This is a genomic window from Streptomyces sp. NPDC055243 (assembly GCF_044544025.1).
In the GTDB taxonomy this organism is placed as follows: domain Bacteria; phylum Actinomycetota; class Actinomycetes; order Streptomycetales; family Streptomycetaceae; genus Streptomyces.
In genome coordinates, this window is record NZ_JBITWR010000015.1 from 172,632 (window position 1) to 225,125 (window position 52,494).

At 71.1% G+C, this 52,494-nt stretch carries 56 protein-coding genes and 3 pseudogenes (1 of these 59 cut by a window edge); 33 read left to right on the top strand and 26 right to left on the bottom strand.

Translation table 11 applies throughout. The features are described 5' to 3' along the window. The 3 genes in view from ACIGXX_RS34320 to ACIGXX_RS34330 are tightly spaced (at most 25 nt apart) and all read left to right on the top strand, a layout consistent with a single transcriptional unit that may run on beyond the window. Positions 1 to 898, top strand: partial view of a polysaccharide pyruvyl transferase family protein gene (locus ACIGXX_RS34320; RefSeq protein ID WP_399981609.1) — the 3' portion only. 365 nt of this gene lie to the left of the window's left edge; 898 of the gene's 1,263 nt are visible here — the last part of the coding sequence; its start codon lies beyond the left edge, outside the window; it ends in the stop codon at positions 896 to 898. After that, on the top strand, positions 895 to 1,446 hold the full coding sequence (locus ACIGXX_RS34325; RefSeq protein ID WP_351157790.1) for a dTDP-4-dehydrorhamnose 3,5-epimerase: 552 nt from the start codon (positions 895 to 897) through the stop codon (positions 1,444 to 1,446). Before ACIGXX_RS34320 ends, ACIGXX_RS34325 begins: the two co-directional genes overlap by 4 nt. Positions 1,447 to 1,471: 25 nt before the next feature. After that, entirely contained in the window at positions 1,472 to 2,836 is a 1,365-nt protein-coding gene (locus ACIGXX_RS34330; RefSeq protein ID WP_399981714.1) for a glutamate-1-semialdehyde 2,1-aminomutase, read from the top strand. Positions 2,837 to 2,858: 22 nt separating this feature from the next. Here the strand turns inward: ACIGXX_RS34330 and ACIGXX_RS34335 are convergent, their stop codons facing one another. Then, positions 2,859 to 3,545, bottom strand: coding sequence for a phosphatase PAP2 family protein (locus ACIGXX_RS34335; protein WP_399981613.1), 687 nt, complete (start codon positions 3,543 to 3,545; stop codon positions 2,859 to 2,861). A gap of 324 nt (positions 3,546 to 3,869) precedes the next feature. Between ACIGXX_RS34335 and ACIGXX_RS34340 the strand changes: the two genes are divergently transcribed. The 5 genes from ACIGXX_RS34340 to ACIGXX_RS34360 all read left to right on the top strand — a co-directional run bounded on the left by ACIGXX_RS34340 (position 3,870) and on the right by ACIGXX_RS34360 (position 7,543). After that, complete coding sequence (locus ACIGXX_RS34340; protein WP_399981616.1) at positions 3,870 to 4,232, top strand: DUF952 domain-containing protein; 363 nt, start codon at positions 3,870 to 3,872, stop codon at positions 4,230 to 4,232. A gap of 251 nt (positions 4,233 to 4,483) precedes the next feature. After that, the gene (locus tag ACIGXX_RS34345) at positions 4,484 to 4,672 is read left to right on the top strand and encodes a hypothetical protein (RefSeq protein ID WP_351157796.1); all 189 of its coding nucleotides are present in this window, start codon (positions 4,484 to 4,486) and stop codon (positions 4,670 to 4,672) included. Next, positions 4,669 to 5,478, top strand: coding sequence for a hypothetical protein (locus ACIGXX_RS34350; protein ID WP_399981621.1), 810 nt, complete (start codon positions 4,669 to 4,671; stop codon positions 5,476 to 5,478). The genes ACIGXX_RS34345 and ACIGXX_RS34350 overlap by 4 nt, the downstream gene beginning before the upstream one ends. Then, positions 5,475 to 6,458 carry a DUF6895 family protein gene (locus tag ACIGXX_RS34355; protein WP_399981624.1) on the top strand — a complete coding sequence of 328 codons (984 nt, stop codon included), beginning with the start codon at positions 5,475 to 5,477 and terminating at the stop codon, positions 6,456 to 6,458. Before ACIGXX_RS34350 ends, ACIGXX_RS34355 begins: the two co-directional genes overlap by 4 nt. Further along, complete coding sequence (locus ACIGXX_RS34360) at positions 6,455 to 7,543, top strand: serine hydrolase domain-containing protein (RefSeq protein ID WP_366463018.1); 1,089 nt, start codon at positions 6,455 to 6,457, stop codon at positions 7,541 to 7,543. The genes ACIGXX_RS34355 and ACIGXX_RS34360 overlap by 4 nt, the downstream gene beginning before the upstream one ends. 74 nt (positions 7,544 to 7,617) lie before the next feature. Here the strand turns inward: ACIGXX_RS34360 and ACIGXX_RS34365 are convergent, their stop codons facing one another. Further along, positions 7,618 to 9,084 carry an amidase gene (locus ACIGXX_RS34365; RefSeq protein ID WP_399981628.1) on the bottom strand — a complete coding sequence of 489 codons (1,467 nt, stop codon included), beginning with the start codon at positions 9,082 to 9,084 and terminating at the stop codon, positions 7,618 to 7,620. 273 nt (positions 9,085 to 9,357) lie between these two features. Beyond that, complete coding sequence (locus ACIGXX_RS34370; RefSeq protein ID WP_366463020.1) at positions 9,358 to 9,972, bottom strand: TetR/AcrR family transcriptional regulator; 615 nt, start codon at positions 9,970 to 9,972, stop codon at positions 9,358 to 9,360. Between the two features lie 123 nt (positions 9,973 to 10,095). Here ACIGXX_RS34370 and ACIGXX_RS34375 point away from each other — a divergent pair, with 123 nt between their 5' ends. The 8 genes from ACIGXX_RS34375 (at position 10,096) to ACIGXX_RS34410 (ending at position 18,617) form a co-directional block, all read left to right on the top strand. After that, positions 10,096 to 11,826 carry a CocE/NonD family hydrolase gene (locus ACIGXX_RS34375; protein WP_366463021.1) on the top strand — a complete coding sequence of 577 codons (1,731 nt, stop codon included), beginning with the start codon at positions 10,096 to 10,098 and terminating at the stop codon, positions 11,824 to 11,826. A 131-nt stretch (positions 11,827 to 11,957) separates the two neighbouring features. Then, positions 11,958 to 13,613: an ABC transporter substrate-binding protein gene (locus ACIGXX_RS34380; protein WP_366463022.1), complete on the top strand. Its 1,656-nt coding sequence runs from the start codon at positions 11,958 to 11,960 to the stop codon at positions 13,611 to 13,613. Continuing rightward, positions 13,610 to 14,560 carry an ABC transporter permease gene (locus ACIGXX_RS34385; protein WP_366463023.1) on the top strand — a complete coding sequence of 317 codons (951 nt, stop codon included), beginning with the start codon at positions 13,610 to 13,612 and terminating at the stop codon, positions 14,558 to 14,560. The genes ACIGXX_RS34380 and ACIGXX_RS34385 overlap by 4 nt, the downstream gene beginning before the upstream one ends. After that, positions 14,557 to 15,432, top strand: coding sequence for an ABC transporter permease (locus tag ACIGXX_RS34390; RefSeq protein WP_351157815.1), 876 nt, complete (start codon positions 14,557 to 14,559; stop codon positions 15,430 to 15,432). The genes ACIGXX_RS34385 and ACIGXX_RS34390 overlap by 4 nt, the downstream gene beginning before the upstream one ends. Beyond that, positions 15,429 to 16,517 (top strand): ABC transporter ATP-binding protein, encoded by a 1,089-nt coding sequence (locus ACIGXX_RS34395; protein ID WP_366463024.1) that lies wholly within the window; start codon positions 15,429 to 15,431, stop codon positions 16,515 to 16,517. Before ACIGXX_RS34390 ends, ACIGXX_RS34395 begins: the two co-directional genes overlap by 4 nt. Next, positions 16,510 to 17,316, top strand: coding sequence for an ATP-binding cassette domain-containing protein (locus tag ACIGXX_RS34400; RefSeq protein WP_366463025.1), 807 nt, complete (start codon positions 16,510 to 16,512; stop codon positions 17,314 to 17,316). The genes ACIGXX_RS34395 and ACIGXX_RS34400 overlap by 8 nt, the downstream gene beginning before the upstream one ends. Positions 17,317 to 17,378: 62 nt before the next feature. Then, positions 17,379 to 17,840, top strand: coding sequence for a DUF3237 domain-containing protein (locus ACIGXX_RS34405; RefSeq protein ID WP_351157821.1), 462 nt, complete (start codon positions 17,379 to 17,381; stop codon positions 17,838 to 17,840). A 48-nt stretch (positions 17,841 to 17,888) separates the two neighbouring features. Then, on the top strand, positions 17,889 to 18,617 hold the full coding sequence (locus ACIGXX_RS34410) for a maleylpyruvate isomerase family mycothiol-dependent enzyme (RefSeq protein ID WP_351157824.1): 729 nt from the start codon (positions 17,889 to 17,891) through the stop codon (positions 18,615 to 18,617). A 53-nt stretch (positions 18,618 to 18,670) separates the two neighbouring features. On the opposite strand, the gene ACIGXX_RS34415 is transcribed toward ACIGXX_RS34410, so the two are convergent. Further along, on the bottom strand, positions 18,671 to 19,087 hold the full coding sequence (locus ACIGXX_RS34415; protein WP_351157826.1) for a MarR family transcriptional regulator: 417 nt from the start codon (positions 19,085 to 19,087) through the stop codon (positions 18,671 to 18,673). Positions 19,088 to 19,175: 88 nt separating this feature from the next. Here ACIGXX_RS34415 and ACIGXX_RS34420 point away from each other — a divergent pair, with 88 nt between their 5' ends. Both ACIGXX_RS34420 and ACIGXX_RS34425 read left to right on the top strand, forming a co-directional pair. Further along, on the top strand, positions 19,176 to 20,663 hold the full coding sequence (locus ACIGXX_RS34420; protein WP_351157829.1) for an MFS transporter: 1,488 nt from the start codon (positions 19,176 to 19,178) through the stop codon (positions 20,661 to 20,663). A gap of 76 nt (positions 20,664 to 20,739) precedes the next feature. After that, a complete protein-coding gene (locus ACIGXX_RS34425) occupies positions 20,740 to 21,012 on the top strand; it encodes a DUF6332 family protein (RefSeq protein ID WP_351157831.1) in 273 nt (90 codons plus the stop codon). Here the strand turns inward: ACIGXX_RS34425 and ACIGXX_RS34430 are convergent. The 5 genes from ACIGXX_RS34430 to ACIGXX_RS34450 all read right to left on the bottom strand — a co-directional run bounded on the left by ACIGXX_RS34430 (position 20,973) and on the right by ACIGXX_RS34450 (position 24,234). Continuing rightward, positions 20,973 to 21,638, bottom strand: coding sequence for a response regulator transcription factor (locus tag ACIGXX_RS34430; protein WP_351157834.1), 666 nt, complete (start codon positions 21,636 to 21,638; stop codon positions 20,973 to 20,975). The two genes, ACIGXX_RS34425 and ACIGXX_RS34430, sit on opposite strands and share 40 nt — an antisense overlap. Next, positions 21,635 to 22,891 carry a sensor histidine kinase gene (locus ACIGXX_RS34435; RefSeq protein WP_399981643.1) on the bottom strand — a complete coding sequence of 419 codons (1,257 nt, stop codon included), beginning with the start codon at positions 22,889 to 22,891 and terminating at the stop codon, positions 21,635 to 21,637. The genes ACIGXX_RS34430 and ACIGXX_RS34435 overlap by 4 nt, the downstream gene beginning before the upstream one ends. Before the next feature lie 53 nt (positions 22,892 to 22,944). Further along, positions 22,945 to 23,139, bottom strand: a complete 195-nt coding sequence (locus tag ACIGXX_RS34440) for a hypothetical protein (protein ID WP_351157839.1) — start codon at positions 23,137 to 23,139, stop codon at positions 22,945 to 22,947. A gap of 80 nt (positions 23,140 to 23,219) precedes the next feature. After that, a complete protein-coding gene (locus tag ACIGXX_RS34445) occupies positions 23,220 to 23,477 on the bottom strand; it encodes an MMPL family transporter (protein WP_399981646.1) in 258 nt (85 codons plus the stop codon). A 58-nt stretch (positions 23,478 to 23,535) separates the two neighbouring features. After that, the gene (locus ACIGXX_RS34450; protein WP_351157844.1) at positions 23,536 to 24,234 is read right to left on the bottom strand and encodes a TetR/AcrR family transcriptional regulator; all 699 of its coding nucleotides are present in this window, start codon (positions 24,232 to 24,234) and stop codon (positions 23,536 to 23,538) included. A 174-nt stretch (positions 24,235 to 24,408) separates the two neighbouring features. On the opposite strand from ACIGXX_RS34450, the gene ACIGXX_RS34455 reads away from it, so the two are divergent. Further along, on the top strand, positions 24,409 to 24,888 hold the full coding sequence (locus ACIGXX_RS34455; protein WP_399981652.1) for a nitroreductase/quinone reductase family protein: 480 nt from the start codon (positions 24,409 to 24,411) through the stop codon (positions 24,886 to 24,888). A gap of 34 nt (positions 24,889 to 24,922) precedes the next feature. Here the strand turns inward: ACIGXX_RS34455 and ACIGXX_RS34460 are convergent, their stop codons facing one another. Beyond that, positions 24,923 to 26,125, bottom strand: coding sequence for a geranylgeranyl reductase family protein (locus ACIGXX_RS34460; RefSeq protein ID WP_351157848.1), 1,203 nt, complete (start codon positions 26,123 to 26,125; stop codon positions 24,923 to 24,925). Positions 26,126 to 26,260: 135 nt separating this feature from the next. On the opposite strand from ACIGXX_RS34460, the gene ACIGXX_RS34465 reads away from it, so the two are divergent. After that, positions 26,261 to 27,616 (top strand): dipeptidase, encoded by a 1,356-nt coding sequence (locus ACIGXX_RS34465; RefSeq protein ID WP_399981656.1) that lies wholly within the window; start codon positions 26,261 to 26,263, stop codon positions 27,614 to 27,616. 145 nt (positions 27,617 to 27,761) lie between these two features. Here ACIGXX_RS34465 and ACIGXX_RS34470 read toward each other — a convergent pair whose 3' ends face one another. Continuing rightward, positions 27,762 to 28,808, bottom strand: a complete 1,047-nt coding sequence (locus ACIGXX_RS34470) for an NUDIX domain-containing protein (RefSeq protein WP_351157852.1) — start codon at positions 28,806 to 28,808, stop codon at positions 27,762 to 27,764. Between the two features lie 303 nt (positions 28,809 to 29,111). On the opposite strand from ACIGXX_RS34470, the gene ACIGXX_RS34475 reads away from it, so the two are divergent. Beyond that, positions 29,112 to 29,489, top strand: coding sequence for an STAS domain-containing protein (locus tag ACIGXX_RS34475; RefSeq protein WP_383826241.1), 378 nt, complete (start codon positions 29,112 to 29,114; stop codon positions 29,487 to 29,489). 187 nt (positions 29,490 to 29,676) lie between these two features. Here the strand turns inward: ACIGXX_RS34475 and ACIGXX_RS34480 are convergent, their stop codons facing one another. Beyond that, positions 29,677 to 30,762, bottom strand: coding sequence for a DUF5937 family protein (locus ACIGXX_RS34480; RefSeq protein WP_351157856.1), 1,086 nt, complete (start codon positions 30,760 to 30,762; stop codon positions 29,677 to 29,679). Between the two features lie 99 nt (positions 30,763 to 30,861). Here ACIGXX_RS34480 and ACIGXX_RS34485 point away from each other — a divergent pair, with 99 nt between their 5' ends. Continuing rightward, on the top strand, positions 30,862 to 32,160 hold the full coding sequence (locus tag ACIGXX_RS34485) for an MFS transporter (protein ID WP_399981662.1): 1,299 nt from the start codon (positions 30,862 to 30,864) through the stop codon (positions 32,158 to 32,160). Positions 32,161 to 32,598: 438 nt separating this feature from the next. Here the strand turns inward: ACIGXX_RS34485 and ACIGXX_RS34490 are convergent, their stop codons facing one another. The 5 genes from ACIGXX_RS34490 to ACIGXX_RS34510 all read right to left on the bottom strand — a co-directional run bounded on the left by ACIGXX_RS34490 (position 32,599) and on the right by ACIGXX_RS34510 (position 36,897). Further along, the gene (locus tag ACIGXX_RS34490; protein ID WP_366463032.1) at positions 32,599 to 33,030 is read right to left on the bottom strand and encodes a lasso peptide biosynthesis B2 protein; all 432 of its coding nucleotides are present in this window, start codon (positions 33,028 to 33,030) and stop codon (positions 32,599 to 32,601) included. Then, the gene (locus tag ACIGXX_RS34495; RefSeq protein WP_351157864.1) at positions 33,027 to 33,290 is read right to left on the bottom strand and encodes a lasso peptide biosynthesis PqqD family chaperone; all 264 of its coding nucleotides are present in this window, start codon (positions 33,288 to 33,290) and stop codon (positions 33,027 to 33,029) included. Before ACIGXX_RS34495 ends, ACIGXX_RS34490 begins: the two co-directional genes overlap by 4 nt. 36 nt (positions 33,291 to 33,326) lie before the next feature. Beyond that, positions 33,327 to 35,231 carry an asparagine synthase-related protein gene (locus tag ACIGXX_RS34500; RefSeq protein WP_399981667.1) on the bottom strand — a complete coding sequence of 635 codons (1,905 nt, stop codon included), beginning with the start codon at positions 35,229 to 35,231 and terminating at the stop codon, positions 33,327 to 33,329. Between the two features lie 96 nt (positions 35,232 to 35,327). Continuing rightward, the gene (locus ACIGXX_RS34505; protein WP_351157869.1) at positions 35,328 to 35,465 is read right to left on the bottom strand and encodes a lasso RiPP family leader peptide-containing protein; all 138 of its coding nucleotides are present in this window, start codon (positions 35,463 to 35,465) and stop codon (positions 35,328 to 35,330) included. A 145-nt stretch (positions 35,466 to 35,610) separates the two neighbouring features. Continuing rightward, positions 35,611 to 36,897, bottom strand: a complete 1,287-nt coding sequence (locus tag ACIGXX_RS34510; protein ID WP_399981671.1) for an MFS transporter — start codon at positions 36,895 to 36,897, stop codon at positions 35,611 to 35,613. Positions 36,898 to 37,009: 112 nt separating this feature from the next. Between ACIGXX_RS34510 and ACIGXX_RS34515 the strand changes: the two genes are divergently transcribed. Both ACIGXX_RS34515 and ACIGXX_RS34520 read left to right on the top strand, forming a co-directional pair. Beyond that, on the top strand, positions 37,010 to 37,462 hold the full coding sequence (locus ACIGXX_RS34515) for a helix-turn-helix domain-containing protein (RefSeq protein WP_351157871.1): 453 nt from the start codon (positions 37,010 to 37,012) through the stop codon (positions 37,460 to 37,462). A gap of 183 nt (positions 37,463 to 37,645) precedes the next feature. Continuing rightward, entirely contained in the window at positions 37,646 to 38,671 is a 1,026-nt protein-coding gene (locus tag ACIGXX_RS34520) for a hypothetical protein (RefSeq protein ID WP_351157873.1), read from the top strand. Between the two features lie 76 nt (positions 38,672 to 38,747). Here the strand turns inward: ACIGXX_RS34520 and ACIGXX_RS34525 are convergent, their stop codons facing one another. Further along, a complete protein-coding gene (locus ACIGXX_RS34525) occupies positions 38,748 to 39,782 on the bottom strand; it encodes a pentapeptide repeat-containing protein (RefSeq protein ID WP_361471213.1) in 1,035 nt (344 codons plus the stop codon). Positions 39,783 to 39,986: 204 nt separating this feature from the next. On the opposite strand from ACIGXX_RS34525, the gene ACIGXX_RS34530 reads away from it, so the two are divergent. Both ACIGXX_RS34530 and ACIGXX_RS34535 read left to right on the top strand, forming a co-directional pair. Beyond that, positions 39,987 to 40,304, top strand: a complete 318-nt coding sequence (locus ACIGXX_RS34530) for a helix-turn-helix transcriptional regulator (RefSeq protein WP_351157877.1) — start codon at positions 39,987 to 39,989, stop codon at positions 40,302 to 40,304. A 2-nt stretch (positions 40,305 to 40,306) separates the two neighbouring features. Beyond that, positions 40,307 to 40,894 carry a hypothetical protein gene (locus ACIGXX_RS34535; RefSeq protein ID WP_399981677.1) on the top strand — a complete coding sequence of 196 codons (588 nt, stop codon included), beginning with the start codon at positions 40,307 to 40,309 and terminating at the stop codon, positions 40,892 to 40,894. Positions 40,895 to 40,954: 60 nt separating this feature from the next. Here the strand turns inward: ACIGXX_RS34535 and ACIGXX_RS34540 are convergent, their stop codons facing one another. Both ACIGXX_RS34540 and ACIGXX_RS34545 read right to left on the bottom strand, forming a co-directional pair. Continuing rightward, on the bottom strand, positions 40,955 to 41,224 hold the full coding sequence (locus ACIGXX_RS34540) for a hypothetical protein (RefSeq protein WP_351157880.1): 270 nt from the start codon (positions 41,222 to 41,224) through the stop codon (positions 40,955 to 40,957). Positions 41,225 to 41,233: 9 nt separating this feature from the next. Next, a complete protein-coding gene (locus ACIGXX_RS34545; RefSeq protein WP_361471216.1) occupies positions 41,234 to 41,434 on the bottom strand; it encodes a hypothetical protein in 201 nt (66 codons plus the stop codon). A 366-nt stretch (positions 41,435 to 41,800) separates the two neighbouring features. On the opposite strand from ACIGXX_RS34545, the gene ACIGXX_RS34550 reads away from it, so the two are divergent. From ACIGXX_RS34550 to ACIGXX_RS34560, 3 genes are all read left to right on the top strand, one after another. Then, complete coding sequence (locus tag ACIGXX_RS34550; RefSeq protein ID WP_351157884.1) at positions 41,801 to 42,166, top strand: cupin domain-containing protein; 366 nt, start codon at positions 41,801 to 41,803, stop codon at positions 42,164 to 42,166. Between the two features lie 536 nt (positions 42,167 to 42,702). Next, positions 42,703 to 43,209, top strand: coding sequence for a response regulator (locus ACIGXX_RS34555; protein WP_351157886.1), 507 nt, complete (start codon positions 42,703 to 42,705; stop codon positions 43,207 to 43,209). A gap of 214 nt (positions 43,210 to 43,423) precedes the next feature. Beyond that, complete coding sequence (locus ACIGXX_RS34560) at positions 43,424 to 43,762, top strand: hypothetical protein (RefSeq protein ID WP_399981683.1); 339 nt, start codon at positions 43,424 to 43,426, stop codon at positions 43,760 to 43,762. A gap of 264 nt (positions 43,763 to 44,026) precedes the next feature. Here ACIGXX_RS34560 and ACIGXX_RS34565 read toward each other — a convergent pair whose 3' ends face one another. Next, on the bottom strand, positions 44,027 to 44,251 hold the full coding sequence (locus ACIGXX_RS34565) for a hypothetical protein (RefSeq protein ID WP_351157891.1): 225 nt from the start codon (positions 44,249 to 44,251) through the stop codon (positions 44,027 to 44,029). Further along, on the bottom strand, positions 44,202 to 44,534 hold the full coding sequence (locus ACIGXX_RS34570; RefSeq protein ID WP_399981687.1) for a VanZ family protein: 333 nt from the start codon (positions 44,532 to 44,534) through the stop codon (positions 44,202 to 44,204). The genes ACIGXX_RS34565 and ACIGXX_RS34570 overlap by 50 nt, the downstream gene beginning before the upstream one ends. Between ACIGXX_RS34570 and ACIGXX_RS34575 the strand changes: the two are divergent. Continuing rightward, positions 44,483 to 44,764, top strand: a pseudogene (locus tag ACIGXX_RS34575) (Rrf2 family transcriptional regulator); the annotation flags it as partial. The gene ACIGXX_RS34570 and the pseudogene ACIGXX_RS34575 sit on opposite strands and share 52 nt — an antisense overlap. Positions 44,765 to 44,850: 86 nt before the next feature. Here ACIGXX_RS34575 and ACIGXX_RS34580 read toward each other — a convergent pair. After that, positions 44,851 to 44,949, bottom strand: a pseudogene (locus tag ACIGXX_RS34580) (carbohydrate ABC transporter permease); the annotation flags it as partial. A gap of 404 nt (positions 44,950 to 45,353) precedes the next feature. On the opposite strand from ACIGXX_RS34580, the gene ACIGXX_RS34585 reads away from it, so the two are divergent. Further along, the gene (locus ACIGXX_RS34585; protein ID WP_399981690.1) at positions 45,354 to 47,477 is read left to right on the top strand and encodes an NPCBM/NEW2 domain-containing protein; all 2,124 of its coding nucleotides are present in this window, start codon (positions 45,354 to 45,356) and stop codon (positions 47,475 to 47,477) included. A gap of 91 nt (positions 47,478 to 47,568) precedes the next feature. Here ACIGXX_RS34585 and ACIGXX_RS34590 read toward each other — a convergent pair whose 3' ends face one another. Next, positions 47,569 to 48,534: an ROK family protein gene (locus ACIGXX_RS34590; RefSeq protein ID WP_351157897.1), complete on the bottom strand. Its 966-nt coding sequence runs from the start codon at positions 48,532 to 48,534 to the stop codon at positions 47,569 to 47,571. A 234-nt stretch (positions 48,535 to 48,768) separates the two neighbouring features. Between ACIGXX_RS34590 and ACIGXX_RS34595 the strand changes: the two genes are divergently transcribed. Further along, a complete protein-coding gene (locus ACIGXX_RS34595; protein WP_351157899.1) occupies positions 48,769 to 49,755 on the top strand; it encodes a LacI family DNA-binding transcriptional regulator in 987 nt (328 codons plus the stop codon). A gap of 114 nt (positions 49,756 to 49,869) precedes the next feature. Here ACIGXX_RS34595 and ACIGXX_RS34600 read toward each other — a convergent pair whose 3' ends face one another. Beyond that, positions 49,870 to 51,162: a DUF6986 family protein gene (locus tag ACIGXX_RS34600; protein WP_366463038.1), complete on the bottom strand. Its 1,293-nt coding sequence runs from the start codon at positions 51,160 to 51,162 to the stop codon at positions 49,870 to 49,872. A 229-nt stretch (positions 51,163 to 51,391) separates the two neighbouring features. Here ACIGXX_RS34600 and ACIGXX_RS34605 point away from each other — a divergent pair, with 229 nt between their 5' ends. After that, positions 51,392 to 52,288 carry an endonuclease/exonuclease/phosphatase family protein gene (locus ACIGXX_RS34605; protein ID WP_399981696.1) on the top strand — a complete coding sequence of 299 codons (897 nt, stop codon included), beginning with the start codon at positions 51,392 to 51,394 and terminating at the stop codon, positions 52,286 to 52,288. Between the two features lie 56 nt (positions 52,289 to 52,344). On the opposite strand, the pseudogene ACIGXX_RS34610 reads toward ACIGXX_RS34605, so the two are convergent. Continuing rightward, a pseudogene (locus ACIGXX_RS34610) lies at positions 52,345 to 52,494 on the bottom strand (electron transfer flavoprotein subunit alpha/FixB family protein); the annotation flags it as partial.

The window sequence follows — 52,494 nt, forward strand, 5'->3', positions numbered from 1 at the left end:
GGGCTTCCCGTACTCGCTGTTCCTGCTCTGCGCGTCCGGCCGGCTGTTCGGCACTCGGGTCGCGCTGGTCAGCGTCGGCGCCGCCGAGATCGCCGACCGGCCGACCAGGGCCCTGGTGCGCTGGTCGGCGCGGCTGGCCGCCTACCGCTCGTACCGGGACGCCCTGTCCCGCGACGCGATGCGGGCGATGGGCGTGGACACCACGCGCGACGAGGTCTACCCGGACCTCGCCTTCGCCCTGCCGACCCCGTCGGCGAGCGCGCCCCCGGGCCCTGTTGCGAGCCCGACGGGCCCGGTCTGCGTCGGCGTCATGGACTTCCACGGCGGCAACGACGACCGCGCCCGGGCCGGGGAGATCCACCGGCGCTACCTCGACGGCACGACTCGGTTCGTCCGTACGCTTGTCGAGGAGGGCAGGGCGGTCCGGCTGCTCACCGGCGACGCATGCGACGCGTCGGTGGTGGCCGCGATCCTCGACGCGGTGGACTCACCACTGGTCACCTCCTCCGAGGCGGCCTCGCTCGCCGACCTGATGAAGGAGACGGCGGCCGCCGACACCGTGGTGGCCACCCGGTTCCACAACCTGATCTGCGCGCTGAAGGTCGGCACGCCGACGCTCGCCCTCAGCTACGCGGCCAAGAGCGACGCGCTCATGGAACGGATGGGCCTCGGCGCGTACTGCCACCCGGCCCGTGAGGTCGACGCCGCCCGGCTGCTCGAACAGTTCCGGGCGCTGGAGAAGCACGCGGTGGAGGTACGGCGGACGCTCGCCGAGCGGAACCGGGACGCCACCCGGCAACTCCAGCACCAGTTCACCGCCTTGACCGCGGCCCTGTTCCCGCCGACCGGCCACGACCTCGACCCCCACCACGCCCCCACCTCGCGGAAGGCCCCATGAAAGCGACCGAAGTCCCGGAGATCGACGGCGCGTACCTGTTCGAGCCGACACCGCACGCCGACGAACGCGGCTTCTTCTGCCGCACCTTCGACGCCGACGTGGTCCGCTCGGTGGGCCTCGACCCGGACACCTTCATCCAGGACAGCCTCTCCCGCTCGGTCCAGGGAGTGCTGCGCGGACTGCACCTGCGCTCCGGAGCAGGCGAGGCCAAGCTGGTGCGGTGCTCGTCCGGGAAGATCTTCGACGTCGTCGTGGACCTGCGGCCCGGCTCACCGACGTACCGCAACGTGGCCACCTTCGAGCTGTCCGGCGAGACGCAGGTGACCCTGTACATCCCGGCGGGATGCGCGCACGGTTTCCAGGCGCTGACCGGGACCGCCGACACCTCGTACCGCATCGACCGCCCGCACGATCCGGCCGAGGACGTGACGATCGCCCACGACGACCCGGAGCTCGCCATCGCGTGGCCGCTGCCGGTCACATCGATGTCCCAGCGGGACCGGGAGGCGCCGAGCCTCGCCGAGGCCCTGAAGCAGAAAGAGAGCTGAAGCCGCCGTGGACACTGCGAACACCGTGGACACCGAGGAGTTCCGCCTGCCCCGGTCCCGGCAGGCGAACGAGCGGCTGCACGCGATGATCCCCGGGGGCGCGCACACGTACGCCAAGGGCGACGACCAGTACCCCGAGGACCTGGCCCCGGTCATCAGCCACGGCCGCGGAGCCCATGTGTGGGACGTCGACGGCAACCGCTACATCGAGTACGGGTCCGGCCTGCGGTCGGTGAGCCTGGGCCACGTCCACCCCCGTGTGACCGAGGCGGCGCGGCGGGAACTGGACCGCGGCAGCAACTTCGTCCGGCCGTCCATCGTGGAGGTCCAGGCCGCGGAACGCTTCCTGGCCACGGTGCCGACCGCGGAGATGGTGAAGTTCGCGAAGAACGGCTCCGACGTCACCACCGCCGCGGTGCGCCTGGCCCGCGCCGTCACCGGGCGTCCGCGGGTGGCCGTCTGCGGCGACCATCCGTTCTTCTCCGTGGACGACTGGTTCATCGGTACGACGCCGATGTCGGCCGGTATCCCGGAGGCGACCACCGAGCTCACCGTGGCGTTCCCCTACGGGGACCTGGCGGCGACGGAGGAGCTCCTGACCCGGTACCAAGGGGAGATCGCCTGCCTGATCCTGGAACCCACAGGCCACACCGAGCCTTCCCCAAGCCCTCAACTCCGTTCGAGCAGGGAAGACCCCGCTCCCGGGTACCTCGCGGGCCTGCGCGACCTCGCCGACCGGCACGGATGCGTACTGATCTTCGACGAGATGATCACCGGTCTGCGCTGGTCAGAGGCGGGCGCCCAGGGCCTGTACGGCGTCGTCCCCGACCTCTCCACCTTCGGCAAGGCGCTGGGCAACGGATTCGCCGTCTCGGCGCTGGCCGGGCGCCGCGACCTGATGGAGTGGGGCGGGCTGCGGCACTCCGGCGACCGGGTGTTCCTGCTGTCCACCACGCACGGCGCGGAGACGCATTCGCTGGCCGCAGCGATGGCCGTGCAGACCACGTACGTCGAGGAAGGCGTGACCGCACGACTGCACGCTCTCGGCGAGCGGTTGGCCGCCGGTGTCCGCGACGCCGCGGCCAGCATGGGCGTGGCCGACCACGTCGTCGTCCGGGGCCGGGCCAGCAACCTGGTCTTCGGCACGCTCGACGAGAGGCGGCAGCCGTCTCAGCCGTACCGCACGCTGTTCCTGCGCCAGTTGCTCGCGGGCGGGGTCCTGGCGCCCTCGTTCGTGGTGAGCAGCGCGCTCGACGACACCGACATCGACCGCACCGTCGAAGTGGTGGCCCAGGCATGTGCGGTGTACCGGAAGGCGCTGGACGCCGGTGATCCCACTCCTTGGCTGGCGGGGCGACCGGTGAAGCCGGTGTTCCGCCGCCTGGCGTGACGTGACGTGACGTGACGTGACGTCAGGGATGGTCCCGCCGGGCGGCGTTGGCCGCCCGGTCGACCAGCCAGGCGGTCACCGGGATCACCGCAAGGGCGGTGCACCAGCCGCCCAGGACGTCGGTGGGGTAGTGCGCGCCCAGGGCGACCTGTGCCCACCCCATGGCGGCACCGGCGACCAGCGCCGCGGCGAGCACAAGTGACGTGCCGGCCGCCCTGCCGAGGTCGCGCCGCCTCGCCACGAACAGCGCCGCCATGAGGGCGAGCGCGGTGAGAAAGGCGGTGTGCCCGCTCGGGTAGGACAGGTTGCCGTCGCCGTGAATGGTGCGCCCCACAAGGGACTTGAGCACCGTCGTCGCCCCCACGGTCACGCAGACGCCGACCACGACGAGCACTGCGGCGCGAGGACGCCGAAGCAACAGACAGCCCGCCACGGCGAGGACGATCAGCGTCGCCGCCCCTGCGGGCTCGGCCAGGAAGTCCGTGGCCAGCGCGACGCCCCGCCACGGCGCCCGCACGCTGTCCGCCGTCGGCTGGACGAACCACCGGTCCACCGTGCCGGGCTCACTGTGCCCCGCGTACAGAACCCCGATCACGACAACCACCAACGCGGCGAGGACAGCGACCAGCCCGAGCGGGGCCCGCAGCACCGGGGGTAGCACGGCGGTCGCCGACCGACCGCGGCCGGTGGACCGGCGATAGCGATCCACGACCGGCAGACGGCGCTCCGCATCCCGACTTCCCGAGCCAGGGCGAGGACGCGCCCCGTCATCCGACCGGTGGCCAGCCATGCATCAGCGCCTTCCTGTTTCCCCTGCTCCAGGCTCGCTGCGCGGCTGGCGGTGTTTCCCACCCTAACCAACCGAAAGGGGCCGTGCGGGGCCCTCTTGTAAGCCCGGTGATCACCCAAGCCTTTCGGCCCCGGGACTCAAGTCGAGGCAGGCCTCCCGCCTGAGAGCCTCGATCCGTCGCACGGCCGCTGACAAAGCCGTGGGTACCGCGCGGTCTGCGCCGTCGCCCGCTATAACCGAACGATGATCTACCACGTGGTGACGCTCGGCGACTGGCTCGCCGATTCCGACGGGCCTTACGCGCCCGCCTCTCTCGCGGACGAGGGTTTCGTCCACTGTTCTCCTGATGAGGAGACCTCCCTGGCGGTCGCTACCGCGTTCCACAAGGACGCCGCCGGGCCGCTCATGCTGCTGCAAGTCGACGAGCACAAGCTCGGCGCGACGGTGCGGTGGGAGGCCGCGGATCCCACCCCGCCGCCGGGGGTTCCGGGCGGCACCTTGTTTCCGCACGTGTTCGGACCGATCGACCGCACCGCGGTCGAGGGGCTGCTGGAGATCGAGCGGGACCAGGAGGGACGGGCGACCCGCCTCGTCCCCCGGACGTGAGCTTGGGACGCGCCCAACTGCCCGCGAGGGCAGCGGTGTTGACGTCGGGGCGTGGCACGCCGGCTCCGCCGGCCGAAGTACCCCTGGGGTGTAGCCGGGTGAAGTACCCCCAGGGCGTAGAGGGTCGTTCACTATTGAATTAGACATAAAGCCACGTAGCGTGACATAAGACGCTAATCGCCCAATTTCGATGTAGCCTAAGGGGGGTTGAGCATCACCGAGATGGTCGTGACATCCATTAGGAGGCACCCATGCTTGCTCAGACTGTGCACTCACCCCTTCTCAGCCCCGACCCCGTGGCGCTCGGCGCCGCGATGGTGGAGCCGGAGACAGCCGTGAGTGACGCCCCCGTCTACTCACCGCAGGCCGGCGGCGCCGGTCTCCTCCTGCTCGGGCTGCTTCTCTCCCCGTCGCAGCCGAAGGAGCCGAAGGACAAGTGAGCTCCGATCGGTCCCGGACGGCGTACGCCGACTCGGCGGCCGACCTTGCTCGCCGTGCCCTCGATGCCCTGCGGGGCATCGGGGGCGCGGCCATGGTCGCCGCACACGTGGAAGACGCCGAGGACGGTGCCGCGGCGCTCGCCGCGGTCCGGGTCGTCGGCGCGGACGCCTTCGCCCCTCACCTGCTGACCGGCGTGGCCCTGCACCCACTGGACGCAGAGGCTGTGGCGCGGTCCTTCAGCGTCTTCCCGCCCCCGCAGAGCGTTCCCCAGTCGCCGCCCGCCGGGCCCGCCGAACCATGGGTGATGGCATGGCGGGACTGGGCCACCGCATCGATGCTTGCACGGTTCGCGGCGGAGGGCGAGGCGGCGAGGGCGCCCTCTCCGTATGCGGCGCAGCCGACCGAGGCGCCCCTCCTGGCGGCGCGGGCAGGGATCTCCGCCCCGATCCGCCCGGCCGAAGCTCCGTCCCCCGATACGACGCGTGATCTCGGTTGGGCCGAATGGTCGGTGCGGATGGGACAGTTGTCCTCGCTGGCCCTCCCCGGACTCGACGGACCGGTCCACACCGCGGCCCGCGGTGCGCCGCTGGCCCTCGCCCGGGGCGCCACGCGGTCGCTGCTGCGCCGCGACTACCCCACGGCGGCCCGGATCGCCCGCTGGCTCGCCCTGCTCGAGCACGAGGGCGTGGCACTGCCGCTCGACCCCGTCCCGCTCGTCGCGCACCTGCGGGTGCTCGGCAACGGACCCCGGCTCGCCCTCGACACCGCGATCGCCGGCAAACTACTCGGACTGGAGCACCCATGACGGCGTCGGCGGCGACGACCGCCCACCAGGTGAGCGCGAAGGCACTGGGCTGGCTGCACGAACACCACCACCGCGGCGCCCTGCCGAAAGGCGCGGGGACCGATGTCTCCGACCCTCCGGGCGCCTACAAGGCGCTCGGCGAACTGGCCCTCGCCTCCTCCCTGGTGCTGCGCGAGTCCGTGTCCGGTGCGAACGGGCTGCGGCTGGCCCGCGACATGATCGACCACGCCTGGGGACAGTTCGGCGAGGGCGATCTGCTCTACGCGCGCCTGCTCCGCTACCCGCTCATGACGGACTCCCTGGAGACGTACGCGCACCTCGCCCGCGGCGGCTACCGCCACGAGCCCATGCAGCAACTGCTGGGGCACGTCACGGGGTTGAGGTCGGTACGCAGCGTGGAGCACCAGCCCAACCGCGCCCTCGCCGTCGCCAACGCGACCCGCGTGACCGGCCTCGACAGCGGCGGCCGGACGGGCTCCTGGGAGGAGTTGATCCGCGCCACCTGGCTCGGGAACACTCCCGAGCCCTGGCTCATCGACTGGATCACCGGCTACAACATGACGCACACGGTCTTCCACGTGACCGACTGGGGCCGTCTGCCGGAGGGCCTTCCCGACGACATCGGCGACTATCTCGCCGCGTGGCTGCCCGCCTGGATCGACATCTGGGCCGAGGTCGGGGAGTGGGACCTGGTGGGCGAGCTGATGATCGTCGGCAGTTGCCTGAAGGAGCCCTACCTCGATCCGGGAGCCTGGGAGCTCATGGCCGGTATCCAGCACGAGGACGGTCTGGTCCCGCGGGACACCGCCGAGGTCTGCGCCGACCTCGACACGCGGTTCTCGGACCAGCAGCACACCGCGGTCGTCGCCGCGATCGCGGGGACGCTGGCGGTCTCACGCATCCTCGACCGCGACTCCCCCGCCTTCCCCGAACCTCCCGGCTCGCCCGATGATCCCGACGGCACCTCGGCCCGCCCATGACGCGGTGGGCGGCCGAGGCGGCCGGTCCGCTGCTCGACGCCCCGACCGGCGCCAGTGGCACCGTCATCGCCCTGCGGCGCGGTGCCGAGCGGGTGTTCATCGCCGAAGGGCGCAGCGCGCACCACGGGGGCGAACCGGTCGACGCCGACACCCGCTTCGAAATCGGCTCCCTCACGAAGGTTCTGACGGCCCTTCTGTTCGCGGAACTGGTCGCACGGGGCGAGGTCTCCCACGACGATCCCGTCTCCCGGTTCCTGCCGCCCGCAGCCACGCCGCGTCCCCGCGGTGCGGCCATGACCCTGCTGCACCTGGCCACCCACACGTCGGGGCTCCCCCGGCTGCCGCCGGGGCTGCTGACCGCCGGTCCCGCCCGGTTGCTGACCAACCCCTATGCCGGGTTCTCGCACCACGACCTGCTGCGCGCCGTAGGACGCACCCGGCCGCGCTTCGAGCCCGGCTCACGCCTGGCCTACTCCAACTTCGGCGTCGGCCTGCTCGGACACCTGTTGGTCCACGCCGTCGATGCCCACGACGACGCCCACGAGACGTGCGGCTACGAAGACCTCCTCGCCGCACGGGTGTTGCACCCGCTCGGCCTGCACCACACGGACTGTCGCGCCGACCTCCCCCAGGCCACCGGCCACTGGCACGGCCGCCCCCGCCCCGCCTGGCAGATCCCCGGCCTGCCCGCGGCCGGGGCCGCGCGCTCCAGCGGGCGGGACATGCTCCGGCTGCTCGACGCCCTGATCGACCCGGCCATCGCGGCGCGCCCTTCCCTGCGGGCCGGGCTTTCCGACGTGATCCGCCCCCGGCTCGTCGCGCCGCGCGGAACCCGGCGCCTCGCACTGATCTGGAACATCCAGCCGCGCCCCGGCCACGATCTCCACCACCACTCCGGCGCCACCCGCGGATTCACGTCCTTCGCCGGCTTCAGCCCGCAGACGGGCGTCGCCCTCGTCGCCCTCACCAACGCCGCCCCGACCCTGAACGGCAGGTTCATCCAGCGCGCATACGACGCACTGCGCTCACTGGCACAGGAGACCGCACGGGAAACCGATCCGGAGGCTTCCCGCGGAATCAGGTAGAGGATGCGCAGAGGCATTCCAGAGGCGTCGAGGCAGCAGCCGGACAGCCCCGAGCACACCCGGCCGCCCACCCCCTAGCCGCCCAGGAGAGGCGGCAGGAACCGCGGAGTGCGGTCCTCTATCGCCTGTGCCGCGTCGAGGATCCGCTCCTCCGCGTAGCGTCCGCCGATGAGCTGGACGCTGACCGGCAGGCCCTCGCTGAGCGTCGACGGCACCGTGATGGCGGGGAAGCCCAGGACCGGCACCGCCGTCATCGGCCACATGGCGGCGACCAGTTCGGCGGCGCGCTCGGGGCTCGCGATGTCCGCGTCCTGCTCGAACGGCAGCTCCGCGCTGACGGGCGTGAGCAGGATCCGGTGGATGCCCAGGAGGTGTTGGAGCTGAGTGATGAGGGAGGCGCGGCGCGCCCAGCCCTGGATGTACGTCTCCAGCGACGGGCCTTCGCCCCAGATGCCCGCCGCCCCGCCGAAGGAGTACTTCAGGGAGGCACGGATGTCGTCGTCGCCGACCTCGTTCACCAGCGGGAGCATCGGGCGGAAGTCCTCGTAGATCAGCAGGGCCCAGATGCGCGCGGCCTCGGCGAGCAGCGGCAGGTCGTCGAGTTCCTCGACCTCGTGCCCGGCGTCGACGAGCCGTGCGACGGCGCTGGAGACAGCCAGGTCGACACCCGGGTGGTTCTTGACCGTGCCGATGCCGCGCACCACCGTGACCTTGGCCTTCACGCCGTCCGCAAGACGGCCGGGCGCGGCTGGGATGCCGTACGGATCGCGCAGGTCAGGGGTGGTCATGACGTTCAGCGCGAGGCGGGCGTCGGCCACCGTCCTGGCCAACGGCCCCTCGACGGCGCACGCCTGCACGGTGGGCGGGAAGTCGATCTGTTTCCTGCCCGCGGGGGTGTCGGCGTAGGCCGGCGGCGTCCAGTTGGAGACCCGGCCGACGGTGGGGCGGATGCCGACCACCCCGCAGCAGGCTGCCGGGTAGCGGATCGAACCGCCGATGTCGTTGCCCTGTGCGATCGGTGTCATCCCGGCGGCGAGGCTGCTGGAGGCGCCACCGCTGGAGCCGCCGGGGGTGCGGCCGGTGTCCCAGGGGTTGAGGGTGCGGCCGTGCAGGGCGTTGGTGGAGAACCAACGGTAGGAGAAGGCGGGGGCGTTGCTCCGGCCGAGGAGGACGGCGCCGGAGTGCCTCAGGGCCGTGACGCAGGCCGCGTCCCCTTCCGCGGGGCGCCCGGCGAGGGCGGCCACGCCGTGGCTGGTGGCATAGCCCCGCTGATCCGTATTGATCTTGGTGGACACCGGTACACCGTGCAGCGGGCCGAGTTCGTCGCCCGCGGCGACGGCCCGGTCGGCGCGGCGCGCATCGGCCAGCGCCTCGTCGGGGCGGATGTCGACCAGCGCCCCGAGGCGTGGGTTGGTCTCCTCGATGCGTGCCAGGCAGGACCGCACGACCTCGGCGGACGAGATCTCGCGTCTGCGGATGGCATCGGCCAGGTCGGTGGCGGTGCGCTGCCACAGCTCGGCAGCCGGACTCCGGGTTTCCATGATCGCCTCTCGCCTCTGAAGAAGGGGGCGCCCGCACCCGGGAGTCGGCCCGGCCGTGCGGCTAGCGCGGCGGAGTACTGATGCTCCGCTCAGATGCTCTGCTCAGAAATCAAACAGCGTCATACAACGCTGTTTTTGCTGGAGCTCAGATTCATGTCCACCACCCGGCTTGTCAAGACCCGCACGACCTGACCGCCAGCCTCACCCCTGGCTTCACCTCTGACTTCACCCCTGGCTTCGCCTCTGACCTCACACCCGACCTCCGCCCCGATCTCACTCCCCGGCAGCACCCTTGGGCGCCCCGCCCTGAAGCAGCTCAACCGCCGCCAGAACAGCCCGCGTTCCGCGCTCGTCCGACCACCCCTCGGGATCCTCCAGCGTGGACAGCCAGTACCCACGGAACAGCAGATGCAGGATGTCCGCCGCCAACTCGGGGGCGGGAGTGCCCGCCGCGACGGTCACCTCCTCCAGCTCGTCCCGCTGGGCGCGCGCCACCGTCCGCACCCGATCGACTTCACGCCCGACACCGGCCCCGGCCCCGGCCCCGGCCCCGGCCCCGACAATCTCCATCAGAAGCCTGCGCATCACCTCGTCGTCGTCCGCGGTGGTGCACATCCAGCGCGCGAACGCCGCGAGGCGCTCCGCCCCTTGAGTGCCCTCCAGGACTCCCTCCAACTCGCGCCCCCACTCCTCATCCGCGTGCCGCATCGCGTTGACCATCAGGTCGGAGCGGCTCGGGACGTAGTTGGTGACCATGGCCGTCGAGCCGCCGAGCTGCTCGGCGACTGCGCGGATGGTCACGGCGCGCACGCCGCGCTCGCGGGCCACCCGGATGGTGGCGGCGGCGATCTCGTCGAGCCGCTGGGCTGTGTCTACCTCGATCGGCATGTCATCGACCTCAATACGGAGTGTTGACGCGGTGGCGTACTGCTGCAATGTTGTCATACAACAGCGTTACACAACGCTGTTGTATCTCCTCGTCCTCGCATCTCGTCCGGCTGGAGACGCCCCATGCCTTTCACCTTCGAGCGGATCGGCGCGGCGCCCCTCGCCGAGAACGCCCGGCAGTACATGGCCCGCATGCGCGACGGCGTACGACTGGCCACCGATGTCTACCTCCCCGCACACCGGCAGGGCGACGACACGGCGTTCCCGGCGGTGCTCGTGCGCCTGCCCTACGACAAGAACAGCCGCTACGTGTACTTCGACCGCATCGCGCGCCTGTTCACCGCCCGCGGCTACGCCGTGGTGGTGCAGGACGTACGCGGAAAATTCCGCTCGGGCGGCAGCACATTGCCCTTCCTGCGGGAGTCGCAGGACGGCTACGAAGCCATCGACTGGATCGTCAACCAGGCCTGGTCGGACGGCCGGGTGGGCATGTTCGGCGACTCCTACTACGGGTTCACCCAGTGGGCCGCCGTCGCCGCCCAGCACCCGGCGCTGCGGGCGATCGTGCCGCGCGTGACCGCGGCGGACTTCGCCACGATCTGGCAGCCCGAGGGGCAGAACGTGCCGGTGTGGCTGGAGGGCGTCGAGTACTTCGCCCACCACTGGGTGGACAACGACTCGTACGAGTACCGGATCGACCGCTCCGCACGGCCCGTCATCGAGCAGTACGAGGAGGCGTTCCGCGCCATCGGCGCCCGTTCCCTGTGGTTCGATCTGCTGGCGCCCCGGCAGACGGGTCTGTCGACGCAGCCGGGGCTGCACCCCTTCGACGCGCGGCCGGTTCCGGTGCTGCACTGCGTGGGGTGGTTCGACAACATCGTCACCGCGCACATGCGGGACTACATGGAACTGGCCTCACGGCCCGGCTGGGACGCCGTCCAGTACCTGTGGGCGGGCGCGGTCGACCACGAGAACTACCGTCTCGCGCAGGCGCCGATCCGTGACGAGGACGACCACAACACCAATGAGGACGCCCTCGCCCGGATGCTGCCGGACTACGCGAATCCGGCGATCGACTTCTTCGACGTGTTCCTCAAGGGCATACGTCCGGTGTCCTCGCTGTCCAAGGTGACATGGGAACTCGGTCACGGGGACTGGCGGACCTCCTCCGCCTGGCCGCCACCGGAAAGCACCGAACTGACCTACTGGCTCACCGACTTGGCTCGCGCCACCGGCCCGCTGCCGGGCGCCTTACTGGCCGACGTACCCGACGTGCCCGACGTGCCCGGCGAGCACGAGCAGGCCACGCAGTGGACCCACGACCCGGACGCCCCGGTGCCCTCCCTGGTCGAGGACTCCTTCGCCTATCTGCACAGCTACCCGGACCTCGCGCCGGTCGCCGCCCGAGACGACGTACTCGTGTTCTCGGCGCCCGTGCTCACCGAGCCCCTGGACCTGGCGGGTCCGGTCGCCGTGGATCTCCATGTCACCGGCACCGCGCCGGAGTTCGACGTCTTCGCCAAGGTCGTCGACCTCGGGCCGGACGGGCGGGTGCACCAGATCGCGCGGGGTCAGGTGGCGGTGCGCGCCGCCGATACGGCAGACGAGATCCATCTCGACCTCGGGCACACCGGCTACCGGCTGCGTCCCGGCCACCGCCTCGCGCTGCTCGTGGCCGGCAGCGACCACCCCCTGTTCCTGCCCGCTCCCGGGACCGGCGAGAACCCCTGGACCGCGCTCACCGCCAAGCCCAGCACCCAGACCCTGCACACCGGCGGCGCCTGCCCGTCCCGGCTGACCGTCACGGTCATGCCCACACCCACGCCCGCGCCCGCACCCGCACCCGGCGCCTGAACCACCCCGCGTCGCCCCCGCACGGCCCGACGCACAGCGGCACCACCCGCGCCACTCACACCACCCGCACCACCCGCACCAGTAGCTCCGATGGCAACTCCCCTCATCCGACTCCCCCGAGGAGCTCCCTCATGAAGGCTCCCAGAACCACCGCCCCGGTCGTCGGCGCCCTGTGCGTCCTGCTCACCGCGACCGCCTGTACGTCGGGCTCCGACGCCGATCCGGCTCCGCGCGCCCAGAAACTCACCATGACCACGCCCGCCGCCTCGGGCGCCCTGGACCGCGTCACGTGGAACCTGCCCATGGGTGAGCCGAGGACGCTGGATTCGGCGAAGGTCGCCGACTATTCGCCGAGCACCGTCAAGGCCAACCTCTGCGACTCGTTGCTGCGGCTTGAGCCCGACTACTCCACCTCCCCCGGCCTCGCCTCCTCCTGGAGCCGACCGGACGACACCACCCTGGTCCTCAACCTCCGCAAGGGCGTGACGTTCTGGAACGGGCACCCCATGACCGCCGACGACATCGTCAGCAGCCTGCGACGGCAGGGCGACCCCGCCACACAGAGCGTCAACGCCAGCCTCCTCACCCATGTGAAGACGATCAGCGCGACGAGCGCGCACCAGGTGACCGTCCGCTTCAAGACCCCTGACGAGATGTTCCTGAAGGCGCTCGCCACCAGCTTCGGCACCGTCAACGAAGCCGCGTACATGAAGAAGGCCGGACGCGGCTACGGCAGCGCCAAGGGCGGACTGATGTGCACGGGCCCCTTCGAGCTGACGTCGTGGAAACCCGGCGAGTCCATCACCGCCACCCGCAACGCCGACTACTGGGACACCTCGCTCCGGCCCAAGATCAAGACGCTGACCTTCAAGTTCATCACCGACGGCTCCACGCTCACCAGCGCCCTGCTCTCCGGCGAGGTCGACGGCAGCTACGAGATCAGCTCGGCGGGCGCCCGCGCCCTGCGGTCGTCCGACGTGGGCACGCTGCACCACGGCCCTTCGGCGCAGACGAACTTCATCGCCGCGATCGGCCCCGACTCACCGCTGGCGGACCACAAGATCGCCGAGGCGCTCTCCCTCGTCCTGGACCGGGACGATCTGATCAAGAACGTGTACGCGGGCGCGGCACAGCAGCTCAAGACCTTCATCCCGCCGCTGGTGTGGCAGCACGGCGAGGCCGCCGATCTCTACGCCAAGGGGCACGACGCGCTGCCCGCCGTCCCCGAGGTCGACGTGGACAAGGCCAAGAAGCTGGTGGGCCAGGCCCGCACGCACAAGCGCACGCTGACCATCGCCACGGCCGCGGGGGACCAGCAGTCGCAGCAGACCCTCACCTTCCTGCAGGCGGGCGCCGAGCGCATCGGCATCAAGATCGTCATCAAGCAGTTGCAGCCGACGCAGATGTCCGGGCTGTTCTTCGACGCCTCGCTGCGCAAGGGCCTGGACGCGACCATGGTCCTCGGGTACGTCGAGATCCCCGACCCGATCTCCTACGCCCAGCTCCTCACCGACCCCAAGTCGCTCTTCAACTGGACCAACTACCGCAATCCCAAGGTCACTTCACTGCTCGGGCAGGCGCAGGCCACCCTGCGCCCCGAGAAGTCGGCCCGGCTGTTCACCCAGGCCCAGCAGCGCTACAGCACGGATCTGCCCGTGGTGCCGCTGGCCTCCCCGCACGAGCGGCTGTTCCTCAACAAGCGGCTCAGCGGGGCCCCTTCGTCCTTCGCGTACATCAACATGCCGTGGGCGGCGCACCTCGGCGGCACCGGCAAGGGCACCTCGTGATCGCCCGCTTCGTCGCCCGGCGGGCGGCGGCCCTGCTGGTGACCCTGCTGATCGCGAGCGTTGCCATCTACGGCGCGCTGTTCCTGTCCCCCGGCGACCCGGCGACCCTGCTGGTCGGCGGCGGCAAGAAGCCAAGTCCCGCCCTGCTGGCGGAGATTCACCGCCAGTACCACCTGGACGATCCGTTCCTGGAGAGCTACTGGCGCTGGCTGACCGGCATGCTGCAGGGCGACGCGGGAGAGTCCCTCAGCTACCAGGACTCCGTCACCCACCTGTTGGGCGCGCGGATCGGCAACACCCTGTTCCTCATCGCCTACGCCGCCCTGCTCATCGTCGCCTTCGGTGTCGCGCTGGGAGCCCTGGCCGCCCTGCGCGGCAAGTGGGTCGACACGGCGGTGACGGTGCTCTCCACGACGCTCATGGCGGTGCCGGTCTTCGTCATGGCAGTGCTGCTGACGTGGGGCCTCGCCGTGCGCCTGGGCTGGTTCCCGGCCTACGGGTCCGGCGCGGGCTTCGCCGACCGCCTGGAGCACCTCACCCTGCCCGCCCTGGCGCTCGCCGCCTCGTGGCTGGCCTACGTCGCCCAGGTCTCCCGGGCCGCGATCCGCGCCGAACTGGTCTCCGAGCATGTGCAGACCGCCCGCAGCCGGGGCATCCGGGAGCGCTTCATCGTCCGCAAGCACATCCTGCGCAACGCCTCGGGGCCGATCGTCTCCGTCTCGGGGGTGGCCGTGGCGGGTCTGATCGCCGGTTCGTCGATCGTGGAGCAGGCCTTCGGCCTCAACGGCGTCGGCGCGCTCCTGATCCAGAGCGCCGCCAAGCAGGACCTGGCCGTGGTGCAGGCTCTCGCGCTGCTCACGGTGGTGGCGTTCGCCCTGATCAACACCGTCGTGGACGTGCTCAGCGCGGCACTCGACCATCGCGTTCCGCTGGGAGGAAGCCAGTGAGCACCTATCAGTTGGCCTCCGCGACCGGCGCCAGGCTTCCGCTCGGCCGTGTCCGTGCCCTCGCCCGCGGCCAGGCGGTGCCCATCGCCGCCGGAGCCGTCGTGGCGCTGGTGGTCGTCGCCGCCGTGTTCGCCCCGCTGATCGCTCCGTACGATCCCAACGCCGTCGACCCGCTCGCCGTTTCGCAGGGCAGCTCGGCGGCGCACTGGCTCGGCACGGACGACACGGGCCGCGACATCCTCTCGCGCCTCCTGTACGGCGCGCGGCCCAGTCTGCTCGCTCCGGCTCTCGTCACACTGGCCGCCGGTGTGGTCGGCACGGCGCTCGCGGTCTCCGCGGCCTGGCTCGGCGGCTGGTACGACCGGGCCGTCTCCGCTTTCCTCGACCTCGTCTTCGGCTTTCCCGGGCTGGTCCTCGCCGTGGTCGGCGCGGCGGTCTTCGGGGCGGGCCTGGACATCGCCGTCGTCACCCTCTCCATCGCCTACCTGCCGTACATCGCGCGCGTCGTGCGCGGTGCGGCCCTGCGTGAGCGCTCGCTGCCGTACATCTGCGCGCTCGGCATGCTCGGTCTGTCCGGCCGCAGGATCTGCCTGCGCCATCTGCTGCCGAATCTGCTGCCGCTGGTCCTCGTGCAGGCGACGACCTCGTTCGGCTACACGATGCTCGACGTGGCGGCGTTCTCCTTCATCGGGCTCGGCAGCCAACCGCCCACCGCCGAATGGGGGTTGATGGTGGCGAACGGCGCCCCGGGCATCATCGGCGGGCAGCCCGAACAGTCGCTGTACGCCGGTCTGGTCATCGTCGTCTTCGTCATCGCCTGCAATCTGCTCGGCGGCGGCCTGTCCCGTCGACTTCTGGGAGAGGACCGATGAAACGCACAAAGACTCCCCCGCCGAGGCCCGACGCTCCCCTGCTGGAGTTCGACGGCCTGCACATCACCCTGCCCGTCAAGGGCGAACACCGCACGGTCATCCACCGCGTGGACCTCACCGTCCCGGCGGGCAGTGCCGTGGGTCTGGTGGGCGAGTCCGGTTCGGGCAAGTCGCTCACCGCCCGTTCGGTGCTGCGGCTGCTGCCGCCCGGCGCCCGGGTGGGTGGCGAGGTCCGCTTCGAGGGCGTCTCGGTCACCGCCATGGATCCGGCCGCCCTGCGTACGCTGCGCAGCCGCGAGGTCGCGATGATCTTCCAGGACCCGCGGGCGCACATCAATCCGCTGCGCACCATCGGCGACTTCCTCACCGAGGGTCTGATCACCACGCGCGGGGAGCGTCGCGGCGCCGCCGAGGCCCGCGCGACGGACCTGCTGCGCGAGGTGGGCATCGCCGACGCGCCGCGGCGGCTGCGGCAGCGCCCGGCCGAGCTGTCCGGCGGGCTGCTGCAACGCGTGATGATCGCGGCGGCCCTGATCACGGAGCCCCGGCTGCTGCTCGCGGACGAACCGACCACCGCGCTTGACGTCACCACGCAGGCCGAGGTCATGGCCGTCATCGACGAGGCCCGGGACCGGCGAGGGCTCGCGATGCTGTTCATCACCCATGACCTGGCGCTGGCCGCGGCGGTCTGCGACAGCATCGCGGTGATGTACGCGGGCTCGGTGGTCGAGCAGGTGCCGGCCTCGCGCCTGCACGACGGGTCCCGCCACCCCTACACCCGGGCCCTGCTGGCGTCCCGGCCCGACCCTGGGGCGGGCGCACAGCCGTTGCGGGCGATCGGCGGCAGGCCGCTCTCGGCGTTCGAGGCCGGTCCCGGCTGTGCGTTCGCGCCCCGCTGTCCGGCGGCCCAGGACCTCTGCACCGCGCAGCGTCCGCTGCCGGAGCCGACCGGTGACGGCGCCGAGGACGGTCACGGCGCCAGCCCTGGCGACGGCCACGGCCACGGCCGCACGGCGGCCTGCCACTTCCCCCGCCCCGTGACCGACGGAGCACCCGGCACGGACAGGAGAGTGCGTCGTGGCTGAATCCAGCGCCCCACCCGCCCTGGAGGCGACCGGCCTGCGCAAGACCTTCGGGGACTTCGTCGCGGTCGACGGCGTCGACCTGACCCTGGCCGCCGGTGCCTCCCTGGCCGTGGTCGGCGAGTCCGGCTCGGGCAAGACCACCACCGCCCGCATGGTCGCGGGCCTCGAAGTGCCGACCGCCGGCGCCGTGCGGTGGAACGGCCGGCCCCTGCCGGGCCGTCGGGCCCGCACCGCCGTGCGCAGGAGCTTCGCCCGGGACGTCCAGATGGTCTTCCAGGACCCGTACGCCTCCCTGGACCGGCATCAACGCGTCGACGACAGCATCAGCGAGGTCCTGGCGCACCACACCGACCTGCGCGGCGGCGCGCTGGCCCGGCGCACCGCCGAACTGCTCGACCAGGTGGGACTCGCCGCACCCCAGGCACGGTCGCTGCCCCGCGCCCTGTCGGGCGGCCAGCGCCAACGTGTCGCCATCGCCCGCGCGGTGGCCGTCCGGCCCCGCGTCCTGGTGCTCGACGAGGCGGTCGCCGCGCTCGACGTGTCCGTGCAGGCCCAGATCGTCACCCTGCTGCGGGACCTGCGCGAACAGTCCGGTATCGCCTACCTGTTCATCACCCACGACCTCGGCATCGTCCAGCACATCTGCGAGGACATCGTGGTGATGCACCGCGGCCGGATCGTGGAGCGGGGCCGCACGGTCGCGGTCCTGGAACGGCCGGAGGCCGCGTACACCCGCAAGTTGATCGAATCGGTGCCCCGCAAGGGCTGGACCCCACGGCGCGCCGCCACCACCGCGTGACGCTCGCCAGACCCCCACCCACTCATCCGCTCAACCCCCCTCCCACTCAAGGAGTGCCATCCATGACCTTCACTCCCGCCCTGACCTACGCCTTCGAGATCCGCGCCCACCTCGACCAGTCCCTGCACATCGGTCACGGCGAGGGGGAGGTCACCGAGTTCACCCCGATCGTCGGCGGAACCGTGGAGGGCCCGCGGCTGCGCGGCACGGTCCTGGCGGGCGGCGGCGACTGGAGCAGTACGCGCGGCGAGATCTGCCAGCTCGACGCGCGCTACCTGATCCAGGCCGACGACGGCGCCGTCATCGACATCGTCAACCGCGGCTACTACCGCCCCGCCTCCGACAGCCCCGACCAGCACGACGACGGCCTCCAGGTCAGCCACGCCGGTCACTACTACCGCACCTCCCCCGTCTTCCGCACCGACGCCCCCGCGCACCGCTGGCTGGCCGAGACGGTCTTCGTGGGCCTGGCCCGGCCCGAGGGCGAGGACACGGTCGCCATCCGCATGTACGCCCTCAAGTAGCGGAAATCCACCCGTCATCGAGCGCACTTCATCCGGCACAATCCCCCCATGGAGATTGCCGAACACCTCGAAATTCTGGACGCCGAAGGCCAGTTGCTGGCCCGTGCCGCCGACGTGGCCGGGCCCGGCGCCAAGGTGGTCACCTGTCCCGACTGGACCGTGCGCGACCTGCTGCGGCACACGGGGGCGGTGCACCGCTGGGCCGCGGCGTACGTCGCCGAGGGGCACGACGATCGGCTGCCCCTGGAGGATCCGCCGGAGCTGGACGGCGCCGCCCTGGTCGACTGGTACCGGCAGGCGCACGGCGACCTGGTCGCCACGCTGCGGGCCGCCGCGCCGGACACGCGGTGCTGGGCGTTCCTGCCCGCTCCGTCCCCGCTCGCGTTCTGGGCGCGGCGGCAGGCGAACGAGACGGCGATCCACCGCGTGGACGCCGAGTCCGCGCGCGGCGGCGCGCCGTCGCCGATCGGCACGGAGTTCGCGGCGGACGGGATCGACGAGCTGTTGCGCGGGTTCCACGCGCGCTCGCGCAGCAGGGTGCGGACTCCGGAGCCGCGGGTGCTGCGGGTGCGGGCGACGGACGCGGACGCCGTGTGGACCGTACGCCTCTCGCAGGAGCCGCCCGCCACGGTGCAGGGCGAGGACGGCCCGGCCGACTGCGAGTTGTCGGGTCCCGCGGAGCAGCTCTACCTCGCGCTGTGGAACCGCGCGCCCATCCCGCAGGTCACCGGCGACACCGCGCTGGGCAGGCTGTGGAGCGAGACGTCGGGGGTATGAGGGCGGGGGTATGCGGGCGGGGGCATGACGGCCAGGGGCGTGAGGGTGGTCCGTTACTCGGCGGCGGTCTCCGCCAGCATCCGCCGCAGAACCGCCCGCTGCACCGGCCGTACCTCGGCGTGCAGCCGGCGTCCCTTGTCGGTGAGCACGACCCGCACTCCGCGCCGGTCCTCGCTGCACATGGCGCGCTCCACGAGGCCGTCCTTCTCCAGGCGGCCGATGAGGCGGGACAGCGCGCTCTGGCTCAGGTGCACCCGGCCCGCGATGTCCTGTACGCGATAGGCGCAGTCGCCGTCCGACGCGGCGCCCTCAAGAGCGCCCTCGGACAGGACGTCCAGAACTTCGAAGTCGCTGGCCCCGAGGCCGTGCTCACGCAGGGCGCTGTCGAGTTCGCACAGGGTGCGTGCGTGCACCGCGAGGATGTCGCGCCATTGGTCCACGAGCCCTTGCTCGGCCTTCTTCGCCGCCATGACATCGCACGGTAGCAGAAATCGCCCCTTTGTTGCATCGGAATTAAATGCACTTGCACTCAATGCATGTGCATGTACTCTGCTGCGCATGACTTCTCCGCTCACAGCTGCCTCCGCGTCCCCGGAGCGCTGGTCCCCGCGTCTGTGGGGCACTCTCCTCGTGCTCTGCGCCGCGATGTTCCTCGACGCGCTCGACGTGTCGATGGTCGGCGTCGCCCTGCCCTCCATCGGCTCCGAGCTGAACCTCTCGACCTCGACCCTCCAGTGGGTCGTCAGCGGCTACATCCTCGGCTACGGCGGCCTCCTGCTCTTGGGCGGACGCGCCGCCGACCTGCTCGGGCGGCGCCGCGTCTTCCTGATCGCGCTCGCCGTCTTCGCCCTCGCCTCACTCCTCGGCGGGTTCGTCGACTCCGGTCCGCTACTGATCGCCAGCCGCTTCATCAAGGGGCTGAGCGCCGCGTTCACCGCGCCCGCGGGCCTTTCCATCATCACCACCACGTTCGCCGAGGGCCCGGTCCGCAACCGCGCGCTCACCATCTACACCACCTGCGCCGCCACCGGCTTCTCCATGGGCCTCGTCCTGTCCGGCCTGCTCACCGAGGCCAGCTGGCGCCTGACGATGCTGCTGCCCGCCCCCATCGCCGTCATCGCGCTGATCGCCGGACTCAAGCTGATCCCGCGCAGCGCCCGCGAGAAGAACGTCGGCGGCTACGACGTGCCGGGCGCCGTCACCGGCACGGCGGCGATGCTGCTGCTCGTGTTCACCGTGGTCGAGGCCCCGGAGGCGGGCTGGGCATCGGCCCGCACCCTCCTGTCGTTCCTCGCCGCGGCCGTGCTGCTCGCCGTCTTCGTACGCATCGAGCTGCGCACCGCGAGCCCGCTGATCCGCCTCGGCGTCCTGCGCTCAGGGCCCCAACTGCGGGCGCAGATCGGCGCGATGACGTTCTTCGGCGGCTACGTCTCCTTCCAGTTCCTGGCCACCCAGTACTTCCAGACGCTGCTCGGCTGGTCCGCCCTGGAGACCGCGCTGGCCTTCCTGCCCGCGGGCGCCCTGGTCGCGCTCTCCTCCACGAAGGTCGGTTCGGTGATCGACCGGTTCGGCACGCCGCGGGTCATCGTGGCGGGCTTCGTCCTGCTCGTGGCCTCGTACACGCTGTTCCTGCGCGTCAGCCTCACCCCGTCGTACGCGTCCATGATCCTGCCCTCCATGATCCTGCTGGGCTTCGCCTGCGCCCTGGTCTTCCCCTCGCTCAACATCCAGGCCACCAACGGCGTGCACGACGACGAGCAGGGCATGGTCTCGGGCCTCCTGAACACCTCGATCCAGGTGGGCGGCGCGATCTTCCTCGCCGTCGTCACGGCCGTGATCACCGCGGCCTCCCACGGCGCCGACGCCTCGCCGCAGGCCGTGCTCGACAGCTACCGCCCCGGACTGATCGTGGTCACGGCGATCGCGGTCGCCGGACTCCTCATCACTCTCACCGGGCTGCGCACACGTCGTACGCAGGAGACGCTCCTGGTCGTGAAGTCCGTCCAGCACGAGGCCGACGAGGAGCGGGTCGCCGTCCGCGACTGATCCGAGCTGCCGCCGACATCCGTACTCCGGCGGGCAGTTCCTTGCCCGCCGGAGTCACATCCCCGACACTCGGGACATGGGGCGAAGGACTCAGGCCCAGCGGGACGCGGCCACCGTGGAGATCGGTTTCGCGCTGTTCGTCGCGACCTGCGTCGCGGGAGCCGCCTTCATGGCCGTGACCGCACCGGTCCACTTCTTCGGCGTGTCATCGCCCTCGAAGAACACGCTGAACCGGGTCGGCCTGATCGTCGCGGCCGTCCTCTTCGTCGTGTCCGTGGTGACCATCCTCGTGCGCCACCGGCGGGCGACTCAGCCCAGCCACCCCGGCCGCACCAGGCCCGACTCGTAGGCCAGGACGACCAGTTGCGCGCGGTCCCGGGCGCCCAGCTTCACCATCGTGCGGCTGACGTGCGTCTTCGCGGTCAGCGGGCTGACCACCAGACGGCGTGCGATCTCCTCGTTCGACAGGCCGATGCCGACCAGCGCCATCACCTCCCGCTCCCGCTCGGTGAGTTCGCCCAGCGGCTCGGGGCCCGACGGCTCCTTGGAGCGGGCCGCGAACTCGGCGATGAGCCGGCGCGTCACACCGGGCGAGAGCAGCGCGTCCCCGTCGACCACCGCGCGGACCGCGCGCAGCAGTTCCTCGGGCTCGGTGTCCTTGACCAGGAAGCCCGACGCGCCGGAGCGGATCGCCTCGAAGACGTACTCGTCCAGCTCGAAGGTGGTCAGCATGACCACCTTGACGTCGTTCAGATCCGGCTCGTCGGTGATCCTCCGCGTCGCGGCCAGCCCGTCGAGCAGCGGCATGCGGATGTCCATCAGGACGACGTCGGGGCGCAGTTCACGCACCAGGCGCACCGCCTCCTCGCCGTCGGCGGCCTCGCCCGCGACCTCGATGTCCCGCTGGGCGCCGAGCAGCGCTTTGAAGCCGGCCCGGACCAGCGACTGGTCGTCGGCGAGCAGTACGCGGATCACTGGTCCTCCTGAGGTGCCGTGCGGGTGGGCAGTACGGCGGTCACACGGAATCCCCCGTCCGGGCGCGGGCCCGCCTCGATCGTGCCATTGAGGGCGGCGGCGCGCTCCCGCATCCCGGCAAGGCCGTTCCCGCTGCCGCCCGCGTCCGCGCCGGTGGCGGGGCCGTCGTCGTCCACGCGCAGGGTGAGCGCCGCGGCCTCGTGACGCACGAGCACGCGCGCGTGCCGCGACCCGGAGTGCCGTACGACGTTGGTGAGGGCCTCCTGGACGATGCGGAAGGCGGCGAGGTCCACGCCGGGCGCCGGCTTCTTTCCGGCGCCCTGGGTGTCGACCTCGACGGTGAGCCCCGCGCCGGCCGCCTGCTGCACCAGCTCGGGCAGCCGGTCGAGCCCGGGGGCCGGGGCGCGGGGCGCGTCACCGGGCGTGCGCAGGGTGTCCAGGACCTGGCGGACCTCCCCCAGGGCCTCCTTGCTCGCGGCCTTGATGGTGGTCAGGGCCGTGCGGGCCTGCTCGGGATCGGAGTCGAGCAGCGCCAGGCCGACACCCGCCTGGACGTTGATCACGGAGATGCTGTGCGCCAGGACGTCGTGCAGCTCGCGCGCCATGCGCAGGCGCTCCTCGTCGGCCCGCCGCTTGGCGGCCTGCGCGCGCTCGGCCCGCTCCTTCATCCACTGCTCGCGCCGTACGCGGGCCAGTTCGGACACGGCGATGATGGCGACGACCCAGACGGCGACGACGGTTTCCTCGCCCCACGTCCGGGCGTTGTCGCCGTCCGGCGGCAGCCACTGATAGAGCCAGTGCGCGACCAGCAGATGCCCCGCCCACAGCATGCCGACGGCGCCCCAGGCCGCGCGCCGGTGCCCGGCGACGACCGCCGCGAAGCAGCCGACGGCGACGGTGATGAGGACCGGTCCGTACGCGTACCCGGCCCCGAGGTAGACGAGCGCGGTCCCGGCCGTGACGTACGCGACCGGGACCGGATGGCGGTGGCGCAGCAGGAGCGAGGCCGTGCCCGCGAGCAGGAGCAGCCGGGCGCAGAGGTCGAGGGGCTCGCGGTCGAGCTGGCCCTCGGCGGCGTACTTCGAGCCGACCTGCACGAACACGGTGATCGCCAGCGTCGTCAGCCACGGCAGCCTGCTGACGTTCCCCGACTCGTCGCGCTGGTTCCACCAGGGCGGCCCGTGCCGCCACATCGCCGGTCCGCTCCAGGGCAGGGGCGGACCGCCGCGCTTGTGTTCGCGCCGCTCATCCATGACGGCAACGCTAGACCGCTCGGTGCCCGGCGGTCGTCACCCGGCAGTGGCGATCACGCGTACTCCCGCTGGAGTACCTCGGCGGTCTTGCCACTCTCCACGCCTTCGTGCAGGCCGAGGCGCTGGTGCAGTCGGCGCAGCGGACCGGGCGCCCACCAGTTGCCGCGGCCCGCCAGCCGCATGGCCACGGCGAGCAGGACGACGCGGATGAGGGTGGCGTCCACGAGGATCGTCAGGGCGGTGCCCACGCCGAGTTCCTTGAGGAAGACGACGCCTCCGGTGGCGTACGTGCGGAACGAGAGCGCGAGAATCCCGGCCGCCGCGGTGATCAGCGGGGCGCTCTGCCGGATCCCGGTGGCCCCGCCCGCCGCGTGTCGCCGACTCGCTCGTACTCCTCCTTGATGCGCGCCAGCATGAACACCTCGTAGTCCATCGACAGGCCGCAGGCGACGCAGAACATCAGCACCGGGATGCTCGCTTCGAACTGCTGGGCCCGTTCCGGGCGTTGCGCGGCGGCGAAGAGGCGCCGCTCGGGCCGCCGAAGCAGGGCGGATACTGCGCCAGGACCCGGACCTCCTCTCGCCACGCGGACCCCGGCTCCCGCACCGGCGGCCTGACGCGACGCACCCGCCGCGGCCCGGGGCTCAGCCCTGGTCCACCAGCCCCACGCCGTGGGCGAGTTGAGTGGCCGCATAGGAGAAGAACGCCGAGCGGTCCTCGACGACGCGGTTGAACTGTCCGAACACCTCGAAGCCCACGAGCCCGAACAGCTGGGCCCACGCCGCGACCAACGCCGCGGCCACCGCGGGCGGCAGATCGGGCGCGAGGTCCGCCGCGATCCGCTCGGCCTCGGGACGCAGCCCGCCCGGCAGCGGCCGCGCGGCGACACCGCGCCCCTGGTGGGCGTCGCGCAGAATCCCGATGAGCAGCTGCCCGACACGGGCCGCGGCTTCGATCGTGGAGGAGGGCGCGCTGTAGCCGGGGACGGGCGAGCCGTAGATGAGGGCGTACTCATGGGGATGCGCGAGTGCCCAGGTCCGCACGGCCTCGCACACGGTCGTCCAGCGCCGTACCGGTTCGGCCGACGCGACCTCGGCATGCGCCTCCTCGGCAGCGGCGCCGAGGGAGTCGTAGGCGTCGATGATGAGCGCGGTCAGGAGGTCGTCGCGGCTGGGGAAGTAGCGGTAGAGGGCGGAGGACACCATGCCGAGCTCGCGGGCCACGGCGCGCAGCGAGAGCTTGGCGGCGCCGTCGGCCGCCAGCTGTCTGCGCGCCTCGTCCTTGATGGCGGCGGTGACTTCGACTCGGGCGCGGGCCCTGGCCCCGCTGGTAGCGCTACTCATACAGGCAGTGTGCCACGGGTTCGGAGCAGTGCGCTAAAACGAGATCGGCGCACTTAAGTGAGAGCGGGCGACACTTTAGAGAGCACTGCTCTTGAAATGAAGCGCCGCTCTCGTGCACACTGCTCTTAAGCGAGAGCAGTGCTCTCGGAAGCCCTCCCGACTCTGGCGGTCACCATGTCCTCGTCCTCCCCCTCGGCGTCCTCCTCCCCCACCCCCTACTACCTCAAGGGCAGCCCACTGGCCGTCCGGCTCAACAGCGTGATCGGCTGGCTGGCGCGGCGCGGCATCAGCCTGATGGGGTCGGCCGAACTCTCCGTGCGCGGCCGCAAGAGCGGGCAGATCCAGCGCATCCCGGTCAACCCGTTCACGTACGAAGGGGCCCAGTACCTGGTCTCGGCCCGTGGGCACTCGCAGTGGGTGCGCAACATGCGCGTGGCGGGCGGCGGCGAGCTGCGGGTGGGGCGCAAGGTCCGCGCGTTCACGGTCGAGGAGGTGGCGGACGCCGAGAAGCTGCCGGTGCTGCGCGGCTATCTGGAGAAGTGGGGCTGGGAGGTCAACCAGTACTTCAAGGGCGTGACCGCCAAGTCCACCGACGCGGAGATCGAGGCGGCCGCGAGCGACCACCCCGTCTTCCGCGTCACCATCACCAAGTGAGGCCGCGGACCGCGGGCCGCCCGCGGGCGGATCCCTACCGGTCGACCCTGCTCAGCGCCCGCCCTGCCATCGGGTGGTTGCGCACCAGCTCGCCGAGCGTGGTCGAGCCCCGGGTGATCCTCGCGAACGCGTTCCACGCGGGCCGGAACCCGGTGATCGCCGCGTGCAGCGCGCCCGGACGGCGCTCGAAGAGGGTGAGCATGCGCCGCCCGACGCTCATCTCGACGCCGAGGCCGGCCTTGATCGCGAAGGCGTAGTTCAGGGCCTGGCGGCGGGCGTCGACCGCGTCGTGCGCCTCGCCGATCCGTACCGCCCACTCCCCCGCGAGACGCCCCGAGCGCAGCGCGAAGGAGATGCCTTCGCGGGTCCACGGCTCGAGCAGCCCCGCCGCGTCACCGCACACCAGGACCCGGCCGCGCGAGAGCGGCGAGTCGTCGCTGCGGCAGCGCGTCAGATGGCCGGAGGAGATGCTCGGCTCGAAGCCCGCGAGCCCCAGGCGGGCGATGAAGTCCTCCAAGTACCGCTTGGTGGCCGAGCCTTCGCCGCGCGCGGAGATGACCCCGACGGTGAGAGTGTCGCCCTTGGGGAACACCCATCCGTAACTGCCGGGCATCGGACCCCAGTCGATGAGCACCCGGCCCGCCCAGTCCTCGGCGACGCTCTGCGGCACCGGGATCTCGGCCTCCAGACCGAGATCCACCTGGTCGAGCTTCACGCCGACATGTGCTCCTATGCGGCTCGCACTGCCGTCGGCACCGACGACCGCGCGGGCCAGCACCGTCTCGCCGCCCTGAAGGACCACGGCGACCGTGCGCCGGTCGGGCACGACCGAGCCGTGCTGCTCCACGCGCGCGACGGTGACGCCGGTGCGCAGCTCGGCGCCCGCCTTCTGCGCGTGCTCGACCAGTTGCTGGTCGAACTCGGGGCGGTTGATGAGCCCGAAGAGCATCTGCTTCGAGCGGCGGGTGCGGGCGAACTTGCCGTCCAGGGAGAACGTCACCGCGTGCACCCGGTCCCTGAAGGGCAGTTCGAACCCGGGCGGGAGCGCGTCACGCGAGGGACCGATGATGCCGCCGCCACACGTCTTGTACCGGGGCAGTTCGGCTTTCTCCAGGACGAGGACGCTGCGTCCCGCGACGGCTGCCGCATAGGCCGCCGACGCCCCGGCGGGCCCTGCTCCCACCACGACGACGTCCCACACGTATTGAGCGTCGTCCGCTGAGTTCTCGCTGCTCACGTTGGTCTACCGCTCCCGATCCAGCTGTTGGCCGCGCTTTCCAAGGCATCCTACGGCGGGCACTCCCGGCACCCGCCTGTGGGAGGATCACAACACCCACATACGTACAACGTCGCACCTACGAGGAGCGTGCCCATGTCGCCGAATCCGATCGCCGAGACCGTCGCCTCACTCATGCCGAAGGCGAAGGCGGAGCTCACCGAACTGGTGGCCTTCAAGTCGGTGGCGGACTTCGATCAGTTCCCCCGGAGCGAGAGCGAGGCCGCCGCCAACTGGGTGGCCGACGCGCTGCGCGCCGAGGGGTTCCAGGGCGTGGCGCTGCTCGACACCCCGGACGGCACCCAGTCGGTGTACGGAATACTGCCGGGCCCCGAGGGCGCTCCCACGGTTCTGCTGTACGCCCACTACGACGTGCAGCCGCCGCTCGACGAGGCGGCGTGGACCACCCCGCCGTTCGAGCTGACGGAGCGCGAAGGACGCTGGTACGGACGCGGCAGCGCCGACTGCAAGGGCGGCGTCCTGATGCACCTGCTCGCGCTGCGCGCCCTGAAGGCCAACGGCGGTGTCCCGGTGACCGTCAAGGTGATCGCCGAGGGCTCCGAGGAGCAGGGCACGGGTGGCCTGGAGCGGTACGCCGAGGCGCACCCCGACCTGCTGGTGGCCGACACCATCGTCATCGGCGACGCGGGCAACTTCCGCGTCGGCCTGCCGACGGTCACCACGACCCTGCGCGGCATGACCCTCGTACGCGTCCGCATCGACACCCTTGAGGGCAATCTGCACTCGGGCCAGTTCGGCGGCGCCGCCCCCGACGCGCTCGCGGCGCTGGTGCGGGTGCTCGACTCGCTGCGCGCGGAGGACGGCTCGACGACGGTCGACGGGCTCACGGGCGACGAGGTGTGGGACGGGCTTCAGTACGAAGAGGCCGCCTTCCGCAAGGACGCCAAGGTGCTCGACGGTGTGCGTCTGGTCGGCACGGGCACGGTCGCCGACCGCATCTGGGTGCGTCCCGCGGTCACGGTCATCGGCATCGACTGCCCGCCCGTGGTCGGCGCGACGCCGTCCGTGCAGGCGGCCGCGCGGGCGCTGATCAGCCTGCGGGTGCCGCCGGGCGTGGACGCGGCCGAGGCCACCAAGCTGCTGCAGGCGCACGTGGAGGCGCACACGCCGTGGGGCGCTCAGGTGTCCACCGAGCAGATCGGGCAGGGCCAGGCGTTCCGCGCGGACACCACCAGCCCGGCGTACGCGGCGATGGCTGAGGCGATGGGCGAGGCCTACCCCGGCGAGGAGATGCAGTACGCGGGGCAGGGCGGCTCGATCCCGCTGTGCAACACCCTGGCCTCGCTCTACCCGCAGGCGGAGATCCTGCTGATCGGCCTGAGCGAGCCCGAGGCGCAGATCCACGCGGTCGACGAGAGCGTGTCGCCGCAGGAGCTGGAGCGGCTGTCGGTGGCGGAGGCGCTGTTCCTGCAGAAGTACGCGGCGAGCTGAGCCCCCGAGGCTTCTTCCGCGGGGCTGTGGGCAGGGGGAGTTCCTCTGCCCACAGCTCTGCCCACCGGCGAGGCGTCGTCCGTGCCGCGGGCCGCCGTCGACGGGTACGGCGTGGACCGACCCGCCGTTCAGAGGCGGCCGACGGTCACTGAGGAGGGCCGACGGGGACTCCCGCCTCCAGGTACAGGGGGACCCCGCGCTCGCGTGCGCGCAGGGCCCAGCGCAGCCGTTCGTAGCGCACGGCGGGCAGCAGCCGGGCCGCCTCGTCCTCGGTGACGAAGCGGCAGTCGCGGAGTTCGGGGCCCGGCAGGAGCATCTGCCGGGCCTCACCGCTGTCGAGGCTGCCGCCGTCGAAGAGGAAGCGCATCCCTCCGTAGCCCGGCGGTGTGGGCGGTTCCCAGTCGACGACCAGGAGCCGCGGGGCGTGGGCGAGTTGGATGCCGGTCTCCTCGGCCACCTCGCGCATGCCCGCGCGCGCGGGCGCCTCGCCCGGTTCGACGACGCCGCCGGGGAACTCCCAACCGGCCTTGTACGTCGGGTCGACCAGCAGCACCCGGTCCCGCTCGTCGAAGAGCAGCACGCCGGCCGCGAGCGTCTCCGCGGTGGGCTCCGGGGTCTGCACGATGTCGCAGACGGACGCGGCCCCGCTGCGTACGGCGTCGGCGATGCGCTCGGCGGTCTCGCAGGGCGTGAGCGCGCCGGAGTCGATGCGCAGGGCGTCGGCGCCGAGCCAGCCCGCCAGCGCGGCGCGGTAGGGCTCGATGTGGTCGAACGACCACTGCCGCACGCGCAGCTCGCCGTCCGGCAGTTCCGGGACGGGACGAGCGGTGATGCGTTGGCGCAGGATCGTTTCATCCGGGGCCAGGACGACATGGCGTACGGCGATTCTGCGCGAGGCGAGCCCGCCGAAGATCTCGTCGCGGTAGTCCTGCCGCAGCAGGGTCATGGGCACCACGAGGACGCCACCGACCTCGGCGAGCAGCGCCGCCGCCGTGTCCACGACGAGCCGCCGCCAGATCGACAGATCCTGGAAGTCGCTCACCTCGGCGAGGCACTTGGGCGGCAGCAGGTCGGGCAGTCCGCCGCCGATGACCTCGGGGTCGAAGAGTGTGCTGTTCGGGATCAGCTCGATCAGTTCCCGTGCGGCGCTGGTCTTGCCCGCACCGAACGCGCCGTTGATCCAGACGATCACGGTTCCCCCTCTTCTGTTGGCCCCCTGTGGCTTGCCCGCAACACCCTGCCACGGAAACCAGGCCCTGATGAGGCGGCCCTCCCCCAGGCCGAAAGGCGCCCCAACATGTCAAGGGATTCACGCTCGCTTCACCCCATCGGGTGGCAGTCGCGCTGCATGAATCGTTCCCTCACCACAGGCCGGGCCCTCCCCCGCTAGCGTGATCCGCCAGGCGCCCCAGCCCCTGGTGACCTCCTGAATCCGGCTCTTTCGACGCACCCCGCTGCCGCGAGGACCCGGCCGTCGTCGACACTGGGGGGACACGTGCAACTCCGTGCACTGAACGAATTCGCCTTCGAGGACTCCGACCAGCAGCCGCGCGTGTACGGCCACAACGGCGCTGTCGTCATCGAACTGCACGGTGAGATCGACCTGTTGGCCTACCAGCGGATGGGCCCGCTGCTGGACCCGATCACCGGTGGGACCGCCAGCACCGTGGTCATCGACCTGACGCGGACCACGTTCTTCGACTGCTCCGGCGTCGCCCTGCTGGTCCGCGCACACCGTCGTACGGCGGCGAGAGGCGCCCGTCTCTCCGTGATCTGCACCCACCGCCTGACGCTGCGCATCCTGCGCCTGACGGGCCTCACTCCCATGCTGTCGCCCGTTCCCACCCTGGAGAAGGCGCTGGAGCAGGAATGAGCCCGCGACAGGGGTGAGCCCACGACAGGGGTGGCGAACTCCCGGCCGGGGTGGCGCGGGAGCGCTGCGGGGTCCGGGCAGCTCCTCCCAGCTTGCCCTGCCGACGCTGTTACCGGCAGTAGGCGCGCACGATGCATATATGCATTCCGTTCACACCCCGTGTGAACCGGGTGCGGCCCTGCGGCACTCAGCGCAGTACGGCCGCCAGCAGATCGGCGCCCAGCGCCGTCAGATCGGGCAGCTTGAGGGTGTAGCGGACGTAGCGGCCCTCCCGCCGGGCCGTGAGCAGACCCGCGCCGCGCAGGACGGCGAGGTGGCGGGAGACCTCCGGGGCCGAGAGTTCCCAGGCGTGCGCCAGCTCGCCCGTGGTGTGCGCACCGCGGGCCAGGGTGCGCAGCAGCCGCAGCCGTACCGGATGCGCGAGTGCCTCGAGGCGCAGGGTGACCGTCTCCAGCGACACCGGCTCCGAGGGACCCGGCTCGGCCACGGGGTACTGCACCACCGGCTGCCACCCCGGCGAATGGACCGCCACCAGGTGCGGGCGGCCGAAGACGCTGGGGATGAAGGTGACCCCGATGCCGCGGGCGGCGGTCGACTTGTCCTGCAGCTTGTCCACGATGACGCAGTCGCCGTCCGGTGCCAGGGTGACGGCGTCGGAGACCGATGCCAGTGCCGATCCGATGCCCTGACGCTGCAACAAGTCGTTCTTCAGGCGCAGATCGGTGGCCAACCGCTCGGCGACATCGGCCCACGCGGCGTCGAAGAAGGCCTCGGCGCACTGTTCGAGGGTGTGACGCACCCGCGCCCGTACGGCGGCCGGGTCCGCGAGCAGCCGTTCCGCGAAGGCCTCCTGCCGCGGGCCACGGGCCTGGGCCAGGTCCAGCGCACGCTCGCGGGCGGTCGCGTCGGTCAGCGGCGAGGACGCGGCGAAACGGGCCCGGTTGCTGCCGCACGTGGTGACCAGCGCGGCGGTCACATACGCCTCGTCGCCGATCCGGTCCACGTCGTCCAACTCCTCGGCAAGAGTGGGCCGGGGCCGGGCGGGGATCAGGAAGTCGGCCTGTGAGGAACGCCAGAGGAACTCCGCCTCCCGCAACCGCTCGGCCAGCTCGGGCCGCAGTCCGGACCAGACGTCACCCGCCCAGTCGGCGTACCGCGGGTGATGCCCGGGTTCGGCCAGCACGTGCAGCATCGCGGTCAGCTCGGCCAGCGGGGACGCGGCGAACCGCAGGCGCTCGGACGGCAGACCGCTGATGTCGATCCTCAACGTCATCCCCGCATCATCACCGACCGGATGACCGGCGCCGACGCCGATTGACGGGGTTCGTCAACCGACGTGGCCGATCCGGCGGCCGACCCCACCGTGGGCGCCATGCCCACCACCACCAAGATCGAGCCCCGCGCCCTCCTCCACGCCTCCGGAGGCCCGCGCTATGCCGTCGCCATAGCCGTGGACGCCCTCGGCACCGGCCTGCTGCGCCCGTTCCTGCTGCTCTACGGCGTGACGGTGCTGCGGCTTTCCGCGCCGGCCACCGGCGTCGCCATGACGGTCGGCATCGTCGTGGGTCTGGTGTGCATGCCCGCGGTGGGCCGATGGCTCGACCGGGGCGCGCGCAGCACGGTGGTGGCGGCGTCGATGCTGGTGCGGTTCCTCGGCGTGGCGCTGCTGCTCGCCACTCCTGCGGGACACGTCGGGCTGTTCGCGGCGGCGGCGCTGTTCCTCGGCATCGGCAACCAGGCATGGCCGGCCGCCCACGCGGCGCTCGTGGCCACGCTCGCCCACGGCCGGGAACGCGACACCGCGCTCGCGGCAGGCCGCGCCCTGCGCAACGCAGGCATGGGGGTGGGCGCGCTCCTGGCCACCGCTTGCCTGGCGGGCGGCACCACCGCACTGCAGGCGCTGGCAGCGGTCACCGGGGGCGCCTATCTCACGGCGGCGGCGCTGGCGTGGTCGGTGCGCCTGCGGGCGGACCCGACCGCCGCCGCGGCTGCCGCGGCCGGGGTGGCGGCTCCGACCGCCCCGGCCAAGGAGGGGGACGGCGGGCCCGCACCCCGGATGCGCGCGCTGCTCGCCGCCAACGTGGTCTACGTCTTCTGCCTCAACGTCCCCGAAATCGCGCTCCCGCTGGTCCTGGTGACCCAGTTGCACGCGTCCCCGGTGTGGTCGGCGGCCATCTTCGTGGCCAACACGGTGCTGGTGGTCACCTTGCAGGTGCCGGTCACCGTCCTGCTGTCCCGCTTCTCCCGGCAGACCGTGCTGGCGCTGGCCGGCGTGGTGCTCGCCGTGTCCTATCTCGGCTTCCTCGCGGCCACCTCCCTGGGACACGGCTGGGGCGCCCCGGCCGTCGCCGCGGTGTCCGTCGTCTGCACGATCGGCGAGATCATCTACGCCGGCAGCGCCACCGCACTTGTCACCGCCCTCGCCCCGGCCCCTGTCCTGGGGCGTACGCTCGCCCGCTTCGAACTCTCCACGGGCTTCGGCCTGGCCGTCTCCCCCACGGTCATCACCGCTCTCGCACCCCACGGCCCGACCGCGCTCTGGGGCAGCCTCGCCGCCGCGACGCTCCTGTCCACGGGCGCCGTGGCACCTCAGTTCCTTGTACGCCCGCTCCGTGGCTCCGTCGCGGCCCGGGCGGCGCGCGCCCGGTTGGGCCACCGGGTTCGGGTGTAGGCGTGGAAGTGATCGCCGGTGTGGTTCTGTTCAAGGGTGCAGTGAAGGACATCACCGGGGCTCTCGTCCCAGCACAGGCCGGGAATGTCACGCGCGTACTTCGGGGCTTTCATGCGGAGTGCTCCGTCTGCTGGAGATGATCGGTGGCCACGCCCCGACGATCTCAATCCCACTCGCCGGTGCGGGACATGACGGCCCGTGTCACGGAGCGGATCATGCGGACGGTCTCCGGTTCCACCTTGCGGGCTAATTCGGGCTCTTCACCGCCGCCCGCTCAGGTCTCCGCACCGCCATGGGCCGGGTGACGCCATCCCCCTCCCCATCCCACCCCGCACGCTCGCCGTATCGCCCGGCTCTGACCCCTCGCCCAGGACCGTTGTGGTCGGCGCCTTCGCGGACGGCCGAGGGGGTCGCTTGCAGCCGGGTGCCCGCCGGGCCTCAAGGCCGCTTCCCCGGCAGCGCGGCCGCCACCACCAGCATGCGGCGGTACTCCCCAGGCTGGTGCGGTTCGCCCACCGGGACGCCGTCCACCTCCACCCAGGCATGCGCGCGGAACGGCTCCGTGCGCACCCCTGTGCACCAGTCCGGCCAGGCACCGCTCATCCGGCACAGCAGGGCGGTGGCCACGGAGCGCTGGAGGCAGCCCTCCCCGGCGCACCGCGCGCTGACCGCGACGACCGCCTCGCGGGCGGCGAGCGCCTGCCGGGCGGTGGCGGGGGCGGCCCCGTGCCGGATCACCGAAAGGACGCGGCGGATGCGCCGCGGCTTGCACGCGACGATCAGCCGGGCGGCGGCCGTGGCGAGGAGGGCGGCGGGACGGCTGCGCAGGGGCAGGCGGCCGCGGGCGGCGGGCACCATCGGCTGGCTCATACGGGCACCACCAGCCGGGCCCCGATCAGCGCGCGCGTGATCGAGGCCGCGTCGGCGTCGGCGCGCTCGGCGGTGAGCCGGGGGTAGGCGGCGCACAACGCGCGGGCCGCGTCCGGTGGTTCGGCTCCGTCGAGGAGACCGCGCAGGACGAGTGCCGCGGTGCGGTTGAGCTGGAAGTACCGACCGGTGACTTCGTCCAGGAGCACCATGCCGTCCGCTGTGTCCGTCGCGCAGACGTCGGGTCGCAGGGTCAGACTCACGATGCTCCTTCGTTGATCACGATGTTCCTTGGTCGATCACAGTGCTTCTTGGTTGATCACGGTGCTCCTTGGTCCATCGCGGTGTTCGGCGGGGCGGGTGCGCCCGGGGCGGGCGCGGAGCCAGATCTCGCTGCCCAGGCTGGAGCTGAGGGAGCGCAGCCCCTCCGGCGTCGGGTGCACGCCGAGCAGGGACGCGCGGACCGTCTCGTCGTCGATCAGTCCGGCCCGGGCCAGCATCGAGCCGTCGAACTGCTCGACCAGGGACGCGCGGTTGTGGCGCAGCCCGACGTGGAAGTCCGTGCTGTACTCGCCCTTGGTGCTCCGCCGCAGGAGGTCGTCGGGCACGATGCCGCGCACCGCCTCGGCGAGCACCGGCTTGTACCGGCCTGGCGTGCTGCGCTCCTCCACGCGGATGGCCAGGGCCGCCTCGATCACCTGATCGTCGAGGTAGGGCGCGGCCTGCCCGAGGCCGCTGCGCGAGGTCACCTGGTCCAGCTGCCGCAGGCCGCGCCCACCGGTCCGTACACACGCGAGTGCCGTGTGCTGTCCCCGCCGGGCCGCGAGCGGCTCGGCGCTCTCGGCGGCTTCGCGGAGCAGGCTCTGCACGGCCAGGGCCGCGTCCCGCGTCGCCCACGGCGGCATGCGCAGGTCCATCCCCCACGCCGTCGAGGGGGCCCGGCGGACCAGGGCGGCCGAGGCCGGCTCGGCGGCGGTGAGGCCCCGCGCCCACGCGGACAGCCACTGGCCGTACGTCCTGCCGTCCGCGAGCTGCCGCAGCAGTGGCCCCAGCGGCCAGTGCTGGGAGGCGCGTTGGGTTCGGATGCGGGCGTACGCCGCCAGCGGATGACGTCGTACGTAGTCGTGCAGGTGGGGCGGAAATGTACTGAACAGCTCGTCCGCGCCGCCGCCCATCAGGTGCAGGCGGGACCCCCGGTCGGTCATCAGGCGGCAGAGCGAGGCGATCCTGGCGCCGTCGCGCACCCACGGTCCCGGCTCGTCGGTGGGTACGGCGTCGTCGGTGAGTGCCGTCAAGTCGCTGTACCAATGCGGCCATTGGTCGCGGGCGGGCGTGACGTGCTCGCTGTCGGGAAGGTGGGTGGCGGCGCGCTCGGCCCAGGCCGCGTCGTCGTTCTGCGGGTCCAGGCTCTGCCAGCGCAGCGTCACCAGCTTCGCTCCGGGCGGCCGGCTCCGCTCCTGCTCCCGGGCGGCCAGGAAGCACAGGCTGGTGGAGTCCATGCCGCCGGACATGTCCGCGCTCACGGTGCCCCCGCCGGCCGTGCAGGCGCCCACCGCCGCGGTCAACGCCGCCCGCACCGCGGGTACTCCCTCCTGCCACGCGCGCTGCGGCTCCGGCGGGGTCCACCACCGCCGGGTGCGGGCCCGCCCGTCCGCGTCGAGCAGCAGGCAGTCGAAGGACGGCAGGGCTCGCACGCCCTGCCACACGCAGTGGTCGTCCAGCGGGTACGGAAGCGGCGAGCCGAGCAAGTGGGCGGCCAGGACCCGTTCGTCGGGGCCCGCTCCGGTCACGGCGGCGAGCCGGTCCGACCGGTCGGCGGCCACGGACACTCCGCCAAGACGCGTGTGAAAGAGCCGCCGCACCCCGGACGCGCTCCCTCTGGCCCGGACCGAACCGTCGACGGAGGCGAGGAGGTGGAAACTCCCGGTCAGGCCCTGGGCGATCCGCTCCACGTCCCCCAGGTCCCGCAGCCGTCCCGCCCGCGCGGACAGCGCATCGGCGGTGACCGGGCAGCGCCCGATCACCGCGACGCGCCGCGCCCCTGCCACGCCCACCGTCACCAGACCGTCCGGCCAACTGCCCAGCAGCCAGGGCCGACCGGAGTGGTGCGCGACGGACGCGGTGGCCCAGGGACGCAGGAGCCGCGCCGCGGCCACGCCGGATTCACCGTCCGGGAGGATCGTGAACCACACGTCACCGCTCATGGCACGTATCACCCATCATGTGCTGTTCATGTGCTGTCGAGTTCGGGATCAGTTGGGCCGCGGTGCCAAGGAGTCAGCCGCCGAGGCGCCAAGGGGTCAGTTGGGGCCGAGGTACCACTCGTAGGGCGGGAAACCGCCCTCGTACTGCGCGCCCAGGGCCTCGCCGCGGGTCAGTTCGGCGAAGTCACCGACTTCCACCATGGCGGGTGGTTCGTAGACTTCTTCCTGCTGCATGAAGGGCCTCCCTTGCTTCTGCCGACGGCGCGGAACCCCACGCCGCTGCGGAAAATGCCCATGGCATTTCGGCGGTACGCCGGCCAGGGCGATGTCCCACCCAATGGAGTGAATTGCCTGCTGGCCGGGCGTCAGGGCCGCGCGGTCACCTCGCCTGCGGGGTCCGGGGCACTGTGCCTGCGGGGTCCGGGATGCTGTGTCGAGTGCACGTCCACAACACGAGCCCGAGACAGCTGAACGCGGCTCCCAGAGCACAGACGGCGCCCCAACCGGCCACTGCGTAGAGGGAGGTGGCGGCGATGGCGCCGGTGGCACTGCCGATCGAGTAGAAGACCATGTATCCGCCGATCAACCGGCTGCCTGCCTCCGGGTGCAGGGCGTAGATCAGCGTCTGGTTGGTGACATGGACGGCCTGCACGGCGAGGTCGAGAAGGATCACCCCGACGGCCAGGGCCCAGAGCGAGCTGCGGGTGAAGGCCAAGGGCAGCCACGAGGCGGCAAGCAGCGCGAGGGCGATGCCGGTGGTCCGCCGGGAGAGCCCGCGGTCGTTCAGTCGGCCCGCGACGGTCGCGGCCAGGGCGCCGACGACACCGATGAGGCCCAGCGCCCCGATCGCACTGTGGGACAGGAAGTACGGGGCCTCGCTGAGCGGCAGCGCGACGCTGCTCCACAGGGTGCTGAAGGCGGCGAAGATCAGCAGGCCGAACAGGGCCCGGAGCCGCAGCAGTCGCTCCCGTGCGAACAGGGTGACCGTGGAGCGCAGGAGTTGTCCGTAGCGCAGGGTGGTCGGCGGGGCGTCACCGTGATCGCCGCGGTCATTGGGGCGCGGCAGTACGCGGTAGAGGACCAGGGCGAGCAGAGCGGTGAGCGATGCCGAGGCGACGTAGACGGCCCGCCAGCCCGCGAGGTCGGCGACCAGGCCGGATGCGGTGCGGGCGAGCAGGATGCCGATGACCACGCCGCTGGTGACCAGGCCGACGACCCGCCCGCGCCCGTCGGCAGGTGCCAGCGATGCCGCGAAGGCCACCAGCGTCTGCGTGACGACCGCGAGCAGACCGACCGCGGCCATGCCCGCGAGCAGGATCGCCGCGCTATGGGCGAGTGCGACCACGGCCAGCGCCGCCACCAGGAGCAGCAACTGGGCCACGATGAGCCGCCGGCGGTCGACCACGTCGCCCAGCGGCACGAGCAGGAAGAGGCCGAGGCCATAGCCGACATGCGTGAGGGTGACCACGCTGCCGACGAGCGCCGGGCTCATCGCCAGGTCGTGCCCCATGGTCACCAGGAGCGGCTGGGAGAAATAGACGTTGGCCACCGCTGCCCCACAGGCAACGGCGAACAACATGACGACGCCACGGGACAGGACGGCCGCGGAGCCTCCCCCGCCCGGGGCCTCGGTCGGTCGTGTCACAGCCGCACAGTCGCCGGCCATCAGCGCTCCTCCACTCACTTGGTTTCAACTTGCCACTAAGAAAGGAAGGCGAAGATAACCCCTCCTGGTAGCATGTTGCAACCAGTACGGGAATGAGGAACGGGGAGACACCATGGTGACCAGGACCCGCTTCGACGACAGCGAATGCCCCGTCGCCCGGTCGGTGGACGCGATCGGCGACTGGTGGTCCCTGCTGATCGTGCGGGACGCCTTCGACGGAAGCCGACGCTTCGGGGAGTTCCAGCGCAGCCTCGGCGTGGCGAAGAACATCCTCACCGCGCGCCTGCGCAGCCTGGTCGCCGGCGGCGTCCTCGAATCCGTCCCCGCCTCGGACGGCAGCGCCTACCGCGAGTACGTACTGACCCCGAAGGGCAAGGCACTCTTCCCCGTCATCGTGGCCCTGCGGCAGTGGGGCGAACAGAACTTCTTCGCCCCCGGCGAACCGCACTCACAGTTGGTCGACCGCCGAGAGGGACAGGGTCTGCGCGAACTGGAAGTACTGTCCGCGGACGGCCGCCGCCTGAACCCCGACGACACCACCGTCCACAAGGTCACGCCCCAGTGAACTGAGCCGCAGGGCCTGCGCTTCCCGCTCGGAAGGACTTGGCGTACGCACGCGCCGGTGGGTGCCGATTCCAGCAGCCCCGCCAAAGGTCGGGGCCCATGCAGAGAACCTCACGCCTCCCACCCAGCGTCCCCACCAGGAACGGACAAGGAACAGCACAGGAACAGACAGAAGGCTCACCCCATGAAGCGCACGACACCGCACGACCGCACCGCGCCACCGACAGGCGTGAGCCCACAACGCGGTGTCACCGCCACGGCGTTCGTCGCCCTGCGGCGGCATCGGGGCACGCTGGCGAGTGCGACGGTGCGTGTCGTCGGTCTGTCCGGACTGGCCGGGCTGCTGATGACGGCCGCGATATTCGCTCTCGCCTGGCCCCTCTTCACCCACATGCGAAACGAAGTCGTCCGGTACCACCAGCTCGAGGACCCCTACCTGCACGACCACACCGACCTGACACTGGTCGCCCTCTGGACGCTCCCGCTCTTCCTGCTCCTGTTCGGCATGGGCAGCGCGGCCCTGCAGAGCGTGTGCTCCCGAGCCGTCGTCGCGGCGGAGGCCCAGGCCCCCTCCGCGACGGACGATCGGCCTCAGGGCGCGATCCGCGCGCGGCTGCGCCCGGTGCTCACCGTGTACGCGCTGCGCGGCCTGATCGTCTGGCCTCTGCCGGTGCTCGTCGCGGTCGTGGCGGACCGTCTCACCGGCCTCCATCTCGACACCGAGGACGAGGTGCTGAAACGCGGAACGTGGCCCCACACACTCGTCGAGACCTCCCCGGCGGTGGCCCTGTTCGCCGCCGTACTGCTGCGCCTGGGGCTCGCCCTCGCCCCGGCCGCCGCGGCAGCCGGCCTCGGCCCCCGCGCGGCCCTGCGCCGTTCCTGGTCTCTGGCATGGAGGCGCGCAGGAGTGGTCCGCGTCCTCGCCCTCACACTGCTGCTGGCCGCGCTCAGCGCCGGGGTGCTCCGGCTGGTGGTGCAACTCGCCCTGCCCCTGCGCCCCCTCATACGAGGCCTTCTCGAAGACGCCACGGGCAACTTCTTCGCCGCCTACTACGCAGGCATCCTCGCCCCCGTCATCGTCGGCATCCTGATCACCGCGGCCCTGACCCTGCCCATCACCTGCACCGCCTTCGCGGCCCTGTACGACCGCCTGCAGCCGCCACGTCCCACTCCCCGACGCACCGGGGACACGGCAGCATCCACCGCCTGAATCCTGCCGCCCGCCGCGGGCCGCGGCCCTGTCCGGCCTCGGACCGCGGCGAGCGAACGGCCGCTCCTCGAACCGTCTATTGGCGCTCCCGCACTTCTCCAGCGTTCCGGGCCTCTTCCGCCCTGGCTTCGAGCCAGGCCGCGATGTCGTCGGGAAACCGGGTGGTTGCGTCGTGTCTGCCGGCGTCGACCTGATTGCGGGCCCACCCGTAGGCAGCGTCAGCCTGGAGGTGGAAGAGCATGGCGTCGTCCAGGACCGCATCGGTCACCGTGGCTCTCACCATGCGAGCCCATGAGAGGTCTGCTCGCGTGAGGTCGGCTTTGTTGAAGCTCGCGCGGTTCAGAGAGCATCCCCCGAGATTGGCGTCTCGAAGTCTGGCGTTCCGGAAGCTGCTGCGGTTGAGGGATGTGCCTGCGAGTTGGCAGTCCGACAGGTCAGCACCATCGAAGATGATCGAATCCAGGTCCAGGCTGTAGAGCTGGTACCCCCTGAGGTCGGTGTTGGAAAGGTCGATCGTCTTGTACAGCAGGACGCTCAGCCCGTTCCTGGGGTTTCTGCCGATCACCGTGATCGCGGCGTGAATATCGGCTCGGTGCACTGATTGCCCCTCGCCGCCCTCGGCAGTCGTTCTGGGGGACTGGGTCCGCACGAACGCGGCCAGGACTTCGGCCACAGTCCAGTGGTCCTTCTCGCTGTCACGCATGATGCGCCCGAGGCTGTAGATGCCGCCGAGCCGTTGGGTGATGTTGTCAGAAGCCAGCAGCTTGATCGCTTCCACGTACCGGTCGGTGACTTGGCCTTCACGGGTGAGCTCCGCTTGCTCACGATCCTTTGCTCGCGTGTGCTGGAAGAGCCGTTCGGTCTGTTTATGGCTCTGGTGCGTGTACCAGAGGCCGACCCCGGCGATGGCTCCGGCGGCCACTGCGATGAACGCTGTGCGGAGCCCGGTGATGATGATGCCCGCGGACGAGTAGAGGTTGCCCTCATCGTCTTTGATGTGGCCGCCTTCGATGAGCCACGGCACCCAGATGACGGCCGCGATGAAACCGAGTGCCCCGCCACCGATGGCCGCCCACTGCCAAGGCCTGAGCTTCTGCTGGGACTCATCCATGCCGGGCATGATGTCCGTCTGCAGCCGTCGGCATGCGGTGAACCCGCTTGTTCAGAGCTGGGGTTGAGGTTCAGCTCGACGGATTCACAGGAGAGGCGCTCACGCCCTGGAGGCCCCCGAGTGGCCCCGAGGGCCCGTCGGTCCCGTCACCAGGGAGCGTACTTCGTTCTCGACATACGCTCCGCCGAGTGCTGTACTCCTGACATGACCTCAATTCGCCTTACACGCCCGACACTTGAGGTGATCAAGGTGTTGTTGGCGTCCACCTCCAACGACCCGGCCTGGGGGCTGAAGATCTGTCAGGAGGCCGAGCTCGGCTCTGGAACCGTGTACCCGATCCTCGACCGGCTGGAGAGGCAGGGGTTGGTCGCAGGTTCCGTGGAGTCGGATCCGCACCCCGGCCGTCCCGCCCGGCGGTTCTACGAGCTCACGGGTGCCGGACGCACGTGGGCCTCGTCCGCACTTGCTGAACGGGCCGCCCGGTACGGTCGCCGTCCTGGCTTCGCAGGAGGTGGCACGTAGCCATGCCTTTGGTGGCACTGATCGCCGCGGTCTTTGTGGTGGGATTCGAGCAGATCGTGCAATGGCAGTTCGGCACGCTGGCGGTCGTAGGGGTCCTCCTCCTCACCATCGGCATCAAAGCGAAGTCGGACCAACTGGCCGATCTGCGGGTTCCACGAAGGGCGATGTCGTTGGCCGCAGCGCTCGCGGGGCGTCGGCGTCCGCATCTTCGCGCGGACTGGGCAGCCGTACTCGCCGGAGATCCTGAGTCCGGGCAGACCCTGTCGAGCTGGGCTCAGCTTCGGCTGTCGTTCGGTTTCCTCGGCGCCGCGATCCGCATGCGCCTGAGTGATCTGTGCGGCCCCTTGTGGGTTCCGGTGGAGTGGCTGTTGCGGGTGGAGCGCCGCACGAACACGGCGATTGCCCTGGTGGTCGGCGCTCAGTCGGTGTACATCGTCGGGGACGGCGGTCTACCGGCTCTCGTCACGGAGATCTGGGAGCCGTGCGCCATCCTCGGCGGCGCCCTGTATGTGTTGGCGCGGTGGTTGCGCCGGATCCGCGAGATCGAGCTGGCCGCGGCCCGCACGGATGACCCGCCCGGCGAGCAGTAGCCCACTTGTACGCGACGCGTGTCCTCGCTCCGCACGTCCCGGGTGGGGCGCGGTCCTGGCTCAGGCTTCGAAGTACGCCACGGTGACGATGGTGCGTCGGATGGTCATCGTGTAGATGATGCGGACGCTGGTGCCGGATGCCCGGTACTCCCACATGATCCCGCCGTTTTCGGTGCGGGTGCGGACGAAGCCGATGGTGGGGTCGGCGGCGATGGCGGCCAGGGCGCGGTCCACGGAGATCTCTTCGGCCGGCGTGAAGCGGCCGGCCTGTGCGACGGCGGTGGGGCCGAGGACGATGCGGGCTCCGGGCCTGCTGTGCTGGGGCGCCATGGCGCCTGATTATGCCGCGTGGTCGCTGACGTCGATGCCGTGTTTGGCGTAGAGGCCGACGCGGAGGTCTTCCCAGTCAGCGGTGGGCGTGCCGCCGTCACGGACGCTCAGCCAGTAGGCGGCGAGCTCGTCGTTGCCGGATTCGCGGGCGGCGTCGATGGTCTCGTCGAGGTCGACGAGCTCCTCGGTGGTCCACGGCTGGCTGCTCATGCCGCCCTCCCAGGCTGTGGAATCACGGGTGGAATCACGGGTGGTGATTCCCGGTTGGCATTCGGATGGTAGCGCGCCGGATATCCGGGGGATGTCACTCCTGCCGTTCTGGCAGGTCAGGCGCGTCTGCGCCTGAACCAACGTCCGTGTCCGTGCCTGAATCGACGTCCGAATCGGCGCCTCGATCAACACAGCAAGTAGGAGACCCGACCCCCTCGGTGACCCGGCAGTCCCCCAGGTGGCGTCCCCCGGTTGACAGGCAGACGATGGAATGAAGGGGTCGGCTGGCGATGACGTCGGCCGTGGGTCACGCGGCGGCGACAACTGACTCCGGAACGTTGCACGGCCCGAACGGAGGAAGTCGTCATGATCGAGGTCAAGGCGGTCGAAAAGCCGGATGAGCGCCGCGATTTCCCCCGCGGCCACCTGGAAGCCGTACATCTCACCGGACTGGACTTCGCCGTGGGCAACTTCGAGCCCGGCTGGCGCTGGTCCGAGTCCGTGGCCCCGCTCGCGGGGACCGAGAGCTGCCAGATCCATCACAACGGCTATGTCGTCCAGGGGCGGATGCACATCCGCATGGACGACGGAGGCGAGGTCGAAGTCGGGCCGGGCGATGTCTTCGTGTGCTCGCCCGGACACGATGCCTGGGTGGTGGGTGAGGAACCGGTCGTGGTGTACGACTTCGCGGGTGGCATGGCACAGGAGTACGCGAAGGCGGCGCAGGGATAGCCGCGACGCATACAGGTCACTCCCGGGCTCGGGCCCGGGCGTCCAGCCCTGCTCCGCACCCGATGACCCGAACTCGACACCACACCCGATGGCCCGAACTCGCCTGCCTGCGTGAGGAATGCGTCGTACGGAATACGGCGTGAGGAATGCGGAGGCCATCCACCCTGATCAGGAGCAAGCTGACGGCAGGAGCGGCCGCGGCGAGCTCCCTCGGCCGCGGCCGACCCGCCTCGACCATGGGGCGGCAATGCGGGATCGAACACGCCTCCATGGGAGTCCGGGACCGGTGGCATCAGCGGAGATCAACCCATGCGGTTCGATGCCACCGGCTCTACGCCCGCACGTCTTCCCAGAGCGGCGCCACTGACACAAGTTGAAACGGGAACTCCCCCCTCTTGCCTTCCGGCGGGAGGGGGCTGACTGTTGTGGCCGGTGTTCTCCTCGTGGCCGTTGAAGCATCAACTCCCACGCGAGGAAGGATTCTTCAACTCGTCCTAGGCATAGCCTGGTTACGTCAGTGAGAGGGGCCCGAGGCGATGCCAACGCACTCCAAGATCCTCGTCGTCGATGACCACGAGGACACGCTGTTCGCGCTGGAAAGCGCGCTGGCCCCCCTCGGCTACGAACTGGGGCGCGCGACCAACGGTGACGACGCCCTGCGGGAGCTCCTGCGGGGCAATGTCGGTCTCGTACTGCTGGATCTGCGCATGCCGGGCGTCGGCGGCCTGGACGTCGTGCGCTACATGCACCGCCTGGATCAGACGCGGTCGATCCCCATCGTCCTGCTGACCGGCTACAGCGTGAGCCGCGAGGTGTCAGCCGCGGCGTACCTGCTCGGGGTGGCCGACGTTGTTCTCAAGCCCATCGACCCGTTGACCCTGCGCACCAAGATTCGTTATCTCTTCGAGACGTATCAGCGGCTGCAAGCGATGCAGCGGGAACTCGAGGACTTACGGGCGCAGTTGAAGGACGGGGCCGCCTTCCGCACGAACAACACCCCTCTTGACCCGCAGTGCACCTCCGACCCACCCGGCCGCCACTAGGGGCGTGTTCCGGGCTGAGTGGCAGAAAGCGGCTGAGTGGCAGAAAGGGGCGGAAAGGCGGTACTGAATCCGTCGCCCTACGTCGCTTCACCGATCTCGTGCGGCTCCGACCGGGTGGCAGTGGGGCGTCGAGGCCGTGGGATGCCGCCGCCCGCCCGTCGAAGGCCGCACACTCCAAGGGCGGCCTGCCCCCCACCGATTTCGGAGCTTCGTCATGCCCCAGTCCTCCACCGGACCGACCGAAGCGAACACCTTCCTGGCCGTATGCGGTCACACACACCTCTTCCCCGGCGCTCACTGCCGCCTGCTGGGGCTCTCCGACCCCACGGCCTTTGCGGCAGAGCCGTGGCCGATCGACGTGGAACTGCGGCTTTCCGATGACGTGGTCACCGAGGCGCAGCTGCGCGCCGACTCGATGGGCCCCGTGCTCACCGTCTCGGCCTACACCACCGGCGCGGGCACGCCGATCGGCGGCCGCACTTGGCTGATCCGGGAGTTCGCCCAGTCGGGAGACGACATCGAGGTGACGATCGGTGGTCATGCCTCGGCCTGAGCTGTGGTCCGGGGAAGCGGCAGACCGCCCGCCCTGGCGGGGGTTTCGCGGTGTCGGCGTCAGCGTCGTCGTCGCTGGATGTCGTAGATCCGCACGGTGCGCCGTTCCTGATGGACGGCCATGAGCGCGGTGACCTGGGGCCGGATGAGCCGGCGGTGGATGCCGTCGTCGACGCCCCAGGGCTCAGTGGCTGCGACCGGGTCGTGTCTTCAAAGAAGTGCACGGTCAGTACGGCGGCACAGTGGCGCCCGCTGAGTCATTGCCCTATTCGTCGATCCAGACGATCCGTGTCCTGCCGCCGTGGCCGTGGATGGTTTCGACATCGTCCATGGATGCGTAGATGGCGGTCGAGGTCGTCTCGGTCAGCCATCGCAGGGCGACGGTGCCATCGGTGAACTCGATGCCTTCGACGATGACGCCGACGCCGGAAACGCCGGTCTCATCGATGTCGCGCACCATCATGAAGCGGCGGGGATGTTGGTCGGTCATACGGGCTCCTTGGCGGGCCGTGGCGGGCTCCTTCAGTACCGCGCCCTGTCACCAGCCAAGCCCCGGCGGCCAGCAGGCAGCCCACCAGTCCGCCGACGGTGTTGAAAATGACGTCGCCGACATCGACGACCCGGCCGGCGTTCATGACGAACTGCTCTGCCTCGATGCCGGCACTCAAGGCAGAGCAGCCCACGACGATCGTGAGAGCCGATGGGCGACGGGCCGCCGCGTAGGCGAAGAGGCCGAGGGGAGTCCCGGCGGGGCGTGGGCGCGGGCTGGTCACTGGCGCGCGAGCTGGAGTCGATGACCCTGCTCGACGTGTACGAGGCAGTGGAACCCGGCCCGCTGTTCGCGATGCACCGCACCACCCCGGACCAGGGATGCGTGGTGGGTTACGGCATCCAGCCGGCGATGCAGGGCATCTACGACGGCATCGAGGAAACCCTGCGGCACGAGCTGGCCCGCGTCACGCTCGCGGACGTACTCCGGGACGTACTCGCGGCACCTCGCTAGCCACCCCGTTACGCCCCGGCATCACCAAGATCCCCATCCGCACCCACACCCGCATCCGCATCCGCATCCGCTGTCGCCACACCCCCTCACCCCTTGCTCGACCCCAACCTCAGCCCCGCGATGAAGTGCCGCTGCAGGAGCAGGAAGACCAGCACCGTGGGCAGCGCCACCAGGACCGAGCCGGCGTGCCCTGCAGATAGCGCGTGATGTTCTGCTGGAACTCGCTGTGCCACCCGGGCCGTCGCCGCGGGCCGTGAGCAGGGCCGGAAGAGTGACCGCTCCGGCTCCGGCGGCCGCACCGCACAGGACATTCCGCAGGGACATCCGATGTCCTGCCATGCTTCGAGACGTGGCAGGACCCATGAACGATGACTGCGCCATGCCCCCCTCCTCGGGGTGCAACCGAACACAACCGAACGCGAGGGTTGCGATACCACTACCAAGTGCCTTACCAGCCAAGGGTTTTGGCGTTCGGGTCCTCGAACCGTTGCGACCCTCTTCCAACAGAGTCGAACACGGCCTACCGTAAGCGCGCACCTCTGACACGTACGCAGTCCCCCAACTTCTGCGAGTACGGAGGAATGTAACGATGCGTCATACCTCACCCCTCACAACGCGTCGAAGAGTCGTCGGGTCGCTGGCCGCCGCACTGCTGTGTGCCGCAGGGCTCGCGGCGCCGGCGGCGGCCCGTGACGCGGGCGGTGCGGCCGAGAGGCCCTTCATGCCCTCCACCACCGAGCCGCAGACCGCCGAGTCGCAGACCACCAGGTCACAGGGCGCCGGGGCACAGGCCGCCGGGACACGCGCTCCCGACGCGAAGCTCCCCGACGGTCTCGCCCTCACCCCGCCCATGGGCTTCAACAACTGGAACTCCACGCATTGCAGGGCCGAGTTCGACGAGGCGATGGTCAAGGGAATCGCGGACATCTTCGTCGAGAAGGGCCTCAAGGACGCCGGCTATCAGTACGTCAATCTCGACGACTGCTGGGCACTGCCCCAGCGGGACGCCAACGGCAAACTGGTGCCCGACCCCAAGCGATTCCCCAACGGAATCAAGGCGGTTGCCGATTACGTGCACGCCAAGGGACTCAAGCTCGGCATCTACACCAGCGCCGGCACCAAGACCTGCAGCGACATCGGATTCCCCGGAGCACTCGGCCATGAGGTCAGCGACGCACGGCAGTTCGCCGACTGGGGCGTCGACTACCTCAAGTACGACAACTGCAACAACCAAGGCGTCGACGCCAAGAAGCGGTACATCGCCATGCGCGACGCGCTGAAGGCCACCGGGCGCCCCATCGTCTACAGCATCTGCGAGTGGGGAGAGAACAAGCCCTGGGAGTGGGCCGCCGACGTCGGCCATCTGTGGCGCACCACCGGCGACATCAGCGACAACTGGAGCTCGATGCTGTCGATCATGAAGCAGAACCTGCCGCTCGCCGAGCACGCGGGTCCGGGCCGCTGGAACGACCCGGACATGCTCGAGGTGGGCAATGGCGGCATGACCGGCACCGAGTACCGCACGCACTTCTCGATGTGGTCGATCATGGCAGCCCCGCTGCTCATCGGCTCCGACCTGCGCAAGGCCACCCCCGAGACCTTCGAGATCATCGGCAACAAGGAAGTCATCGCCGTCGACCAGGACCCGCTGGGCAAGCAGGGCAAGGTGCTCTCCTCCCAGGACGGCCGCTGGGTCGTCGCCAAGGAGATGAAGGACGGCAGCCGCACGGTCGCGCTCTTCAACGAGACGGGCAGCGCCCAGTCGATCGCCACGTCGGCCAAGGCCGTCGGGCTCCCGGAGGCCGACGGGTACACGCTGCGCGACCTGTGGCAGCACAAGAGCTACAACACGGCGGGCGCGATCGCGGCGACCGTCCCCGCGCACGGCACCGTGCTGCTGCGCGTCGCGGCGGACGGCAAGTGGGCCAAGAACCCTTCGGCGGTCGAACTCGGCCTGGACGGAGCGCCGTTGGTGGAGGCCGGCAAGCCGGAGAAGCTGACGTCGAAGGTCACCAATCTCGGCCGCACCCCCGCGCGGAAGGTGTCCGTCACCTTCGCCGGCCCCTCCGGCTGGCGCATCAAGGCGACCTCGCCCTCGACCGCGAGCTCCTTGCGTACGGGCACGTCGCTGCGTACGTCGTGGTCGGTGAGCGCACCGCAGGGCGCGGCCCCGGGAGCGTACGACCTGACGCTCAAGACCAGCTACCGCTCCCCCGGCGGCACCCGCGCCCAGAGCGTGCTGCCGCTGACGGCCCATGTCGTCGTGGCGCCGCCCGCGGGCAACTCGGCGGTCAGTGACCTGCCGTGGATGTCGGCGGTCAATGGCTGGGGCCCTGTCGAGAAGGACACCAGCAACGGCGAGAGCGCGGCGGGCGACGGCAATCCGCTCACCATCGGCGGGGTCGTCCACGCCAAGGGGCTCGGGGTGCACGCCGCGAGCTCCGTCGAGTACTACACCGGCGCCTCCTGCGAGAAGGTCAGCGCGAAGGTGGGCGTCGACGACGAGAAGGACCCGAAGGGAACGGTCACCTTCGAGATCTGGGCGGACGGCAAGAAGGCCGCGTCGACCGGCGTCCTCACCAACGCCGATGCGGCGAAGAGCCTTTCGGCGGACGTGCGCGGCGCCCAGATCGTGCGCCTGGTCGTCACGGACGGCGGTGACGGCAGGGACTCCGACCACGCGGACTGGGCGGAGCCGGTGCTCAGCTGCTGAATCCGGCACATCGTCAACCGCGGGCCGGGCTGGTGCACTTCAGCCCGGCCCGCACTCGGACGAACTGGCGGGCGGCAGCCCCCAGGGACGGTCAGCTGCCCACAGCGGGGTGCAGGTCCACGGCCCTGTCCTCCTGGCTGAGCGCGGCCGCCGCGGCCCCCACGAGACCCGCGTCCGTCCCCATCAAGGCCGGGCCCACGGTCAGATGGCGTACGAACGAGAGCGTGGCGTAGTCCCGCAGGGACCGGCGCAGCGGGTCGAAGAGGACGTTGCCCGCCTTCGCCACCCCGCCGCCGATCACGGCGATGTCGATCTCGACGAGCGTGGCCGTGGCGGCGATGCCCGCGGCGAGCGCCTGGGCCGCCCGCTCGAAGGAGGCGACGGCGACCGGGTCCCCGGCCCGTGCGGCGACGGCCACCGCGGCGGCGGACGTGTCGCCGTCGGCGCCCGGCCGCCAGCCGCCCTCCAGGGCGCGCCGTGCGATGTTGGGCCCGCTCGCTATGCGCTCCACGCACCCGCGCGCGCCGCACGGGCAGGGGTCGCCGTCCAGATCGACGCTGATGTGACCGATGTGACCCGCGTTGCCGGTGGGGCCGGGGTGCAGCTTGCCGCCGAGGATCAGTCCGCCGCCGACGCCGGTGGACACCACCATGCACAGCGCGTTGTCGTGGCCGCGGGCCGCGCCCTGCCAGTGCTCGGCCGCCGTCATCGCGACGCCGTCGCCGACCAGCTCGACCGGCAGTCCGCCGGTGGCCGCGCGCACCCGCTCGACCAGCGGGTAGCCGCGCCACCCGGGGACGTTGACGGGGCTGACCGTGCCCGCGGAGGCGTCCACGGGGCCCGCGCTGCCGATGCCGACCGCGCGCGCCCTGCCCCACAGCGGGGAGTGCGTGAGCTCGCCGACGACCTCTTCGACCGCCCGCATCACGGTGTCGCCGTCCTCGCGCGCGGGCGTGGGCCGCTGGGCACGCAGCAGGATCCGGCCGCGGCCGTCCACCAGGGCGCCGGCGATCTTGGTGCCGCCGATGTCGAGTGCGGCGACGAGGTCCGTGTGCATCAGTGTCAGATCTCCTGGTGAAAGGGCAGGCCGCTCCCCCGGTGAAAGGGCAGGCCGGAGAATGCGATGGACAGTCTCTCTTGCATCTGACAACGTTGTCCAGGTTCTATGCTCGACGCCACATCACTTACGCACCACTTCAGCTCACCATCGTCGACGACAGGACAGCGCACCGTGGCCGAGACCGCCAGCCGACCCGAGCGACCCGAACCCCGCTACGGCAACCGTCCGACCATGAAAGACGTCGCCGCACGCGCCGGAGTCGGCCTCAAGACGGTCTCCCGCGTCGTGAACGGCGAGGCGGGTGTCACCCCCGACACCGAGCGCCGCGTCCAGGAGGCCATCGACGCCCTGGGCTTTCGCCGCAACGACAGCGCGCGGGTGCTGCGCAAGGGCCGCACGGCCAGCATCGGCCTGGTCCTCGAAGACCTCGCCGACCCCTTCTACGGCCCGCTCAGCCGCGCCGTGGAGGAAGTGGCCCGCGCCCACGGCGCGCTGCTCATCAACGGCTCGAGCGCCGAAGACCCCGACCGCGAGCAGGAGTTGGTGCTCGCGCTGTGCGCGCGCCGGGTCGACGGCCTGGTCGTCATCCCCGCCGGTGACGACCACCGCTATCTGGAGCCGGAGATCGCCGCCGGGGTCGCCACCGTCTTCGTCGACCGCCCCGCCGGGAAGATCGACGCCGATGTCGTGCTCTCCGACAGCTTCGGCGGCGCCCGCGACGGCGTCGCCCACCTCATCGCCCACGGCCACCGCCGCATCGGCTTCATCGGCGACCAGCCGCGCATCCACACCGCCATAGAGCGCCTGCGCGGCTACCGCGCGGCCATGGAGGACGCGGGCATCCCCGTCCAGGAGGAGTGGATGTCCCTGGGCATCACCTCGCCGGACCGCGTGGGACCGGCCACCCGGGCGATGCTGAGCGGCCCCGACCCCGTCACGGCGATCTTCGCGGGCAACAACCGTGTGACGGTGACGGTCGTGCGGGTCCTCGCCGGGCACTCCCACCCCGTGGCCCTCGTCGGCTTCGACGACATCGAGCTTGCGGACCTGCTGCAGCCGGGGGTGACCGTCGTCGCCCAGGACGCGGCGCAGCTGGGCCGTACCGCCGCGGAGCGCCTGTTCCGTCAGCTGGACGGCGCCTCCGACGCCCCTGAGCGCATCGAGCTCCCGACGCGGCTGATCAAGCGCGGATCGGGCGAACTGCCGCCTGCGGGCTGACAGTTGGCGGTTGGCGGTTGGCAGTACGCCCGAAGGCACCGCTGCCCCGCTCCTGTGACGCCACTTTTCGTGGCTCACAGACTACGGGGCAGGGGTGACAGGGCGAGCCGGGAGTTACTTGCCGTGCGGCGTGAGGTCCCCGCGGCGCGGGCCGGAGAAGCTCTGCAGGCGGGCCAGCGTCAGGCCGGTGAGCCGGGTGACCTCGCCGACGTCCAGGGCGCCGCAGTCCAGGCCGCGCAGCAGGTAGCCGGCGAGCGCCTTGGCCGAGGCCGGCTCGTCCGCCACGTCGCCGCCCTCACGGTGGGCCGCGTAGGCGGACAGGCGCGCGGCGGCCTGCTCGAAGCCCTCGCGGTAGAAGGCGAACACGGCGGCGTAGCGGGTGGGGATGTGGCCGGGGTGCATGTCCCAGCCCTGGTAGTAGGCGCGGGCCAGGGCGCGGCGCGTGAGGCCGTAGTGCAGGCGCCAGGCGTCGTGGACCTTCTCGGTGGTGCCGATGGGCAGGACGTTGGTGGAGCCGTCCGAGACGCGGACGCCGGTGCCCGCAGCGGCGACCTGCATGATCGCCTTGGCGTGGTCGGCGGCCGGGTGGTCGCTGGTCTGGTAGGCGGCGCTGACGCCGAGGCAGGCGCTGTAGTCGAACGTGCCGTAGTGCAGGCCGGTGGCGCGGCCCTCGGCGGCGCCGATCATGCGGGCCACGGTGGCGGTGCCGTCGGCGGCCAGGATGGACTGACTGGTCTCGATCTGGATCTCGAAGCCGATCCGGCCCGCCTCCAGGCCACGCGCCTTCTCGAACTCCTCCAGGAGGCGCACCATCGCGGTGACCTGCTCGGGGTAGGTCACCTTGGGCAGCGTAAGGACCAGGCCGTCGGGCAGGCCGCCGGCCTCCATGAGGCCGGACAGGAAGATGTCGAGGGTGCGGATGGCGCGGTCGCGCACGTTCTCCTCGAAGCACTTCATGCGGATGCCCATGTACGGGGCGGCTGTGCCGTTCTTGTAGGCCTCGGAGATCAGGCGGGCCGCGCGGGCGGCGTCCTGGTCCTCGTCCGCACCCTTGTAGCCGTCCTCGAAGTCGATGCGCAGGTCCTCGACGGGCTCGCGCTCCAGCTTGGCGCGTACGCGGTCGTAGACCGGCGCGGCGAGGTCGTCGGCCAGACCGAGGACGGACGCGAAGGTGGCGGCGTCCGGAGCGTGCTCGTCGAGGGACTTCAGAGCCTGGTCGCCCCACGTACGAATGGTGTCGGCGCCGAAGAGCTCACCGGGGACGTACACGGTGTGGACCGGCTGGCGGGTGCCCGGGTCTCCGGGATAGCGGCGCTCCAGCTCCGCGTCCACCGGGGCGAGGGAAGCGCTGATGCCCTCGCTGACCGCGCCCGCGAGACTCGTTGCCACCTTCTCTTGCTGACCCATTCCTGCACCCTCCACACGCTCAGGACCACACACTCAGGACCACTCAGGACTGTCAGAACTTCCGCTTCACGGAATCAACAATCCGCATGCCGAAGTTATCCGGCGACCTTCCCGCTGGTCAACACCCTCTCGTCTGCCGGACCGCGTCCGTTCACCCGTGTCTCAGATCCTGCTTCCGCACTCGCCCGCCCGCACCTCATCCTGACCCTCACCCCTTGAAGGAGACCGCGTGCCGAACGACACCCGAGTTTCGCGCCGCCTGGGCCTGCAGACAGCGCTCGCCGCGGTGGCGGTGCCCTTGTTCACCACCGCACTGTCCGCCTCCCCCGCGCACGGGGTTGAGCGCGCGGGGCGCCGACTGGAGGTCATGTCGTTCAACCTCCGCTACGCGAGCACCACGCCGCCCAACACCTGGGCCGACCGGCGCCCGGTGACCCGGGAACTGCTGCGCCGCGCGCGTCCTCATGTCATCGGCACCCAAGAAGGCCTCTACCAGCAGGTGCGGGACATCGCCGAGGACCTGGGCCCGCACTACGACTGGATCGGCACCGGCCGGGCGGGCGGCAGCCGCGACGAGTTCATGAGCGTCTTCTACGACACCCGCAGACTCGCGCCGATCGCGTACGACCACTACTGGCTCTCCGACACCCCCGACGTCATCGGATCGAACACGTGGGGCGGCGGCTCCATCCGCATGGTCACCTGGGTCCGCTTCCACGACCTGCGCACGGACAGCGAGCTGTACGTCCTCAACACCCACCTGGACAACGCGAGTCAGTACGCACGCGCGCGTGCCGCGAGTTTGATTTCCGAACGGATCGCGGCCCTCGACCCGTCCCTGCCGCTCCTGGTCACCGGTGACTTCAATGTCGCGGCCCACAAGAACCCGGTCTACGACACGCTGCTGGGCGCCGGCCTCGTCGACACCTGGGACGCGGCGGCCGAGCGCAGCAAGGCGTACGCCACCTTCCACGGCTACAAGCCGCTGAAGCCCGACGGCGACCGGATCGACTGGATCCTGGCGACGCCCGCGGTGCGGGTCCACTCGGCGGCCATCAACACCTTCTCGCTGGGCGGGCAGTTCCCGAGCGACCATCTGCCGGTGCAGGCGAGTCTGACCCTGTGACGCGCCGAGGCCCTCACCCCGCGGCTGCGGGGTGAGGGCCTCGTACGTCGATGAGCTCAGCCCTTGCGGGTGTTGACCTCTTCGGTGAGCTGGGGGACGACGTCGAAGAGGTCGCCGACCACGCCGTAGTCGACCAGGTCGAAGATCGGGGCCTCGGCGTCCTTGTTGATCGCCACGATCGTCTTGGAGGTCTGCATGCCCGCCCG

Excerpts from the sequence above, each read along its gene's own strand:
- ACIGXX_RS34465 (WP_399981656.1), top strand. The coding sequence starts at position 26,261 with ATGTCGCCGAATCCGATCGCCGAGACCGTCGCCTCACTCATGCCGAAG.
- ACIGXX_RS34410 (WP_351157824.1), top strand. The coding sequence starts at position 17,889 with ATGGAGATTGCCGAACACCTCGAAATTCTGGACGCCGAAGGCCAGTTG.
- ACIGXX_RS34340 (WP_399981616.1), top strand. The coding sequence starts at position 3,870 with ATGATCTACCACGTGGTGACGCTCGGCGACTGGCTCGCCGATTCCGAC.
- ACIGXX_RS34590 (WP_351157897.1), bottom strand. The coding sequence starts at position 48,534 with ATGCACACGGACCTCGTCGCCGCACTCGACATCGGCGGCACCAAGATC.
- ACIGXX_RS34395 (WP_366463024.1), top strand. The coding sequence starts at position 15,429 with ATGAAACGCACAAAGACTCCCCCGCCGAGGCCCGACGCTCCCCTGCTG.
- ACIGXX_RS34550 (WP_351157884.1), top strand. The coding sequence starts at position 41,801 with ATGATCGAGGTCAAGGCGGTCGAAAAGCCGGATGAGCGCCGCGATTTC.
- ACIGXX_RS34520 (WP_351157873.1), top strand. The coding sequence starts at position 37,646 with ATGAAGCGCACGACACCGCACGACCGCACCGCGCCACCGACAGGCGTG.
- ACIGXX_RS34600 (WP_366463038.1), bottom strand. The coding sequence starts at position 51,162 with ATGGGTCAGCAAGAGAAGGTGGCAACGAGTCTCGCGGGCGCGGTCAGC.
- ACIGXX_RS34325 (WP_351157790.1), top strand. The coding sequence starts at position 895 with ATGAAAGCGACCGAAGTCCCGGAGATCGACGGCGCGTACCTGTTCGAG.
- ACIGXX_RS34375 (WP_366463021.1), top strand. The coding sequence starts at position 10,096 with ATGCCTTTCACCTTCGAGCGGATCGGCGCGGCGCCCCTCGCCGAGAAC.
- ACIGXX_RS34480 (WP_351157856.1), bottom strand. The coding sequence starts at position 30,762 with ATGACGTTGAGGATCGACATCAGCGGTCTGCCGTCCGAGCGCCTGCGG.
- ACIGXX_RS34435 (WP_399981643.1), bottom strand. The coding sequence starts at position 22,891 with ATGGATGAGCGGCGCGAACACAAGCGCGGCGGTCCGCCCCTGCCCTGG.
- ACIGXX_RS34485 (WP_399981662.1), top strand. The coding sequence starts at position 30,862 with ATGCCCACCACCACCAAGATCGAGCCCCGCGCCCTCCTCCACGCCTCC.
- ACIGXX_RS34525 (WP_361471213.1), bottom strand. The coding sequence starts at position 39,782 with ATGGATGAGTCCCAGCAGAAGCTCAGGCCTTGGCAGTGGGCGGCCATC.
- ACIGXX_RS34555 (WP_351157886.1), top strand. The coding sequence starts at position 42,703 with ATGCCAACGCACTCCAAGATCCTCGTCGTCGATGACCACGAGGACACG.
- ACIGXX_RS34365 (WP_399981628.1), bottom strand. The coding sequence starts at position 9,084 with ATGGAAACCCGGAGTCCGGCTGCCGAGCTGTGGCAGCGCACCGCCACC.
- ACIGXX_RS34345 (WP_351157796.1), top strand. The coding sequence starts at position 4,484 with ATGCTTGCTCAGACTGTGCACTCACCCCTTCTCAGCCCCGACCCCGTG.
- ACIGXX_RS34500 (WP_399981667.1), bottom strand. The coding sequence starts at position 35,231 with ATGAGCGGTGACGTGTGGTTCACGATCCTCCCGGACGGTGAATCCGGC.
- ACIGXX_RS34355 (WP_399981624.1), top strand. The coding sequence starts at position 5,475 with ATGACGGCGTCGGCGGCGACGACCGCCCACCAGGTGAGCGCGAAGGCA.
- ACIGXX_RS34370 (WP_366463020.1), bottom strand. The coding sequence starts at position 9,972 with ATGCCGATCGAGGTAGACACAGCCCAGCGGCTCGACGAGATCGCCGCC.
- ACIGXX_RS34535 (WP_399981677.1), top strand. The coding sequence starts at position 40,307 with ATGCCTTTGGTGGCACTGATCGCCGCGGTCTTTGTGGTGGGATTCGAG.
- ACIGXX_RS34360 (WP_366463018.1), top strand. The coding sequence starts at position 6,455 with ATGACGCGGTGGGCGGCCGAGGCGGCCGGTCCGCTGCTCGACGCCCCG.
- ACIGXX_RS34510 (WP_399981671.1), bottom strand. The coding sequence starts at position 36,897 with ATGGCCGGCGACTGTGCGGCTGTGACACGACCGACCGAGGCCCCGGGC.
- ACIGXX_RS34540 (WP_351157880.1), bottom strand. The coding sequence starts at position 41,224 with ATGGCGCCCCAGCACAGCAGGCCCGGAGCCCGCATCGTCCTCGGCCCC.
- ACIGXX_RS34545 (WP_361471216.1), bottom strand. The coding sequence starts at position 41,434 with ATGAGCAGCCAGCCGTGGACCACCGAGGAGCTCGTCGACCTCGACGAG.
- ACIGXX_RS34565 (WP_351157891.1), bottom strand. The coding sequence starts at position 44,251 with ATGACCGACCAACATCCCCGCCGCTTCATGATGGTGCGCGACATCGAT.
- ACIGXX_RS34380 (WP_366463022.1), top strand. The coding sequence starts at position 11,958 with ATGAAGGCTCCCAGAACCACCGCCCCGGTCGTCGGCGCCCTGTGCGTC.
- ACIGXX_RS34420 (WP_351157829.1), top strand. The coding sequence starts at position 19,176 with ATGACTTCTCCGCTCACAGCTGCCTCCGCGTCCCCGGAGCGCTGGTCC.
- ACIGXX_RS34450 (WP_351157844.1), bottom strand. The coding sequence starts at position 24,234 with ATGAGTAGCGCTACCAGCGGGGCCAGGGCCCGCGCCCGAGTCGAAGTC.
- ACIGXX_RS34560 (WP_399981683.1), top strand. The coding sequence starts at position 43,424 with ATGCCCCAGTCCTCCACCGGACCGACCGAAGCGAACACCTTCCTGGCC.
- ACIGXX_RS34425 (WP_351157831.1), top strand. The coding sequence starts at position 20,740 with ATGGGGCGAAGGACTCAGGCCCAGCGGGACGCGGCCACCGTGGAGATC.
- ACIGXX_RS34405 (WP_351157821.1), top strand. The coding sequence starts at position 17,379 with ATGACCTTCACTCCCGCCCTGACCTACGCCTTCGAGATCCGCGCCCAC.
- ACIGXX_RS34530 (WP_351157877.1), top strand. The coding sequence starts at position 39,987 with ATGACCTCAATTCGCCTTACACGCCCGACACTTGAGGTGATCAAGGTG.
- ACIGXX_RS34490 (WP_366463032.1), bottom strand. The coding sequence starts at position 33,030 with ATGAGCCAGCCGATGGTGCCCGCCGCCCGCGGCCGCCTGCCCCTGCGC.
- ACIGXX_RS34505 (WP_351157869.1), bottom strand. The coding sequence starts at position 35,465 with ATGCAGCAGGAAGAAGTCTACGAACCACCCGCCATGGTGGAAGTCGGT.
- ACIGXX_RS34455 (WP_399981652.1), top strand. The coding sequence starts at position 24,409 with ATGTCCTCGTCCTCCCCCTCGGCGTCCTCCTCCCCCACCCCCTACTAC.
- ACIGXX_RS34415 (WP_351157826.1), bottom strand. The coding sequence starts at position 19,087 with ATGGCGGCGAAGAAGGCCGAGCAAGGGCTCGTGGACCAATGGCGCGAC.
- ACIGXX_RS34515 (WP_351157871.1), top strand. The coding sequence starts at position 37,010 with ATGGTGACCAGGACCCGCTTCGACGACAGCGAATGCCCCGTCGCCCGG.
- ACIGXX_RS34585 (WP_399981690.1), top strand. The coding sequence starts at position 45,354 with ATGCGTCATACCTCACCCCTCACAACGCGTCGAAGAGTCGTCGGGTCG.
- ACIGXX_RS34595 (WP_351157899.1), top strand. The coding sequence starts at position 48,769 with ATGAAAGACGTCGCCGCACGCGCCGGAGTCGGCCTCAAGACGGTCTCC.